The 57390-nt window shown below is 71.9% G+C and carries 53 protein-coding genes (2 of these 53 running past the window's edge); 13 read left to right on the forward strand and 40 right to left on the reverse strand.

Features of this window, described 5'->3' with window-relative positions; translation table 11 throughout:
- From ACIOC0_RS26320 to hisI, 5 genes are all read right to left on the reverse strand, one after another.
- Nucleotides 1-461: the 5' portion of a DUF2752 domain-containing protein gene (locus ACIOC0_RS26320; protein ID WP_402158024.1), read on the reverse strand. It extends 13 nt beyond the left edge of the window; the window shows 461 of its 474 coding nt (coding positions 1-461); it begins with the start codon at nt 459-461; its stop codon lies beyond the left edge, outside the window.
- Nucleotides 462-593: 132 nt separating this feature from the next.
- A complete protein-coding gene (locus tag ACIOC0_RS26325; protein WP_130437258.1) occupies nt 594-845 on the reverse strand; it encodes an HGxxPAAW family protein in 252 nt (83 codons plus the stop codon).
- 158 nt (nt 846-1003) lie between these two features.
- On the reverse strand, nt 1004-1657 hold the full coding sequence (locus ACIOC0_RS26330; protein ID WP_402158025.1) for a TIGR02234 family membrane protein: 654 nt from the start codon (nt 1655-1657) through the stop codon (nt 1004-1006).
- Nucleotides 1658-1751: 94 nt separating this feature from the next.
- Nucleotides 1752-3230: an anthranilate synthase component I gene (locus ACIOC0_RS26335; protein WP_402158026.1), complete on the reverse strand. Its 1479-nt coding sequence runs from the start codon at nt 3228-3230 to the stop codon at nt 1752-1754.
- Nucleotides 3231-3241: 11 nt separating this feature from the next.
- Complete coding sequence (gene hisI, locus ACIOC0_RS26340; protein WP_402158028.1) at nt 3242-3634, reverse strand: phosphoribosyl-AMP cyclohydrolase; 393 nt, start codon at nt 3632-3634, stop codon at nt 3242-3244.
- A 130-nt stretch (nt 3635-3764) separates the two neighbouring features.
- Here hisI and ACIOC0_RS26345 point away from each other — a divergent pair, with 130 nt between their 5' ends.
- Together ACIOC0_RS26345 and ACIOC0_RS26350 are read left to right on the forward strand one after the other, a co-directional pair.
- Complete coding sequence (locus tag ACIOC0_RS26345) at nt 3765-4400, forward strand: TIGR03085 family metal-binding protein (protein WP_402158029.1); 636 nt, start codon at nt 3765-3767, stop codon at nt 4398-4400.
- An 11-nt stretch (nt 4401-4411) separates the two neighbouring features.
- Nucleotides 4412-4810 (forward strand): VOC family protein, encoded by a 399-nt coding sequence (locus ACIOC0_RS26350; protein ID WP_402158031.1) that lies wholly within the window; start codon nt 4412-4414, stop codon nt 4808-4810.
- Between the two features lie 9 nt (nt 4811-4819).
- On the opposite strand, the gene ACIOC0_RS26355 is transcribed toward ACIOC0_RS26350, so the two are convergent.
- The 9 genes from ACIOC0_RS26355 to hisD form a co-directional block, all read right to left on the reverse strand.
- Nucleotides 4820-6079 carry an MFS transporter gene (locus ACIOC0_RS26355; RefSeq protein ID WP_402158032.1) on the reverse strand — a complete coding sequence of 420 codons (1260 nt, stop codon included), beginning with the start codon at nt 6077-6079 and terminating at the stop codon, nt 4820-4822.
- A 120-nt stretch (nt 6080-6199) separates the two neighbouring features.
- On the reverse strand, nt 6200-6955 hold the full coding sequence (hisF, locus tag ACIOC0_RS26360) for an imidazole glycerol phosphate synthase subunit HisF (protein ID WP_402158033.1): 756 nt from the start codon (nt 6953-6955) through the stop codon (nt 6200-6202).
- The gene (locus ACIOC0_RS26365; RefSeq protein ID WP_402158034.1) at nt 6952-7347 is read right to left on the reverse strand and encodes a RidA family protein; all 396 of its coding nucleotides are present in this window, start codon (nt 7345-7347) and stop codon (nt 6952-6954) included. Before ACIOC0_RS26365 ends, hisF begins: the two co-directional genes overlap by 4 nt.
- On the reverse strand, nt 7344-8069 hold the full coding sequence (gene priA, locus ACIOC0_RS26370) for a bifunctional 1-(5-phosphoribosyl)-5-((5-phosphoribosylamino)methylideneamino)imidazole-4-carboxamide isomerase/phosphoribosylanthranilate isomerase PriA (protein WP_402158035.1): 726 nt from the start codon (nt 8067-8069) through the stop codon (nt 7344-7346). The genes ACIOC0_RS26365 and priA overlap by 4 nt, the downstream gene beginning before the upstream one ends.
- Complete coding sequence (hisH, locus tag ACIOC0_RS26375; RefSeq protein ID WP_402158038.1) at nt 8066-8716, reverse strand: imidazole glycerol phosphate synthase subunit HisH; 651 nt, start codon at nt 8714-8716, stop codon at nt 8066-8068. The genes priA and hisH overlap by 4 nt, the downstream gene beginning before the upstream one ends.
- Complete coding sequence (locus tag ACIOC0_RS26380) at nt 8707-8871, reverse strand: hypothetical protein (protein ID WP_165430299.1); 165 nt, start codon at nt 8869-8871, stop codon at nt 8707-8709. Before ACIOC0_RS26380 ends, hisH begins: the two co-directional genes overlap by 10 nt.
- A gap of 2 nt (nt 8872-8873) precedes the next feature.
- Nucleotides 8874-9467 carry an imidazoleglycerol-phosphate dehydratase HisB gene (gene hisB, locus ACIOC0_RS26385; RefSeq protein ID WP_132886235.1) on the reverse strand — a complete coding sequence of 198 codons (594 nt, stop codon included), beginning with the start codon at nt 9465-9467 and terminating at the stop codon, nt 8874-8876.
- On the reverse strand, nt 9464-10573 hold the full coding sequence (locus ACIOC0_RS26390) for a histidinol-phosphate transaminase (protein ID WP_402158039.1): 1110 nt from the start codon (nt 10571-10573) through the stop codon (nt 9464-9466). The genes hisB and ACIOC0_RS26390 overlap by 4 nt, the downstream gene beginning before the upstream one ends.
- A complete protein-coding gene (hisD, locus tag ACIOC0_RS26395; protein WP_130437246.1) occupies nt 10570-11895 on the reverse strand; it encodes a histidinol dehydrogenase in 1326 nt (441 codons plus the stop codon). Before hisD ends, ACIOC0_RS26390 begins: the two co-directional genes overlap by 4 nt.
- Before the next feature lie 175 nt (nt 11896-12070).
- Here hisD and ACIOC0_RS26400 point away from each other — a divergent pair, with 175 nt between their 5' ends.
- From ACIOC0_RS26400 to ybaK, 4 genes are all read left to right on the forward strand, one after another.
- On the forward strand, nt 12071-13651 hold the full coding sequence (locus ACIOC0_RS26400) for an oxidoreductase (protein ID WP_402158041.1): 1581 nt from the start codon (nt 12071-12073) through the stop codon (nt 13649-13651).
- A 132-nt stretch (nt 13652-13783) separates the two neighbouring features.
- Entirely contained in the window at nt 13784-14821 is a 1038-nt protein-coding gene (locus tag ACIOC0_RS26405; protein WP_402158043.1) for a hypothetical protein, read from the forward strand.
- 11 nt (nt 14822-14832) lie between these two features.
- Nucleotides 14833-15573, forward strand: a complete 741-nt coding sequence (locus tag ACIOC0_RS26410; RefSeq protein WP_351093151.1) for an LON peptidase substrate-binding domain-containing protein — start codon at nt 14833-14835, stop codon at nt 15571-15573.
- Nucleotides 15574-15590: 17 nt separating this feature from the next.
- Complete coding sequence (ybaK, locus tag ACIOC0_RS26415; RefSeq protein ID WP_402158044.1) at nt 15591-16094, forward strand: Cys-tRNA(Pro) deacylase; 504 nt, start codon at nt 15591-15593, stop codon at nt 16092-16094.
- 32 nt (nt 16095-16126) lie between these two features.
- Here the strand turns inward: ybaK and ACIOC0_RS26420 are convergent, their stop codons facing one another.
- From ACIOC0_RS26420 to ACIOC0_RS26435, 4 genes are all read right to left on the reverse strand, one after another.
- Nucleotides 16127-16819 carry an AAA family ATPase gene (locus ACIOC0_RS26420; RefSeq protein WP_402158046.1) on the reverse strand — a complete coding sequence of 231 codons (693 nt, stop codon included), beginning with the start codon at nt 16817-16819 and terminating at the stop codon, nt 16127-16129.
- Between the two features lie 34 nt (nt 16820-16853).
- A complete protein-coding gene (locus tag ACIOC0_RS26425; protein ID WP_402158047.1) occupies nt 16854-17678 on the reverse strand; it encodes an ABC transporter permease in 825 nt (274 codons plus the stop codon).
- A 116-nt stretch (nt 17679-17794) separates the two neighbouring features.
- Entirely contained in the window at nt 17795-18769 is a 975-nt protein-coding gene (locus ACIOC0_RS26430) for an ABC transporter ATP-binding protein (protein WP_402158048.1), read from the reverse strand.
- 312 nt (nt 18770-19081) lie between these two features.
- Nucleotides 19082-20302, reverse strand: coding sequence for an NYN domain-containing protein (locus ACIOC0_RS26435; protein WP_402158049.1), 1221 nt, complete (start codon nt 20300-20302; stop codon nt 19082-19084).
- A gap of 221 nt (nt 20303-20523) precedes the next feature.
- Here ACIOC0_RS26435 and ACIOC0_RS26440 point away from each other — a divergent pair, with 221 nt between their 5' ends.
- Nucleotides 20524-20688 (forward strand): hypothetical protein, encoded by a 165-nt coding sequence (locus ACIOC0_RS26440; RefSeq protein WP_165430298.1) that lies wholly within the window; start codon nt 20524-20526, stop codon nt 20686-20688.
- 72 nt (nt 20689-20760) lie between these two features.
- Here the strand turns inward: ACIOC0_RS26440 and dnaE are convergent, their stop codons facing one another.
- Nucleotides 20761-24300 carry a DNA polymerase III subunit alpha gene (gene dnaE, locus ACIOC0_RS26445; protein ID WP_402158051.1) on the reverse strand — a complete coding sequence of 1180 codons (3540 nt, stop codon included), beginning with the start codon at nt 24298-24300 and terminating at the stop codon, nt 20761-20763.
- Nucleotides 24301-24485: 185 nt separating this feature from the next.
- Between dnaE and ACIOC0_RS26450 the strand changes: the two genes are divergently transcribed.
- The 4 genes from ACIOC0_RS26450 (at nt 24486) to ACIOC0_RS26465 (ending at nt 29260) form a co-directional block, all read left to right on the forward strand.
- On the forward strand, nt 24486-25835 hold the full coding sequence (locus ACIOC0_RS26450) for a DUF2252 domain-containing protein (RefSeq protein ID WP_402158052.1): 1350 nt from the start codon (nt 24486-24488) through the stop codon (nt 25833-25835).
- A gap of 91 nt (nt 25836-25926) precedes the next feature.
- The gene (locus tag ACIOC0_RS26455; RefSeq protein ID WP_402158053.1) at nt 25927-26619 is read left to right on the forward strand and encodes a hypothetical protein; all 693 of its coding nucleotides are present in this window, start codon (nt 25927-25929) and stop codon (nt 26617-26619) included.
- 70 nt (nt 26620-26689) lie between these two features.
- Complete coding sequence (locus ACIOC0_RS26460; protein ID WP_402158055.1) at nt 26690-27502, forward strand: thioredoxin domain-containing protein; 813 nt, start codon at nt 26690-26692, stop codon at nt 27500-27502.
- 75 nt (nt 27503-27577) lie between these two features.
- On the forward strand, nt 27578-29260 hold the full coding sequence (locus ACIOC0_RS26465; protein WP_402158057.1) for an alkaline phosphatase D family protein: 1683 nt from the start codon (nt 27578-27580) through the stop codon (nt 29258-29260).
- Between the two features lie 16 nt (nt 29261-29276).
- Here ACIOC0_RS26465 and ACIOC0_RS26470 read toward each other — a convergent pair whose 3' ends face one another.
- Nucleotides 29277-29846 (reverse strand): dienelactone hydrolase family protein, encoded by a 570-nt coding sequence (locus ACIOC0_RS26470; RefSeq protein WP_402158058.1) that lies wholly within the window; start codon nt 29844-29846, stop codon nt 29277-29279.
- A 122-nt stretch (nt 29847-29968) separates the two neighbouring features.
- Here ACIOC0_RS26470 and ACIOC0_RS26475 point away from each other — a divergent pair, with 122 nt between their 5' ends.
- Nucleotides 29969-31105 carry a mechanosensitive ion channel family protein gene (locus ACIOC0_RS26475; protein WP_402158059.1) on the forward strand — a complete coding sequence of 379 codons (1137 nt, stop codon included), beginning with the start codon at nt 29969-29971 and terminating at the stop codon, nt 31103-31105.
- Nucleotides 31106-31138: 33 nt separating this feature from the next.
- Here the strand turns inward: ACIOC0_RS26475 and ACIOC0_RS26480 are convergent, their stop codons facing one another.
- The 6 genes from ACIOC0_RS26480 to ACIOC0_RS26505 form a co-directional block, all read right to left on the reverse strand.
- The gene (locus tag ACIOC0_RS26480; protein WP_402158060.1) at nt 31139-31879 is read right to left on the reverse strand and encodes an SDR family NAD(P)-dependent oxidoreductase; all 741 of its coding nucleotides are present in this window, start codon (nt 31877-31879) and stop codon (nt 31139-31141) included.
- A 96-nt stretch (nt 31880-31975) separates the two neighbouring features.
- Entirely contained in the window at nt 31976-33562 is a 1587-nt protein-coding gene (locus tag ACIOC0_RS26485; RefSeq protein WP_402158061.1) for a Na+/H+ antiporter, read from the reverse strand.
- 113 nt (nt 33563-33675) lie between these two features.
- Entirely contained in the window at nt 33676-34152 is a 477-nt protein-coding gene (locus tag ACIOC0_RS26490; RefSeq protein ID WP_402158062.1) for a GNAT family N-acetyltransferase, read from the reverse strand.
- Nucleotides 34149-35093, reverse strand: a complete 945-nt coding sequence (locus ACIOC0_RS26495) for an RluA family pseudouridine synthase (RefSeq protein ID WP_130437226.1) — start codon at nt 35091-35093, stop codon at nt 34149-34151. Before ACIOC0_RS26495 ends, ACIOC0_RS26490 begins: the two co-directional genes overlap by 4 nt.
- Before the next feature lie 97 nt (nt 35094-35190).
- On the reverse strand, nt 35191-35838 hold the full coding sequence (gene lspA / locus ACIOC0_RS26500) for a signal peptidase II (RefSeq protein ID WP_402158064.1): 648 nt from the start codon (nt 35836-35838) through the stop codon (nt 35191-35193).
- 67 nt (nt 35839-35905) lie between these two features.
- Nucleotides 35906-37171 (reverse strand): TraR/DksA family transcriptional regulator, encoded by a 1266-nt coding sequence (locus ACIOC0_RS26505; RefSeq protein WP_402158066.1) that lies wholly within the window; start codon nt 37169-37171, stop codon nt 35906-35908.
- A 603-nt stretch (nt 37172-37774) separates the two neighbouring features.
- Between ACIOC0_RS26505 and ileS the strand changes: the two genes are divergently transcribed.
- A complete protein-coding gene (gene ileS / locus ACIOC0_RS26510; RefSeq protein ID WP_402158068.1) occupies nt 37775-40918 on the forward strand; it encodes an isoleucine--tRNA ligase in 3144 nt (1047 codons plus the stop codon).
- A 183-nt stretch (nt 40919-41101) separates the two neighbouring features.
- On the opposite strand, the gene ACIOC0_RS26515 is transcribed toward ileS, so the two are convergent.
- The 14 genes from ACIOC0_RS26515 to ACIOC0_RS26580 form a co-directional block, all read right to left on the reverse strand.
- A complete protein-coding gene (locus ACIOC0_RS26515; protein WP_402158070.1) occupies nt 41102-42304 on the reverse strand; it encodes a DivIVA domain-containing protein in 1203 nt (400 codons plus the stop codon).
- 54 nt (nt 42305-42358) lie between these two features.
- Nucleotides 42359-42643: a YggT family protein gene (locus ACIOC0_RS26520; protein ID WP_130437221.1), complete on the reverse strand. Its 285-nt coding sequence runs from the start codon at nt 42641-42643 to the stop codon at nt 42359-42361.
- A gap of 63 nt (nt 42644-42706) precedes the next feature.
- Nucleotides 42707-43348 carry a cell division protein SepF gene (locus ACIOC0_RS26525; RefSeq protein ID WP_130437220.1) on the reverse strand — a complete coding sequence of 214 codons (642 nt, stop codon included), beginning with the start codon at nt 43346-43348 and terminating at the stop codon, nt 42707-42709.
- Between the two features lie 128 nt (nt 43349-43476).
- On the reverse strand, nt 43477-44211 hold the full coding sequence (locus ACIOC0_RS26530) for a YggS family pyridoxal phosphate-dependent enzyme (RefSeq protein ID WP_402158071.1): 735 nt from the start codon (nt 44209-44211) through the stop codon (nt 43477-43479).
- Nucleotides 44212-44217: 6 nt separating this feature from the next.
- Entirely contained in the window at nt 44218-44946 is a 729-nt protein-coding gene (pgeF, locus tag ACIOC0_RS26535; protein WP_402158072.1) for a peptidoglycan editing factor PgeF, read from the reverse strand.
- A complete protein-coding gene (gene ftsZ, locus ACIOC0_RS26540; RefSeq protein ID WP_351093194.1) occupies nt 44943-46160 on the reverse strand; it encodes a cell division protein FtsZ in 1218 nt (405 codons plus the stop codon). The genes pgeF and ftsZ overlap by 4 nt, the downstream gene beginning before the upstream one ends.
- 288 nt (nt 46161-46448) lie before the next feature.
- Nucleotides 46449-47243 (reverse strand): cell division protein FtsQ/DivIB, encoded by a 795-nt coding sequence (locus ACIOC0_RS26545; protein WP_402158074.1) that lies wholly within the window; start codon nt 47241-47243, stop codon nt 46449-46451.
- An 82-nt stretch (nt 47244-47325) separates the two neighbouring features.
- The gene (murG, locus tag ACIOC0_RS26550; protein ID WP_402158075.1) at nt 47326-48411 is read right to left on the reverse strand and encodes an undecaprenyldiphospho-muramoylpentapeptide beta-N-acetylglucosaminyltransferase; all 1086 of its coding nucleotides are present in this window, start codon (nt 48409-48411) and stop codon (nt 47326-47328) included.
- Between the two features lie 6 nt (nt 48412-48417).
- Nucleotides 48418-49782: a putative lipid II flippase FtsW gene (ftsW, locus tag ACIOC0_RS26555; RefSeq protein WP_402158077.1), complete on the reverse strand. Its 1365-nt coding sequence runs from the start codon at nt 49780-49782 to the stop codon at nt 48418-48420.
- A 72-nt stretch (nt 49783-49854) separates the two neighbouring features.
- Nucleotides 49855-51282, reverse strand: a complete 1428-nt coding sequence (gene murD / locus ACIOC0_RS26560; protein ID WP_402158078.1) for a UDP-N-acetylmuramoyl-L-alanine--D-glutamate ligase — start codon at nt 51280-51282, stop codon at nt 49855-49857.
- Nucleotides 51264-52337 carry a phospho-N-acetylmuramoyl-pentapeptide-transferase gene (mraY, locus tag ACIOC0_RS26565; RefSeq protein ID WP_130437212.1) on the reverse strand — a complete coding sequence of 358 codons (1074 nt, stop codon included), beginning with the start codon at nt 52335-52337 and terminating at the stop codon, nt 51264-51266. Before mraY ends, murD begins: the two co-directional genes overlap by 19 nt.
- Nucleotides 52334-53749 carry a UDP-N-acetylmuramoyl-tripeptide--D-alanyl-D-alanine ligase gene (gene murF / locus ACIOC0_RS26570; protein ID WP_402158080.1) on the reverse strand — a complete coding sequence of 472 codons (1416 nt, stop codon included), beginning with the start codon at nt 53747-53749 and terminating at the stop codon, nt 52334-52336. Before murF ends, mraY begins: the two co-directional genes overlap by 4 nt.
- Nucleotides 53750-53753: 4 nt before the next feature.
- Nucleotides 53754-55274: a UDP-N-acetylmuramoyl-L-alanyl-D-glutamate--2,6-diaminopimelate ligase gene (locus ACIOC0_RS26575; protein ID WP_402158082.1), complete on the reverse strand. Its 1521-nt coding sequence runs from the start codon at nt 55272-55274 to the stop codon at nt 53754-53756.
- A 169-nt stretch (nt 55275-55443) separates the two neighbouring features.
- Nucleotides 55444-57390 carry the 3' portion of a peptidoglycan D,D-transpeptidase FtsI family protein gene (locus ACIOC0_RS26580; RefSeq protein ID WP_402158083.1) on the reverse strand. 12 nt of this gene lie beyond the right edge of the window, so the window shows 1947 of its 1959 coding nt (coding positions 13-1959); the start codon falls outside the window, past its right edge — the gene reads right to left on this strand; its stop codon occupies nt 55444-55446.

Raw genomic sequence — 57390 nt, forward strand, 5'->3', positions numbered from 1 at the left:
CAGCCGCCGAAGGGCAGGTTCCGGACAATCGTGAAGGCCACGAGCGCCGCGCCCAGCGCCCACTGGTGCGCCGGCCGGAGGTCGAGGCGGACGGGGCGTCCGCGGGCCGCGCGGACCACCCAGACGGCCCACAGCACGGCGAGGAGCGGGTAGGCGGCCACGGCGAGCGCGTTGGCGTGCAGGGCGGTCACGAGGTCGCCGTGCACGAGGGCGTGGGCGCCGCGCAGGCCGCCGCAGCCGGGGCAGTACAGGCCGGTGAACCGCAGGAGCGGGCAGACCGGGTAGTGGCCGGGCTCGTTGGGGTCGACGGTCCCGACGTAGGCGAAGGCGGCGGTGACGGCCGCGAGGAGGGCGGCGGGCACGGCCAGCCGGCCGAGGACGGACCCCCGGGCCGGGGGCGTCGCGGGGAGCGGCGGGGGCGGCGGTGTCACGCTGCGGCTGTCGGCGGTCACGCCTGGCATTGTGCCCCGCCCGGACGGCACGCGCGCGTGAGGGACGGCCCGGCCGCCCGGGTCGCGCACACGCGTGAGGGGCGGCCGGTCGTCCACCGGCCGCCCCTCATCGCGGCTCACAGGTCCTTGCGGCGGCCCGGATCAGCTCTCGGCGGTGGCCGGGGCGGGGCGGGCCGCGACCTTGTGCACCGGGTGGACCTCCTTGGGCTGGCCGAGGCCCATCGCGCGCATCACGGCGCCGACGACGCCGCCGAGGACGACGATCACCATGCCGGCCCAGAAGCCCAGCGGCTGGGCCATCACCATGAACGCGCCCGCGACGCAGAAACCGATGAAGGCGATGGTGACACCGGTCCAGGCGGCCGGGGTGTGTCCGTGGCTGCTGCCCGCCATGACTTTGCTCCTCGTTGCTGTCTGTGGTTCGCACGTGTGGCACGTGTCCGAGCCGGAGGCTCGCCGTCCATTGTCCCGTACGCGGGCGCGTGGCGGATGCGGGGGTCGGTTCCCGGGGCGTCTGATTCGCCACACCGGGGACCGCGGGGCGGCCGGCCTCAGGCGGGGCCCGTGCCGGTGGGGTCCTCGCCGCGGTCCAGTGCCTTCCAGATCTCCTCGGGCCGGTCCGGGTCGGCGGCGGCCGGGGTCCTGCGGCGGGGCCGGGGGGCGCTGCCGCGCTCGTAGCGGCCGGACATGGCGGGCCACAGGCTGCCGTAGCGCAGGGCGAGCAGTCCGGCCAGGAGGATCAGGGCGCCGCCCACGGCGGCGGCGTAGGGCCAGCCGGTGTGGGTGAGGGTGGCGACGGTGGCGGAGGTGTCGCCGGAGGCCTGGGCGGCCTTCTCGTCGAGCGCGGAGCTGTCGGAGGCGCCGATCAGGGCGGCGGCGACGATCCCGGCGCCGGAGAGCGCGAGCAGGACGGCGACCGCGAAGCGGCCGGCCCTGCGGACGGCGAAGACGGCGACGAGCGCGGCGAGGCCCACTATCGCGAGCGCGGCGGGGACGCCGGTGACGTCGCTGCCCTGGGCGGTCAGGGAGAAGTCGCCGCCGGGCACCGTCACCGTGCCCTGCGACCAGCGCTGCCGGGTGGCGAGCAGGGCCACGGCCGCGCCCAGCGCACCGCACAGCAGGGCGAGGGCGAGACTCCGGCGGCCGGACCGGGCGGGGGCGGCGGCATCGGATCGGGGGGGAGGAACAGCAGTCACGTACCCCACTATCGCCTGAACCCCGCCCGTTCCGTCACCCGGGGTTGCGTGAGAAGCACCCCACTCGTCGTGGAAAGCGCCTACCCCCGCGCCTGCCCCGCGCCTACTTGCCCAGCCGGTTCGCGGTGTGCACCGCGCGCAGGACGGCGGCGGCCTTGTTGCGGCACTCCTGGTCCTCGGCGACCGGGTCGGAGTCGGCGACGATCCCGGCGCCGGCCTGGACGTAGGCGGTGCCGTCGCGCAGCAGGGCGGTGCGGATGGCGATGGCGGTGTCGGAGTCGCCGGCGAAGTCGAGGTAGCCGACGCAGCCGCCGTACAGGCCGCGCCGGGAGGGCTCCAGTTCGTCGATGATCTGCATGGCGCGGGGCTTGGGCGCGCCGGAGAGGGTGCCGGCGGGGAAGCAGGCGGTGAGGACGTCGAAGGCGGTGCGGCCGGGCGCGACCTTGCCGGTGACGGTCGAGACGATGTGCATGACGTGGGAGTACCGCTCGACGGACATGAAGTCGACGACCTCCACCGAGCCGGGCTCGCAGACCCGCCCGAGGTCGTTGCGGCCGAGGTCGACGAGCATGAGGTGCTCGGCGCGCTCCTTGGGGTCGGCGAGGAGTTCGTCGGCGAGGGCCTGGTCCTCCTGCGGGGTGGCCCCGCGGTGCCGGGTGCCGGCGATGGGGTGGACCATGGCCCGCCCGTCCTCGACCTTGACCAGGGCTTCCGGGCTGGAGCCCACGATGTCGAAGCCGTCGAGGCGGATCAGGTACATGTACGGGGAGGGGTTGGTGGCCCGCAGCACGCGGTAGACGTCCAGGGCGCTCGCCGTGCACGGCGTCTCGAAGCGCTGGGAGGGGACCACCTGGAAGGCCTCACCGGCCCGGATCCGCTCCTTGATGTCCTCGACGGCCACCTGGAAGTCGGGGCCGCCCCACAGCGCGGTGTACTCGGGGAGCTCGGAGGGCGGCAGGACGGCGGGGGGCTGGGCCACCGCGCGCGAGAGGTCCGCCTCCATGGCGTCCAGACGGGCGACCGCGTCCGCGTACGCCTCGTCCACGCCGGTGTCGAGGTCGTTGTGGTTGATCGCGTTGGCGATCAGCAGGACCGAGCCCTCCCAGTGGTCCATGACGGCCAGGTCGCTGGTGAGGAGCATGGTCAGCTCGGGCAGCTTCAGGTCGTCGCGCTCGCCGGGGCCGATCTTCTCCAGGCGGCGGACGATGTCGTAGCCGAGGTAGCCGACCATGCCGCCGGTGAAGGGCGGCATGCCCTCCTGGTGGGGGGTGTGCAGGGCCTCGATGGTGGCGCGCAGGGCGGCGAGGGGGTCGCCGTCGACGGGGACGCCGACGGGCGGCGCGCCGAGCCAGTGCGCCTGGCCGTCGCGGGCGGTGAGGGTCGCGGCGGACCGCACGCCGACGAAGGAGTAACGGGACCAGGACCGGCCGTTCTCCGCGGACTCCAGCAGGAAGGTCCCGGGGCGCTCGGCGGCGAGCTTGCGGTAGAGCGCGACGGGGGTGTCGCCGTCGGCGAGGAGCTTGCGGGTGACCGGGATGACCCGCCGGTCGGTGGCGAGCTTGCGGAACGTCTCGAGGTCCATGGCGGCTGACCTTACTGATCCCGGGCGGTGACGCCGGAATCGGCGGTCCGCAGGAGCACGTCGGCGTCGAAGCAGGTGCGGTCGCCGGTGTGGCAGGCGGCGCCGACCTGGTCGACCTGGACCAGCACGGTGTCGGCGTCGCAGTCGAGGGCGACGGACTTCACCCACTGGACGTGGCCGGAGGTGTCGCCCTTGACCCAGTACTCCTGACGGCTGCGGGACCAGTAGGTGCAGCGGCCGGTGGTGAGAGTGCGGTGCAGCGCCTCGTCGTCCATCCAGCCGAGCATGAGCACCTCACCGGTGTCGTACTGCTGGGCGATGGCGGGAACGAGCCCGTCGGGGCTGCGCCTGAGGCGCGCGGCGATCTCCGGGTCGAGGCTGCTGCGGGAGGGCGTGCTGGTCATGCGGCCATTGTGCCGCGCGCCGGTGACAGTCCCCGGCCGGTGTCCACTGGATGGGCACGGCGGCGCCCGGACCGGCGCCCGGCCGGGGTGACGGGTGGGCGGACCCGCCGCACGGTCGTAGGCTGACGGCATGTCGACTTTCGCCAAGCGTGAACGGCTCCTTCTCGCCGACCTCTTGGAAACCGCGGGTCCCACCGCGCCGACCCTGTGCGAGGGCTGGCAGACCCGTGACCTGGCCGCGCACGTGGTGGTGCGCGAGCGGCGGCCGGACGCCGCCGGAGGTCTGCTCATCAAACAGCTGGCGTCCCGGCTGGACAGGACGATGGAGGAGTTCGTCGCCAAGCCGTACGCGGAGCTGATCCAGTTGATCCGTACCGGGCCGCCGCGGTTCTCGCCCTTTCAGCTGAAGCCGGTCGACGAGGCGGCCAACACGGTCGAGTTCTACGTCCACACCGAGGACGTGCGTCGTGCGCAGCCGGACTGGTCGGCGCGCGAACTCGACCCGGTGTTCCAGGACGCGCTGTGGTCGCGGCTGGAGCGCACGGCCCGGCTGACGGGCCGCTCGGCCCCGACGGGGCTGGTGCTGCGCCGCCCGGACGGCCGTACGGCGGTCGCCAACCGCGGCACGCCGGTGGTGACGGCGACCGGCGAGCCGTCGGAGCTGCTGCTGTTCCTGTACGGCCGACAGGGCGCCGCCCAGGTGGACCTGGTCGGCGACCACGAGGCGATCACCAGGCTGCGGGGCGGCAAGCAGCTCGGGATCTGAGGGGACGAGCCGTGATCAAGGTCGCCATGACGAGCGTGTACGTCGACGACGTCGCCGAGGCCCACGCGTTCTACACGCGCGTGCTGGGGTTCGAGACCCGTATGCACGTGGACCTCGGCGGCGGCGCCCTGTTCGTCACCGTGGGCGCGCCCGAGGGGGCCCAGCCGGATCTCCAGCTGCTGCTGGAGCCGGGCCAGGGGCCCATCGCGGAGCCGTACCGGGCGGCGCTGCGGGCGGCGGAGCTGCCCTGCATCGTCTTCTCCGTGGACGACATCCACGCGGAGTACGAGCGGTTGCGCGGCCTCGGCGTCCGGTTCGCGCAGACGCCGCGGGAGCAGGGACCGGTGATCTCGGCCGTCCTGGACGACACGGTCGGCAACTTCGTGCAGCTGGCCCAGCCGAAGGAGTAGCTGTCCGGGTCAGCCCGGGAGTTCGGCGCGGCGCAGGGCGGGGACGGCGAGAGCCACGACGCCGCCGAGCGCGCAGACGGCCGCGCTGACGGCGAACACCGGGCCGGTGCCCCAGACCTGGACCGCGGCGGCGGACACCGGCATGCTCAGCGGGGCGAGGCCCAGGCTGACCAGCCCGGACAGGGCGGTGACGCGGCCGAGGAAGGCGGGGTCGGACTGAGTCTGCAGCAGGGCCCCGCACAGGGCGCCGCTGAGCCCCGCCAGCAGTCCCACCGCCAGCGCGGCCCCGACGGCCCCGGCGACGGTCGGTACCCGGGCGAGGGCGGCGATGGCCACCGAGCCCGCGATGATGGCGGCGCCCGCGACCAGGCCGGCACGGGGCACACGTCCGCGCACGGTCAGCAGCAAGGAGACCCCGCCCGCGCCGGCGCCGAACGCGGCGAGGATCCAGCCCATGCCGGCGGCCCCCCAGCCGCGTTCGTCGGCGAGCAGCGTGAGACCCACGTTGAGGGGGCCGACGAACCCCAGGTCGCCGAGGGCGATGGCCGGCATCAGGGGCGCGAGGACGGGATGCCGGCGGACGTACCCGAGGCCGCCCGCGAGGTCGCGCCAGGCGGTGGAGCGTCGTTCGCCGGCGTCGGACGCTTCGTCCAGGGGCGTCTTCGCGACCCGGAGGGTCACCAGCAGCGGCAGCGACACGGCGATCAGCAGGCCCGCGACGGCGAACGCCGCCGCCGCCCCGCCCACCGCGACGGCGAGGCCGCCGAGCGGGGCGCCGACGACGTTGGCGGCGCGGACCGCGAGCCCGCGCATGCCCTGTACCCGGGCGAGCTGCCCCTTGCCGGTGAGCCGCGCCGGCAGGGCCCCCACGGCGGGCAGGAACAAGGCGTCGACGGCCCCGAACACCAGGGCGAGCAGCGCGAGGAGCCACAGCCCGGGGCTGGCGAGGAACAACAGCGCGGCGACGGCGAGCACGGCCGCGCACCTCAGGGCGTCGCTGCCGATGACGACCCTGCGCGGCCCCAGCCGGTCGACGATCACTCCCCCGCCCAGCAGGAGCAGCGCCCGGGGCACGGCACTGACCGTCATCACCAGCCCGGCCTCGGCGGGCGTCCCCCGCTGCACCGCCGCCCAGGAAAGAGTGAGGTAGTAGACCCCGTCCCCGACCATGGAGGCCGTATAGGCGCCGACCCAGCGCAACACGTTGCCGTCCCGATGAGCGGGCCGTTCGTCGACCGGCTCGGCCCGAGCGGTGACCGTGGACGCCACGAGGGGACCTCTCTTCTCGCGAGGGAAACGGCTTCGTCGACCCGGTCGGCCGGCTGGGAGGCGGTCGCCGTCCCATGAGTGAGCCCCGGCCACCTGGTGGCCGGGGCTCACTCATGAGTGTCAGCGGACCGGGTGGCCCGCTTCGCGGAGGGACTGCTTGACCTCGTTGATGCGGAGGTCTCCGAAGTGGAAGACCGACGCCGCCAGGACCGCGTTCGCGCCCGCTTCGACGGCCGGGGGGAAGTCGGTGAGGCGGCCGGCGCCGCCGGAGGCGATCACCGGGAGGGTGACGTGCTTGCGGACGGCGGCGATCATCTCCAGGTCGTAGCCGTCCTTCGTGCCGTCGGCGTCCATCGAGTTCAGCAGGATCTCGCCCGCGCCCAGTTCGGCCGCCCGGTGCGCCCACTCGACGGCGTCGATGCCGGTGCCCTTGCGGCCGCCGTGGGTGGTCACCTCGAAGGAGCCGGAGGCGGTGCGGCGGGCGTCGACCGAGAGGACCAGCACCTGGCGGCCGAAACGCTCGGCGATCTCGCGGATCAGGTCCGGGCGGGCGATCGCGGCGGTGTTGACGCCCACCTTGTCCGCGCCGGCCCGCAGCAGCTTGTCGACGTCCTCCGGGGTGCGCACCCCGCCGCCGACGGTGAGCGGGATGAACACCTGCTCGGCGGTGCGGCGCACCACGTCGTAGGTGGTCTCGCGGTTGCCCGAGGAGGCGGTGATGTCCAGGAACGTCAGCTCGTCGGCGCCCTCGGCGTCGTACACCTTGGCCATCTCGACGGGGTCGCCCGCGTCGCGCAGGTTCTGGAAGTTGACGCCCTTGACGACCCGGCCGTTGTCGACGTCCAGGCAGGGGATGACTCGCACGGCCAGGGTCATGCGGGGGCTCCTCGGAATGCCTCCACCTCGACCTCGACGACCAGGCTCGGGTCCACGAGGCCGGAGACGATGATCATCGATGCGGCGGGGCGGACGGCGTCGAACAGCTCCTTGTGCGCGCGTCCGACCTCCTCCACGTCCCGCGCGTGGGTGAGGTACATGCGCGTGCGCACCACGTCGTCCCGCCCGAGGCCCAGCTCCGCCAGGGCCGAGAGGGCGACGTTGAAGGCGTTGACGGTCTGCTCGTACGGACCGCCCCCGGCGATCTGTCCGTCCACTATCGAGGTGCACCCGGAGACGAGCACCAGGCCGCTCGGCAGTTCCACGGCTCGGGAGTACCCGAAGGTGTCCTCCCAGGGCGCGCCGGTGGTGACGCGTCGCAGATCGCTCACTTGGACACCGCCTCCAGGGCCTCTTCCAGGGTGAACGCCTTCGCGTAGAGCGCCTTGCCGACGATCGATCCCTCGACACCGAGCGGCACGAGTTCGGCGATGGCGCGCAGGTCGTCGAGGGACGACACGCCGCCGGAGGCCACCACGGGGCGGTCGGTAGCGGCGCACACGTTCTTCAGCAGTTCCAGGTTCGGTCCCTGGAGGGTGCCGTCCTTGGCGATGTCGGTGACGACGTACCGCGCGCAGCCCTCCGCGTTGAGGCGCTCCAGCGTCTCGTAGAGGTCGCCGCCGTCGCGGGTCCAGCCCCGGCCGCGCAGGGTCGTGCCGCGTACGTCGAGACCGACGGCGATCTTGTCGCCGTGCTCGGCGATGACCTTGGCGACCCACTCGGGGGTCTCCAGGGCGGCCGTGCCCAGGTTGACCCGGGTGCAGCCGGTGGCGAGGGCGGCGGCGAGGGTGTCGTCGTCGCGAATGCCGCCGGACAGCTCCACCTTGATGTCCATCGCCTCGGCGACCTCCGCGATCAGCTCGCGGTTGTCGCCCGTGCCGAACGCGGCGTCGAGGTCGACCAGGTGCAGCCACTCGGCGCCGGACCGCTGCCAGGCGAGGGCGGCCTCCAGCGGGGAGCCGTAGGAGGTCTCGGTGCCGGACTCGCCGTGGACCAGGCGGACGGCCTGGCCGTCGCGAACGTCGACGGCGGGGAGGAGTTCGAGCTTGCTCACAGGGTTCCGATCCAGTTGGTGAGGAGCTGGGCTCCGGCGTCGCCGGACTTCTCGGGGTGGAACTGCGTGGCCCACAGGGCGCCGTTCTCCACGGCGGCCACGAACGGCTTGCCGTGCGTCGACCAGGTCACCTTGGGCGCCCGCATCGCCGGGTTGTGCGCCTCCAGGGACCAGTCGTGGACGGCGTAGGAGTGCACGAAGTAGAAGCGGGCGTCGGCGTCCAGGCCGGCGAAGAGCTCGGAGTCGGTGGGCGCGTCGACGGTGTTCCAGCCCATGTGCGGGACGATCTCGGCCTGGAGCGGCTCGACCGAGCCGGGCCACTCGTCGAGGCCCTCGGTCTCCACGCCGTGTTCGATGCCGCGCGCGAACAGGATCTGCATGCCGACGCAGATGCCCATCACCGGGCGCCCGCCGGACAGTCGGCGGTCCACGATCCAGTCGCCACGCGCCTCGCGCAGGCCCTTCATGCAGGCGGCGAAGGCGCCGACGCCCGGCACCAGCAGCCCGTCGGCGTTCATCGCGGTGTCGAAGTCACGGGTGATCTCCACCTCGGCCCCGGTGCGCGCGAGGGCGCGCTCGGCGGAACGGACGTTGCCGAAGCCGTAGTCGAAGACCACGACCTTCTTGCTCGCGGTGCTCAACTCCACACCTCCAGCCGCATGACGCCGGCGACGAGGCACATCGCGGCGCCGATGGAGAGCAGCACGATGAGGCTCTTGGGCATCTGCTGCTTGACGAAGGAATAGACGCCGCCGGCGAGGAAGAGGCCGACGACGATCAGCAGGGTGGACAGTCCGGTCATGCCTACAGCGCGCCCTTCGTGGACGGGAGGATGCCCGCCGCGCGCGGGTCCCGCTCGGACGCGTAGCGCAGGGCCCGGGCCAGCGCCTTGAACTGGCACTCCACGATGTGGTGCGCGTTGCGCCCGTAGGGCACGTGCACGTGCAGCGCGATCTGCGCCTGGGCGACGAAGGACTCCAGGATGTGCCGGGTCATGGTGGTGTCGTACTCGCCGATCATCGGCGCCATCTTCTCGGGCTCGGTGTGCACGAGGTAGGGGCGGCCGGAGAGGTCGACGGTGACCTGGGCGAGGGACTCGTCCAGCGGGACCGTGCAGTTGCCGAAGCGGTAGATGCCCACCTTGTCGCCGAGGGCCTGCCGGAAGGCGGCGCCGAGCGCGAGCGCGGTGTCCTCGATGGTGTGGTGGGAGTCGATGTGCAGGTCGCCGTCCGTCTTGACGGTGAGGTCGAACAGACCGTGCCGGCCGAGCTGGTCGAGCATGTGGTCGTAGAAGCCGACGCCGGTGGCGATGTCTGTCTTCCCGGTGCCGTCGAGGTCGATCTCGACCAGGACGGACGTCTCCTTGGTCGTACGCTCCACGCGTCCAACGCGAGTCATGAACCCTGCTCCTTCTTGATCTCCCGGACCGCGTCGAGGAACGCGTCGTTCTCTTCGGGCGTGCCGGCGGTGACCCTCAGCCACCCGGGCACGCCGTTGTCCCGGACCAGGACGCCCCGGTCGAGGATCTTCCGCCAGACGGCGTGGGCGTCGTCGAACCGGCCGAACTGCACGAAGTTGGCGTCCGAGGCGGTCACCTCGTAGCCGAGGCCCAGCAGTTCGCTGACCAGGCGGTCCCGCTCCCCCTTCAGCTGCTCGACGTACTTCAGCAGTGTGCCGGTGTGCTCCAGCGCGGCCAGGGCGGTCGCCTGCGTGACGGCCGACAGGTGGTAGGGCAGCCGGACCAGCTGCACGGCGTCCACGACGGCCGGGTGCGCGGCGAGGTAGCCGAGGCGCAGTCCGGCCGCGCCGAAGGCCTTGGACATCGTGCGGGAGACGACGAGATTCGGCCGGTCTTGGAGCAGCGGCAGCAGCGAGTCGCCGTGGCTGAACTCGATGTACGCCTCGTCCACGATCACCATGGACGGTTTGGCGGCCTGCGCCGCCTCGTACAGGGCGAGGACGGTCTCGGCCGGGACGGCGGTGCCGGTGGGGTTGTTGGGGGTGGTGACGAAGACGACGTCGGGCCGGTGCTTTGCGATCGCCTGCCGCGCGGCGGCGACGTCGATGGTGAAGTCGTCGTGGCGCGGGCCGGAGATCCAGCCGGTGCCGGTGCCGCGCGCGATGAGGCCGTGCATGGAATACGACGGCTCGAAGCCGATCGCGCTCCGGCCGGGCCCGCCGAAGGTCTGCAGCAGTTGCTGGATGACCTCGTTGGAGCCGTTGGCCGCCCACACGTTGGCGAGCCCGACCTCGTACCCGGAGGTGTCGGTGAGGTACTCGGCGAGCCGGGTGCGCAGTTCGACGGCGTCGCGGTCCGGGTAGCGGTTGAGGTCCCGGGCGGCCTCGCGCACCCGCTCGGCGATCCGCTCGACCAGCGGCTCGGGCAGCGGGTAGGGGTTCTCGTTGGTGTTCAGCCGTACGGGGACGTCCAACTGGGGCGCTCCGTAGGGGGACTTGCCGCGCAGCTCGTCCCGTACGGGAAGATCGTCGATTCCGAGGTTCACTTGCTCGTCGGTACCTTCCAGCCGAACCTTGCCTTGATCGCCGCGCCGTGCGCCGGCAGGTCCTCCGCCTCCGCCAGCGTGACCACGTGGTGCGCGACGTCGGCCAGCGCCTCGCGCGTGTAGTCGACGATGTGGATGCCGCGCAGGAAGGACTGCACGGACAGACCGGAGGAGTGGCAGGCGCAGCCGCCGGTGGGCAGGACGTGGTTGGAGCCGGCGGCGTAGTCGCCGAGGGAGACCGGGGCCCAGGGGCCGACGAAGACCGCGCCGGCGTTGCGCACCCGGGCGGCGACGGCGGCCGCGTCGGCGGTCTGGATCTCCAGGTGCTCCGCGCCGTAGGCGTCGACGACCCGCAGGCCCTCCTCGACGCCGTCGACGAGGACGATCGCGGACTGCCGGCCCTCGAGGGCGGGGACGATCCGGTCGTCGATGTGCCGGGTGGCCGCGACCTGCGGCTGCAGTTCCTTCTCGACCGCGTCCGCCAGCTCGACGGAGTCGGTGACCAGCACGGCGGCGGCCAGCGGGTCGTGTTCCGCCTGGCTGATGAGGTCGGCGGCGACGTGCACCGGGTCGGCCGTGGAGTCGGCGAGGACCGCGATCTCGGTCGGGCCGGCCTCGGCGTCGATGCCGATCTTGCCGGTGAAGTAGCGCTTGGCGGCGGCGACCCAGATGTTGCCGGGGCCGGTGACCATGTTCGCGGGCGGGCAGGACTCGGTGCCGTGCGCGAACATCGCGACGGCGGTCGCGCCGCCCGCGGCGTACACCTCGTCGACGCCGAGCAGGGCGCACGCGGCGAGGATCGTCGGGTGGGGCAGGCCGCCGAAGTCGGCCTGCGCCGGGGAGGCGAGCGCGATGGACCCGACGCCGGCCTCCTGGGCCGGGACGACGTTCATCACCACGGAGGACGGGTAGACCGACCGCCCGCCGGGCGCGTACAGCCCGACGCGGTCCACGGGGACCCACTTCTCGGTCACGGTGCCGCCCGGCACGACCTGGGTGGTGTGCGTCTCGCGGCGCTGTGCGCGGTGGACGAGGCGGGCGCGGCGGACGGACTCCTCCAGGGCCGCGCGCACCGCCGGGTCGAGTTCCTCCAGCGCGCGCTTGAGGGCCTCGGCGGGCACCCGCACCTGGTCGAGGCGGACCCCGTCGAACTTCTCGGCGAAGTCGATCAGTGCCGCGTCGCCCCGATGATGCACGGCCTCGCAGATCGGGCGCACCTTCTCCAGGGCGGCCGAGACGTCGAAGTCGGCTCGGGGCAGCAGGTCGCGCAGGGCGGGGCCCTCGGGGAGGGCGTCGCCGCGCAGATCGATTCGGGAGAGCACGTCGTCAATTGTCTCAGACCGGAATCGGGGGGCGTCCGCGCGTATCAATGGCTGATACAGAACGTGGCCGGATCCGGAAGATCCCCCTCAGCCGTAGCGTCATGCGGTGGCGGGGCGGGCATCAACGGGTTGCGCGGGGACCGTGAGCCGTGAGCAGCAGGAGGGACACGACAGCGTGACCGAGGGGGCCGGCGTGCACGCCGGGCAGGACGTGCCGGAGGATCTGACCGCCGCCGAGGCGGGCATGTGGGAGGCCTTCCGCAACGGCAGTGTGTACGACCTGAGCAGCGGCGAGGCGGTCGTCGACGATCCGCACGGGGGCCATCCGTGGGGCGAGGAACGCACGGTGCGGGCGCGGATCGTGGCCTGGCTGCTGCTGGCGGGGCCGACCGCGCTCGCGGGCCGGGTGTCCTCGCTGAAACTGACCGGCGTGCGGATCAGCGGCACGCTCGACCTGGCGGGCGGCACGGTGGAGCCGTACGTCGAGCTGGAACGCTGCCGGTTCGAGCGGGACGTGCTGCTTCCGGAGGCGCGGGTGACGACGCTGCGGATGGTGGACTGCTCGGTGCCCCGGCTGGAGGCGGCCCGGCTCCAGACGGAGGGCGATCTGCATCTGCCGCGCTGCCGCTTCCACAACGGGGTGCGGCTCACCGACGCGCACATAGGCACCGATCTGCTGCTCAACCAGGCGATCGTCTACCGCGACCGCACCGGGCGCTCGATCGCCGCCGACGGTCTGACCGTCGGCCAGGACCTCCAGGCCGAGTTGCTGGAGTCGCACGGTGAGCTGCGGCTGCGCAGCGCCAAGATCGGCGTGTCGCTGAGTCTGCGCGGGGCCCGGCTGACGAACCCGTACACCCGGTTCGCGCTGAACGCGCCGCAGCTGACCGTGGAGCGCTCGGTCTATCTGACGCCGGCGGGCGTGGGCGGCACGGCGCTCAGCGGGACGACCCCCGCGCGCGGGACGCGCGTCCAGCGCTTCGAGTGCCGGGGCGGGGTGCGGCTGGACGACGGGCGGTTCGGGGACGCCGTCGACCTGGAGCGGGCCCGTTTCGACCTCACCGACGAGCAGGAGCTGTCGCTGCGCCGGGTGCAGACGCCCGAACTGCGTTTCCTGGGGGAGAAGCCGCAGCGGGGCAAAGTGGTGCTGTCGGGGGCGCGGGTGGTCAACCTGGTGGACCGCGCGGCCGCCTGGCCGGGCCCGGGGCGTCTGCACATGGGCGGCTTCGCTTACGAGAATCTGGTGCCGCAGGGTCCGTTTCCGCTGGCCGAGCGGCTGGAGTGGGTGGCGGCGGCGACCGCCGAGTACCAGCCGGAGCCGTACGAGCGGCTGGCGGCGGTGCTGCGGGCCGGCGGTGAGGACGAGGACGCGCGCGAGGTGCTGCTGGCCAAGCAGCGCAGGCGGCGCGAGACGCTTCCGCCGGCGGCGAAGCTGTGGGGGTACGTGCAGGACTGGGCCGTCGCCTACGGGTACCGGCCGGGCCGGGCCGCGGTGTGGATGGCGGTGCTGTGGGCCGCGGGTTCGCTCGCGTTCGCGCACGCCGACCATCCGCCGGTGAACCCGCAGGGGCACCCGCCGTACAACCCTGCTCTGTTCACCCTGGATCTGCTGCTGCCGGTGATCGACCTCGGCCAGACCGGTCAGTGGCGTCTGAACGGCGGCTGGCAGTGGCTCCAGGCGGCGATGATCCTGCTGGGCTGGATCCTGGCCACGACGGTGGCGGCGGGGGCGACACGGCTGCTCCGGCGCGGTTGACCCCGCCCTGGCCTGCGGCGTCACCACCGGGGCGCAGTTTTACCTTCCCTTGACCCGAGGTCGTACAACTTTCTAGAGGTTGCCGTCGCCCTCTGGCGCATCCAGCAGTCGCGGCTTTTCAATAGCGAAACCATGGCTCTGCTGCCCCCCTTCATCCGTGCCCCCCGGACGGTCGCGTCCCGGCGCGCGCGAACCCTCGCCCCCCACCTCCTCGCAGGGCTCCCCGCCGACGACGAGGTGCTCCTCGACGCGCCCGACGACCGTCTCGGACCCGCGCTGGTCGCGGCCGGGCTCGGCACGTACGAGGCCGCCGCCGCGCTCCTGGCCGACACCCGCGACCGGGCCGACTGGGAGTACCGCGACCGCTACGCGACCCGCCTCGCGTCCTTCGCGTGCTCGCGCCCCGAATGGTTCGAGGAGTGGCGTGCCGCCGCGCCGCGCGACCCCGACGTCCTGCTCGTGGCCGCCCAGCTCGCGGTGACCCGCGCCTGGCCGTCGCCGGCCCGCACCGAGCTGCTGCGCGAGGTGAGCCCGCTGATCACGGCGGCCGCGCAGGCCGACGTCCGCGACCCGGTGCCGTGGCGGATCGCGCTGGACCACGCGCGCGGCACCCGCGCCGGCCACAAGTACTTCGGCGAGCTGTGGGAGGCCGCCGTGCGGCGCGCCCCGCACCACTACGGCTGCCATGTGGCCGCCAAGCGCTATCTCGCCGAGTCCTGGCACGGCTCGCACCGCGAGTGCTTCGACTTCGCCGACCGGGCCGCGCAGGACGCCCCCGCGCACTCGCTCCTCCAGGCGATGCCGGTCCGCGCGGCCTTCGCGTACCTGACCGACGGCTGTGGTCCCGAGGTGCCGCGCGCCCGGCTCGACGACGCCGCGGACCGGGCCGCCGTCCTGTCGGCGCGCTTCCCCGCCGCCGACCCGTGGACGGCCGAGATCCGCAACCTCCTGACGTATGTCCTGGTCCGCCTCGGCCGACGCGACGACGCCCTCGCCCAGCTGCGCCTGATCGGCCCGTACGCCACGTCCTTCCCCTGGGGCCGGCTGTCGGACGACCCGCTGGGACACTTCCTCGCGGTGCGCGAGGGCGTGATCGCGGGACCCTCCGGGCAGCCGTCGGGGCATCCACTCGGTGGGCACGGGGAACACGCGCGCCCCCGGGACCACTAGGCTTCTGCGCCGTGACCACCGTCCGGCTGCCGCTCTTTCCCCTGAACTCGGTGCTGTTCCCGGGGCTAGTCCTTCCGCTCAACGTCTTCGAGGAGCGCTATCGCGCCCTGATGCGCGACTTGTTGAAGACGCCCGAGGAGGAACCGCGCCGCTTCGCCGTCGTCGCCATTCGCGACGGCCACGAAGTGGCGCCCAGCTCCCCCGGCATGCCCGACCCGACGGCCACCCCCCAGCGGGGGCCCGCGGCCGGCTTCGGCGAGGACCCGGCGCGGGCGTTCCACGGCGTGGGCTGCGTGGCCGACGCGGCGACGATCCGGGAGCGGGCCGACGGCACCTTCGAGGTGCTGGCGACCGGGACGACCCGGGCGCGGCTGGTGTCGGTGGAGGCGTCGGGGGCGTTCCTGACGGCGGAGCTGGAGGAGCTGCCGGAGGAGCAGGGCGACGAGGCGGGCACGCTCGCGGAGGGCGTGCTGCGGGCCTTCCGCCAGTACCAGAAGCGGCTGGCGGGAGCACGTGAGCGTTCGCTGGCCACGGGCACGGACCTCCCGGACGAGCCGTCGGTGGTGTCGTACCTGGTGGCCGCCGCGATGATGCTGGACACCCCGGCCAAGCAGCGGCTGCTCCAGGCCCCGGACACAGCCTCCCGGCTGCGCGACGAGCTGGAGCTGCTGCGCGCGGAGACGGCGATCCTGCGCAGCCTGCCCTCGCTGCCCGCCGCCGAGCTGACACGCGCGCCGACGAGCCTGAACTGACGGACGGAAAGGCAGGCATGGCGAAGAAGGCCAAGAAGACCCAGCAGGCCGGCGGCACACCCGCCACGGTGGCCCTGACGGCCGCGGGCGTGGACTTCACGGTCCACTCCTACGACCACGATCCGGCCCACCCCTCCTACGGCGAGGAGGCGGCCGAGGCGATGGGCGTCTCACCCGACCGGGTCTTCAAGACCCTCGTCGCGGACGTCGACGGCGCGCTGACCGTCGCGGTGGTCCCCGTAGCGGGCTCGCTGGATCTGAAGGCGCTCGCCTCGGCGGTCGGCGGCAAGCGCGCGGCCATGGCGGACCCGGCGCTCGCTGAGCGCACCACGGGCTATGTGCGCGGCGGGATCTCGCCCCTGGGCCAGCGCAAGCGGCTGCCCACGGTGCTCGACGACTCGGCGAAGGCCCACGCCACCGTGTGCGTCTCGGCGGGCCGGCGGGGCCTGGAGGTCGAGCTGTCCCCCACCGCGCTCGCCGAACTCACCGATGCGGTGCTGGCGCCGATCGGCCGCACGTGACCGAAGCGGGGCCCCGGCGGCGGGGCTGAGCGCTACTCGGCCGGCTGGGCGGGACCGCCGTCGGGGGTCTTCGGGGGCGGCGCCTGGGGGTACGGCTCGGGGTCACGGGGACCGAACAGGGCGGTGAGGGCCAGGTGGACCAGGAGTGCGGCCACCGGCCAGGCCAGCCAGGCACCCTTCGCGGTGAGCTTCAGCGGGCCGGAGAACGTCTTCCCCTGGCCCGCCGCCTTCGCGGACGCGATGACGTCCTGGGCCGGGCCCAGCCATATCCCGAGCCGCCACGCCACGAGCGAGGCGAGGAAGCCTCCGACGGCCAGCGCGACGACCAGCGGCACGCCGCCACGCCGCCGCCACAGGAAGACCGCGAGCGCGCTCAGCGCGCCGCAGGCCAGCGCCAGCAGCGTGAACGTCCCGTCCGCGCCCGCGGCCTGTTCGCCCTCGGCGTCGGCCGGGTAGACCACCCAGCGGCCGTCCAGCACGCCGCCGACCAGAGGCAGCCGCGGCGCGAGCCACACCCACAGCAGTCCGAGGACCAGGCCGGCGACCGTGACCGCGACGGTGACCACGGCGGCTTCCCGCAGCTCGGTCTTCATGCCCGGCCCGTCCTGCCCGTACGAGGCGGGGGCCGCCGCGCCCGGATACCCCGGGTGTGCGCCCGGCGGGGGCCAGGCCTCGTGCGCGGACGGGTCGTGCGGAGGCGGAGGGGGAGTCAGCGGTGCGGTCACCCTGACATCGTGCCAGGCGACCCGGTGGGGCGCGTCATCGGACGGCGGCCCGACGGTACGCCCAGGTCGCGACGGCCAGCGAGACGACGCCGACAGCGGCGCACACCGCGAGGTCGCCGATGACGAAGGCCCAGTCGGGGCTCGTCCGGAAGGTCCGCGCGAAGGCCTCGACGCCGTAGGTGGAGGGCAGCAGGTCACGGGCGAAACGGACCGCTTCCGGCATGCGGTCGGGCGGCAGCACGCCGAGCAGCAGCGCCGCGGACATGCCGAGCTGGCCGAGCACGGTGGCCAGCTCGGGCCGGGGCGCGAGCAGCCCGAAGGCCGCGCCGAGCCCGGACAGCGCGGCGCCCGCGAGCGGGATCACCAGCGCCAGCACCCACAGGTGGGCCACCGGCAGCCCGAACAGCGCGCAGCCGAAGAGGGCCGTCACCAGCGTCCCCGGGACGGTGAAGGACGCGTACGCGCCCGCCGCGCCCAGGACGACCGCCGCGGGCGGCACCGGGAGCGTCGCGTAGTGGTCCAGGCCCCCGCTCGCCCGCAGCTGGCCGAAGTACTGCGCGAGCAGGTTCAGCGCCACGAAGGCGACGACGAGGACCGCCGAGCCGGCGACCACGGCCTGCGCCTCGCGCCCGCCGTCGACGACCCCGCGCATCATGATCAGGATGCCGACGGACTGGAAGGTGGCCACGAACAGCAGCGGGATGCGCGCCACGCGCGCGCGGGACAGCTGCGCCCGGTAGACGGCCGCGAGCGACGGCCACAGCCGGGCCCGCGGGCCGAGCTCGGCCGCCTCCCAGGCCGGCTGCCCGTCCACGGCGAGGACGCCGTTCGGCAGAACCTCTGCGGGTACGACACTCACGTCGCGCTGCTCTCCCTCTCGAAAGTCCACTCCGTCAGTCGTCCTGTTCGGTACGGATGTCGTGACTGTCGTGCTCAACCCGGTCGCCGTGGCGCCGGTGCCGGCGGCCTGTGCGCTCACACCCTCACCAGCCCTTGGCGGGCGGCCCCGCCCAGCGCCAGGTAGACGTCCTCCAGGCTCGGCGTGGCGAGGGTGAAGTCGTCCAGGGCAGCGAAGGCGGCCCCGCCGGTGACGGTGGCGACGATCGCGCGGGCCTCCTCGGGGGCCAGCCGCAGCGTCCAGCGGCGCCCGGCCTCCAGCGCCCGCTCGCGCAGCGCGGCGACCTCGGGCACGTCCAGCGGGGGCCGCTCCCGCCACACCAGTTCCACCCGCACCTCGCCGGCGACGCGTTCCTTCAGCCCGGACGGCGTGTCGCAGGCGATGACGCGGCCCCGGTCGAGGACGGCGACCCGGTCCAGGACGGTCTCGGCCTCGATGACGTTGTGGGTGACGAGCAGGACGGTGGTCCCACGCTCGGCGCGCCGCCGGTCCACCGCGGACCACACGGCGCGCCGGGCTACGGGGTCCATGCCGGTGGTCGGCTCGTCCAGCACCAGCAGGGGCCGCTCCCCCACCAGGGCGGTCGCGAAACAGGCCAGCCGGCGCTGTCCGCCGGAGAGTTTGCGCAGCGGCCGTCCGGCGAGCGGGGTGAGCCCGAGTTCGTCGAGGACGTCGTCGCGCTCGCGGCGGGCCTGCCCCACGTCGAGACCGCGCAGGCGTCCGGTGGTCTCGGCGGCGAGGGAGACGGTGAGGTCGTCGAGCGCGGTGGACTCCTGGCCCAGGTAGGCGAGGAGGCGGGCGGCCCGCTCGGGGTGGCGCACGATGTCGTGGCCGAGGATCTCCACGCTGCCCGTATCGGGGCGCATCAGCCCGGTGACCTGGCGGACGAGGGTGGACTTGCCGGCTCCGTTCGGCCCGAGCAGCCCGAAGATCTCGCCGCGCCGGACCTCCAGCCGTACGTCGTCGGTGGCGCGGACCTCCGGCGTGGCGGGGGATCCGCGCCGCCCGCGCACCGCCGAGTAGGTCTTGGTCAGGTCGCGCACGGCACACACGACCTCATGCCGGTGCCGAGGTGCCGATGCCGCGCGCGTACTCACAAGGGACGAGACTACGGGGTCCGCACCCCCCACTCCCCCTCGGGGGCATCCAGCCACCCCCTCCGGGGCATTCCCCCACCCCCGCACGACACCCAACGGGTCAGGTCACCCCGTGCTCCCCGGAGTCGGCGCCGCGCCGGGACCGGCCCGCGCCGGCGCACCACGCCACTCAGCCGGCTCCCTGCCATCCGCTGCGGCCGCCGCCCGGCGTTCAACCCACCCCGCACAACTCCCGACGAGCCGGGTCGCCCGTGCGCGGTGCGTCGTTCAGTCGGTGGCCGGGGTTCGTTCTGCTGCGGTGCGGATGTCGACCTCTCTCCAGAAGCCCGCACGGATGGCGTAGCGGTCGTGTTCGTCGATCTGGTCGTCCTTGTGGGCGAGCAGGCCGAAGCGGGCCGCGTAGCGCAGGAGTTCGCCGTCGACGCGGTGGGGGATGCGCGGGTACATGCCGGACAGCTTCTGCAGATGGCTCTGGTCGCCGAGGCGGTCCGTCCAGCGCCGGGCGAAGACCTGCCCGACCTCGAAGGGGTCGCCGCCGACGGTGGTGATGTCCTCCTCGCGGTCGGCCCACCGCTGCTCGGCCGTGGTGAGCTGGGCGAGCGTCGGCATGGAGGAGGCCTCGGCGGGTTCGGCGGCGACGCCGGGCCGGTCGACCCAGCCCTTGTCGGAGGACCAGCGCAGGGTCGCCGTCGGGGGGTGCTGGACGGTCTGGGCGCCGGGGGCGCGCAGTGCGGCGAGGTCCTTGGGGGTGGGAACGCCCTTCGGCGTGGGGAGGCGTTCCTGCGTGCCGTTGCCGGAGGCCGGGGGCGCGGGCGCGCGCTCGCCCTCCTCGGGGGGCCGCTCGCCGGCGGGGGCGAGGCCGGAGTCGGGCAGCGGCGCGGAGAGGATCGCGGCGATCTCGGGCCGGGGCGCGGGCGGGGGCGCGCAGACGCCGCCGTGGTCCTTGGCGCGGACGGCCTTGGTGATCCACGTACGGTCCAGCACACGCCGCTCGTCGGCCTCGGCGACCAGGTCCTCGGACTGGTTGTAGTCGCCGTCGGCGGCCTGGACGGCCCACAGGTGGACGGCGACTCCGTGCTCCTTGGCGGCCATCATGCCGGGCAGCAGATCGCCGTCCCCGGTGACCAGCACGACGTCGGAGCAGGCGCGGTTGCGGGCCAGTTCGGTCAGCTCGGCGTGCATGGCGGCGTCGACGCCCTTCTGTGCCCAACGGCCGTCGCTGCGGGTCAGGGCGCCCAGGCGGACGGTGACCCGGGGCATCACGCGCAGCCGGCGGTGCTCGGGCTGCGGGACGCGGTCGGGAGCGCCGTCGAACCAGTAGATGCGCAGGAGGGGGCGTTCCGTGTCGGACTCGGCCTGTTCGCGCAGTCCCTGAATGAGCGCGGAGTGGTCGACGGTGATGCGGGACCGCGAAGGCTCCCCGGCGAGGAGACTCGCGGCGGCCCCCAGCAGATACCCGGCGTCCACCAGGACGATGCAGCGGTCCACACGACTCACCCTCTTTCCGGGAGGTTTGCTTCGGGCTTGCTTCGAGTCTGCCCGACGGCGCAGGGGTTAACGGCCCGAACTCGATCTTCGGCGTGGCGTTTCGGGGCGGGACGCTCCGACCGAGCCTGTCACAGACGGTAATTATCCGACATGCGGTGTAAGTCGAGCTATGTGAATCTGGTCGCGGCCCTGGCCCCAACCCTCGAAGGAGGCAGATCCCCATGGCCAAGAACAAGAACCGTGAGCGTAAGCAGCCCCAGTCCCAGCGCGGTCGGCAGGAGGCCCAGCAGCCCTCCCTGGAGACGCAGAGCGAACCGCACCTCGCGCAGCCGACACCCGGCGACTCGGCGCACAAGGGCCGGCAGAAGCGTTTCGGCCACAACTGACGCCTTCACACACCGAGGGGCGCATCCGTTGCCGGATGCGCCCCTCGGTGTGTCAGCGCGACCGCGCCGCGGTCAGCCGGCCAGGCAGGACGGGCCGAGCAGCACCTTCAGGTCGCCGAAGAGCGCCGGGTCGGGCTTGACCCGGTGCCGGTCCAGGCGCAGCACCGTCGTCTTGGTGGGTCCCTGGAGCTTGATGCGGACCTCGCTGTCGCCCTTGTGGTGGCTGAGGATCTCGCCGAGGCGGCTGACCATCGGCGGGGTGACCTTCACCGCCGGGATGGTGAGCACCACGGGCGCGTTGGTGCCCGCGTTGGACAGGTCGGGGACCTGGAGCTCCATCGCGACCAGCCGCGGCACGTCCTCCCGCTTGTCGAGGCGCCCCTTGACGAAGACGACGGCGTCCTCGACGAGTTGGGTCGACACGAGCTGGTAGGTGGCGGGGAAGAACATGCACTCGATGGAGCCCGCGAGGTCCTCGACGGTGGCGATCGCCCAGGCGTTGCCCTGCTTGGTCATCTTGCGCTGGAGACCGGAGATGATGCCGCCGATGGTGACGACCGCACCGTCGCCGAAGTCGCCGCCGGTGAGCTGGGAGATGCCCGCGTCGGCCTTGTCGGACAGCACGTGCTCCAGGCCGAACAGCGGGTGGTCGGAGACGTACAGGCCGAGCATCTCGCGCTCCTGCGCGAGCAGGTACGTCTTGTCCCACTCGTCGTCGGTGAACTGCACGTCGAGGCCGAAGCCGGGCTCGTCGCTCTGCTCCTCGCCCATGCCGCCGAAGAGGTCGAACTGCCCCTCGGCCTCCTTGCGCTTGACCGCGACCACGTTGTCGATCATCGGTTCGTACTGCGCGGTGAGGCCCTTGCGGGTGTGCCCCATCGTGTCGAAGGCGCCGGCCTTGATCAGCGACTCCGTGGTGCGCTTGTTGCAGACGACCGCCTCGACCTTGTCGAGGTAGTCGGGGAAGGAGCTGTACTTCCCCTTCGCCTTGCGGCACTTGATGATCGACTCGACGACGTTGGTGCCGACGTTGCGCACGGCGGAGAGGCCGAAGAGGATCACGTCGTCGCCCTGGGCGGCGAAGTTGGACATGGACTCGTTGACGTTCGGCGGGAGCACCTTGATGCGCATGCGGCGGCACTCGTTGAGGTAGATCGCGGACTTGTCCTTGTCGTCCTTGACCGAGGTGAGCAGCGCCGCCATGTACTCGGCGGGGTAGTTCGCCTTCAGGTAGGCGGTCCAGTACGAGACCAGGCCGTACGCGGCGGAGTGCGCCTTGTTGAACGCGTAGCCGGCGAACGGGACCAGCACGTCCCACAGCGCCTGGATGGCCTCGTCGCTGTAGCCCTTCTCGCGGGCGCCCTTCTGGAAGAGGACGAAGTTCTTCGCCAGTTCCTCGGGCTTCTTCTTGCCCATGACTCGGCGGAGGATGTCGGCCTCGCCGAGCGAGTAGCCGGCGATGATCTGGGCGGCCTTCTGCACCTGCTCCTGGTAGACGATCAGGCCGTAGGTGACGTCCAGGACCTCCCGGAGGGGCTCCTCCAGCTCGGGGTGGATCGGGGTGATCTCCTGGAGCTTGTTCTTGCGCAGCGCGTAGTTGGTGTGCGAGTCCATGCCCATCGGGCCCGGACGGTAGAGCGCGGAGACGGCGGAGATGTCCTCGAAGTTGTCGGGCTTCATCAGCCGCAGCAGCGAACGCATGGGGCCGCCGTCGAACTGGAAGACGCCTAGGGTGTCGCCACGCTGGAGCAGTTCGAAGGTCTTGGGGTCGTCGAGCGGGAGGCTCAGCAGCTCCAGGTCGACGCCCTTGTTGGACTTCACCATCTTGACGGCGTCGTCCATGATCGTGAGGTTGCGCAGGCCGAGGAAGTCCATCTTCAGCAGGCCGAGCGACTCACAGCTCGGGTAGTCCCACTGGGTGATGGTCACGCCGTCGGTGTGCCTCACCCACACGGGGACGTGCTCGGTGATGGTCTCGCTGGACATGATCACGCCGGCGGCGTGGACGCCCATCTGCCGGACCAGGCCCTCGACGCCCTTGGCGGTGTCGATGACCTTCTTCACGTCCGGCTCGTTCTCGTACATCGAGCGGATCTCGCCCGCCTCGCTGTAGCGGGGGTGCGAGGGGTCGGTGATGCCGTTGAGGTCGATGCCCTTGCCGAGGACGTCCGCGGGCATCGCCTTGGTGAGGCGGTCGCCCATCGCGTACGGGTAGCCCAGCACGCGCGCGGAGTCCTTGATGGCGTTCTTGGCCTTGATCTTGCCGTAGGTGCCGATCATGGCGACCTTGTCGGCGCCGTACTTCTCGGTCACGTACCGGATCACCTCGACGCGCCGGCGCTCGTCGAAGTCGATGTCGACATCGGGCATGGAGACGCGCTCGGGGTTGAGGAAGCGCTCGAAGATCAGACCGTGCGGGATCGGGTCGAGGTCGGTGATGCCCATGGCGTAGGCGACGATCGAGCCGGCGGCGGAGCCTCGGCCGGGGCCGACCGCGATGCCGTTGTTCTTGGCCCACATGATGAAGTCCGCGACGACGAGGAAGTACCCCGGGAACCCCATCTGGATGATGACGTCCATCTCGTACTCGACCTGCTTCTGGCGGTCCTCGGGGATGCCGCCGGGGAAGCGGCGCTCCATGCCGCGGCGGACCTCCTCCTTGAACCAGGTGACCTCGGTGTAGCCCTCCGGGATGTCGAACTTGGGCATGAGGTTCTTGGCCTCGAACATCCCGGAGGTGTCGATCTGCTCGGCCACCAGGAGCGTGTTGCGGCAGCCCTCCTGCCAGGCGTCCGAGGAGTCGATGGCGTACATCTCCTCCGTGGACTTCAGGTAGTAGCCGGTGCCGTCGAACCGGAAGCGGTCGGGGTCGGAGAGGTTCTTGCCGGTCTGGATGCACAGCAGCGCGTCGTGCGCCCCCGCCTCGTGCGCGTACGTGTAGTGCGAGTCGTTGGTGACCAGCGGCGGGATGCCGAGCTTCTTGCCGATCTCCAGCAGACCGTCGCGGACCCGGTGCTCGATCTCGATGCCGTGATCCATCAACTCCAGGAAGTAGCGGTCCTTGCCGAAGATGTCCTGGTACTCGGCGGCCGACTTCAGCGCCTCGTCGAACTGGCCGAGGCGCAGCCGGGTCTGGAGCTCCCCCGAGGGGCAGCCGGTGGAGGCGATGAGGCCCTCCGACCACTGGGAGATGGTCTCCTTGTCCATGCGGGGCCACTTCTGCAGCCAGCCCTCGGCGTAGGCGTCCGAGGAGAGCCGGAAGAGGTTGTGCAGGCCCGTCACGTCGGCCGCCCAGATCGTTTTGTGCGTGTAACCGCCCGAACCCGACACGTCGTCGCGCTTCTGGTGCGGCTGGCCCCACTGGATCTTGCGCTTGTTACGGCGCGACTCGGGCGCGACATAGGCCTCGATGCCGATGATCGGGGTGACCCCGGCCTTCTTCGCGGAATGGAAGAAGTCGTACGCCCCGTGCAGGTTGCCGTGGTCGGACATCGCGATGTGGGTCATGCCCATCTCGTTGCACGCTTCGAACATGTCCTTGAGCCGCGCGGCACCGTCCAGCAGCGAGTACTGGGTGTGGACGTGCAGGTGCGTGAACGGCGGCTTTGACACGGCTCGGCCTCCAGGCGGAAAACTCGGCAGGGGGGACAGCGTCGAAGTCTATGCCTCGGCGGTGACACTCCGGCGGCTCGCCCGCGTACCTTCTCAGCGGGTCGCGGGCACTTCCGCGCGCGGCCGCACGTTGCCGGACGACAGAGACGCTGTCGTCCATGTCATGCACCAGGAGGCACCCCGCGATGTCGGTTCCGCAGCTCAACGACGAGCCTCGCGGCGAGGAGATCCTCGCCGTCTTCGACACCGCCTTCGGCGCGCTCCTGGCCGCCGACCCGGCCGCGTTCCGCGTGAAGTTCCGGAAGATGGCCGCGTCGGCCTTCGCCTTCTACCGGGGCACGGCCTGCCTCTTCTACCACGACCTGGAGCGGGAGAACCCCGGGCGTGGCGCCGGCCGGGAGTTCACCGGTCCGTACCTGGACGAGCGCACCTCGCGCGTGTGGATCCACGGCGATCTGCACGCGGAGAACTTCGGCACCTACATGGACTCCCAGGGCCGTCTGATCTTCAACGTCAACGACTTCGACGAGGCGTACGTCGGCCCGTTCACCTGGGACCTGAAGCGGTTCTCCGCCTCCATCGCGCTCATCGGGTACGCGAAGGCGCTCTCGGACGAGCAGATCACCGAACTGGTGGAGGTGTACGCGGACGCGTACCGCGAGCGCGTGCACGCGCTGGCCGGCGGCGCCAAGCGCGACGAGGTGCCCCCGTTCACACTGGACACGGCCGACGGCCCGCTGCTCGGCGCGCTGCGGGTGGCGCGCTCCCTGACCCGCTTCGGGCTGCTCGAATCGATGACCGAGATCCGCGACTTCGAGCGCCGCTTCGCGCCCGGCGGCGGCGCCATCGAGCTGGACGCGGCCACGCGCTACAAGGTGCTGGCGGCCTTCGACGGCTATCTGGAGACGCTGCCGGAAACGTCCCTGGCCCGCCCGGACTCCTACCGGGTGAAGGACGTCGTGGGCCGCCGGGGCATCGGCATCGGCTCGGCGGGCCTGCCGTCGTACAACATCCTGCTGGAGGGTCACAGCGACGCCCTGGAGAACGACGTCGTGATCTACATCAAGCAGGCCCAGACCCCGGCGGTCTCCCGTCATGTCACCGATCCGGCCATCCGCGACTACTTCCAGCACGAGGGCCACCGCACGGTGATCTCCCAGCGCGCCCTGCAGGCGCACGCGGACCCGTGGCTGGGCTGGACCGAGCTGGACGGGGCGGGCCAGCTGGTCGCCGAGGTCTCGCCGTACGCGGTGGACCTCGACTGGGGCGACATCGACGACCCGGAGGAGATCGCGGCCGTCGTCGCCGACCTGGGCCGGGCCACGGCCACGATGCACGCGGCGGCGGACGACACCTCCGGCGAGTCGCTGGTGCCGTTCTCCACCGAGCGGGCGATCGACGCGGCCATCGCGGCCGACGAGGACGGCTTCGCGCCGCTCCTGGTCGACTTCGCGCACGCGTACGGCGCACGCGCGCGTGCGGACCACCAGATCTTCGTCGACCTGTTCCGCAACGGCCGGATCCCCGGGCTGTGACGGAAGTCCTGTCGCGTCCATAACGAATAGGGCTCCGCCGGGGACCCTTTAGCGGTCCCTTACCGCACCGCGTGACACACTTTCCAGCGCCATGGACATATCCGGGACCCGACTCAGAGCCGTACGCGCGGCGCTGTTCACGGCCTTCGTCGTGACGCTCAGCACCGCGTCGCACGTCCTGCTGTCCCGGGTCCCGCTGCCGCTCAACACGGTGGCCGCCGTCGCGGCCGCCGTGTTCGCCCTGGCCTACGCCCTCGCCGGCCGCGAGCGCGGCTTCGGGCGGATCGCCGCGCTGCTGATCCCGCTGGAGCTGGCGGCGGACACGGTGTTCACCACCGGCCAGCACGTCTGCTACGGCCGGGCGGGCGGCCCCGTCGCCGGCCCGCTGGCCTCCGTCGGCTGGGACGTGCTGTGCGGCGACGGCACCCGCGTCGGCGCACCGCTGGCCCAGGTCGCCGGCGCCGACCCCGACAGGCTGGGCGGGGTGCTCGCGCACGCCGACCCGGCCACCGCCTGGCTGCTTCTCGGCGCCCATGTCGTCGTCGGTTCCGTCGCCGCCGCCTATCTGCGCCGGGGCGAGCGGGCGCTGGCCCAGTTGCTGCGGGCGGCCGCCGCGACGACGTTCCGGCCGCTGCTGCTGGCCGTCTCCGCCGTGACCGCACGACGTGCCCCGGCGGCCCGCCGCCTGCCGCGGCCCGCGCACCGTGCGGCCACCGCCCGCGAGCGGATCCTCGTGCACTCCCTGGGACTCCGCGGCCCACCGCGCCGGGCCGCCCTCGTCTGAGCACGACCACGTCCCCCCTACACGTATTCCGCGCACCCCTGTCGTGCGCGTCCCACAGGAGAACACCCATATGAGCAAGCGGAACACCCAGGCGGCGAAGACTGCGGCGCGGGAGCGGCTGCGCGTCGAACGCGAGCGCGAGGCCAAGCGGGCCAAGGTCAAGCGACAGGTCATCGTGGCCCTGTCGGCCGTCGGCGTGCTGGCGGTGGCCGGCGGCATAGGTTACGCCGTCGTCCAGGCCAACAAGCCGGGCTACTGGGAAGAGGCCAAGGACGCCAAGCTGGTCAAGCCGGCCAACACCACCGGCGAGAACGGCACGACCGTCGTCTTGGGCAAGAGCAGCGCCAAGAACACCCTCACCATGTACGAGGACCCGCGCTGCCCGGTCTGCGCCCAGTTCGAGCAGACCGTCGGCGCGACGGTCAAGGCCGACTACGACGCCGGCAAGTACAAGATCCAGTTCGTCGGCGCCACCTTCCTCGACAACGGCCTCGGCGGCGAGGGCTCCAAGAACGGACTGAGCGCCCTGGGCGCCGCGCTGAACGTCGGCCCGGAAGCGTTCCTGGAGTACAAGACCGCGCTCTACTCGGCGAAGTACCACCCCGAGGAGAGCGACGACAAGTTCAAGGACGACAGCTACCTGATCAAGGTGGCGGACACCGTTCCCTCCCTGAAGGGCAACAAGAAGTTCCAGGACGCCGTGAAGAACGGCACCTTCGACAAGTGGGCCCTGGAGATGTCCAAGACGTTCGACGACAGCGGGGTGAGGGGCACGCCGACGCTGAAGATGGACGGCAAGACGATGACCGGCCCGGACGGCAAGAACGCGCCGATGACGGTCGCGGACTTCAACACGGCGCTCACCAAGGCCCTCAAGGGCTGACGCACAAACCAAGAGCGGGCGAACTTTCGGCAGTTCGCCCGCTCTTCGGCGTACTGGTCAGTAATCTGATCGCCTGTGACCAGTCGATACAGATCAACTGACAGCTCCTCCGCGCCCGTTGACGGCGCCGCCTCCCTCGCCCCGCGTCGCCGCACGGTCGTCAAGGCCGCGGCCGCCACCGCCGTGCTGGCCGGGCCGCTCGCCGCCGCGCTGCCCGCCCGGGCCGCCGCACAGACCCCGGCCTTCCTGCACGGCGTCGCCTCCGGGGACCCGCTGCCCGACGGGATCCTGCTGTGGACGAGGGTGACGCCCACCGCCGAGGCGACACCCGGCTCCGGGCTCGGCCCGGACACCGAGGTCGAGTGGGTCGTCGCCGAGGACAGGGCGCTCACGCGCGTCGTGGCCAAGGGCACGGTGACCGCGACCGTCGCCTCCGACCACACCGTCAAGGCAGACGTGCGCGGCCTCGCCCCGGCCACCGACTACTGGTTCCGCTTCTCGGCCGGCGGGACCGACTCGCCGGCGGCGCGCACCCGCACCGCGCCGGCGGCCCAGGCGCCGGTGGCGAACCTGCGCTTCGGCGTGGTCTCCTGCGCCAACTGGGAGGCCGGCTACTTCTCCTCCTACCGCCATCTCGCCGCTCGCGGCGACCTCGACGCCTGGCTGCACCTCGGCGACTACATCTACGAGTACGGCACCGGCCAGTACTGCGCGCGCGGCACCGTCGTACGGCCCCACGCGCCCACGCACGAGATCCTCACCCTCGCCGACTACCGCATCCGGCACGCCCGGTACAAGACGGACCCCGACCTGCAGGCGCTGCACGCCAAGGCGCCGGTCATCGCCATCTGGGACGACCACGAGTTCGCCAACGACACCTGGTCGGGCGGCGCGGAGAACCACACCGAGGGCGCGGAGGGCAGCTGGACGAGCCGTCAGGCGGCCGCCAAGCAGGCCTACTTCGAGTGGATGCCGGTCCGCCCCGCACTCGCCGGCACCACCTATCGCCGGCTGCGCTTCGGCAAGCTCGCCGACCTCTCCCTGCTGGACCTGCGCTCCTTCCGCTCCCAGCAGGTCAAGTTCGGTGACGGCGACGTCGACGACCCGGAGCGCACGCTCACCGGCCGGGCCCAGCTCGACTGGCTCAAGGCGGGGCTGACGGCGTCCGACACCACCTGGCGGCTCGTCGGCAACTCCGTGATGATCTCGCCGCTGGCCCTCGGCGCGCTCCCCGCGTCCCTGCTCAGGCCGCTCGCCAAGCTGCTCGGCCTGCCCCAGGAGGGGCTGGCCCTCAACACCGACCAGTGGGACGGCTACACCGACGACCGCCGCGAAATCCTCGCCCATCTGCGGTCCAACGCCATCCGCAACACCGTCTTCCTCACCGGCGACATCCACATGGCCTGGGCCAACGACGTGCCGGTGGACGCCGGGACCTACCCGCTGTCGGCCTCGGCCGCCACGGAGTTCGTGGTCACCTCGGTGACCTCCGACAACCTCGACGACATCGCCAAGGTCCCCGAGGGCACCGTCGCCGCGGTCGCCGCGCCGCTGGTCCAGGCCACCAACCGCCACGTCCACTGGGTGGACACCGACCGGCACGGCTACGGCGTGCTGGACATCACCGCCGAGCGCGCGCAGATGGACTACTACGTCCTGTCCGACCGCACCCGGGCCGACGCGGCCTCCGCGTGGTCCCGCTCGTACCGCACGCGCAGCGGCACGCAGAAGGTCGAGCGGACGTACGACCCCGTGTGACGGCGGGCCACGGCCGCTACAGCGTGTCGAGGAAGCCGAGCGCCACCCGCCAGGTGGCCTCGGCGGCCTCCGCGTCGTAGTCGGGGAGGTCGGGGTCGGTGTAGAGGTGGCCGGCCCCCGCGTACCGGTAGACCTCCACGTCGGCGCCCGCGCGGCCCATTTGCAGGTACCAGGCGCTCAGCCAGTCGTCCGGCTCGAACGGGTCAGGCTCCGCCACGTGCAGCTGCACCGGCAGCTCGTCCACCGAGGCGTTCGGCGCGAGGTCGGAGGTGCCGTGCAGGAGCAGCAGACCGCGCGCCTTGGCGTCACCGAGGGCGAGGGTCTGCGCGACGGACGCGCCGAGCGAGAACCCGGCGTAGACCAGGCCCCGGTCGGAGTAGGGCGCGGCGGCCAGGACCGCTCTCCTCAGCAGCTCGTCCTTGCCGATGGCCTCGTTGTGGGCCATGCCCTCCTCGACCGTGTCGAACGTCTGTCCGTCGAACAGGTCCGGGGTCCACACCTCGTGCCCGGCGGCACGCAGCCGGTCCGCCGCAGCACGCACCGCGGGGCGCAGTCCATAGGTCGAATGGAAGAGCATGATGTTCATGAGGCCATGGTGCCAGCCGCCACTGACAACGCCTCCTGAGCCGCCCCTCGCCGCACGGCACGTGGGACTCTTCACAAAAGGCACATGTTCAAGGTCCGGCCGAGCCGGTTACGCGCCAAGGCATGGAGAACCTGCTCCGCCCCGTGATCGTGGTCGGCGGTTCGGTCCTGCTGACGTTGTTCATCGGCTGGGCCACCGACCGACTTTTGTCCAAAGCCGACCACCGGCATCCGGAAACTCCCTTGTGGGGTCTGCTGCGCCGTGGCCGGATCCCGTACCAGCTCGTGCTGTGCGCGGCGTTGTTCAGAGGGTCGTACGACGAGGCACGTCTGCTCCAGGATCACCAGGACGCGGTCGGCCGGACGCTGACGCTGACGCTGATCGGCGCGGCCGCCTGGCTGGTGATCCGGATCGCCGGCGCCGTCGTCGAGACCTCGTACAGCCGCTACGCGCGCATGCACCGCGACGCGGCCCGGGTGCGTCGGGTGCGCACCCAGGTGTCGCTGATCATGCGGGTGGTCTCCGCCGTCGTCGGCGTGGTGGCCGCGGCGGCGATGCTGCTGACGTTCCCGGCGTTCCGCGCCGCGGGCGCCTCGCTGCTGGCCTCGGCCGGAATCCTCGGCATCGTCGCCGGTGTCGCCGCGCAGTCCACGCTCAGCAACATGTTCGCCGGGCTGCAGATCGCCTTCGGCGACATGGTGCGCATCGGCGACACGGTGGTCGTGGACGGCGAGTGGGGCACGGTCGAGGAGATCACCCTGACCTTCCTGACCGTGCGGACCTGGGACGAGCGCCGGATCACCATGCCGGTGTCGTACTTCACGTCCAACCCGTTCGAGAACTGGTCGCGCGGCACACCGCAGATGACGGGCATCGTCTACTGGCACGTCGACCACTCGGCCCCGCTCGACGCGATGCGCGAGAAGCTCCGGGACATCCTGCGGGAGTCGCCGGCCTGGGACGGCCGCGCCTACGGCCTGGACGTCACCGACACCACCCCGAACACCATGCAGGTCAGGGCTCTGGTGACGGCGAAGGACTCGGACGACATCTGGACGATCCGCGTCACCGTCCGCGAGCGGATGATCCGCTGGCTGACCGAGGAGCACCCCTACGCGCTGCCCCGGGTCAACACCGCGGACGCCCCGCTGCCGCCCGGCGCCTCGCACGGCGAGGCGTCGCACGACGGCGCGCCGGGCCTCGACAAGACGCCCCCACGTCAGCGGCGCGCCCACGAACCGTCGGGGGCGGACCGCTGAACCCGAGGGATGCTCAGGGGCGCTGAAGGGGCCTCAGTGTCCGCGCTCCGCGCCGCCGTTGACCTGCACGATCTGCGAAGTGACGTGTCCGGCGCCCGGGGAGGCCAGCCAGTGCAGTGTGGCGGCCACGTCCCCGGGCGTCGCGGCGCGTCCGTTCAGTGTCTGGGCCACGAGCCGCTCCCGCCGCTCCTCGTCCATGGCCCCGCCGAAGAACTCGGTGTCCTCGACGTACCCGGGCGCGACGACGTTCACGGTGACGCCCTCCGGTCCGAGCCGGCGGGCGAGATCGTGCGCGTACGGATGCAGCGCGGCCTTGGCGCCGCCGTACGCTCCGCTGCCTGAGCCCCGGTAGGCGGCGATCGAGCCGACGAACAGCACCCGCCCGCCCGGCCGGGCCAGCCGGTCCGTCAGCGCCTCCGTGAGCAGGGCCGCGGTGAGGGTGTTGAGCCGGAAGTTGACGCTCCATTCGTACGCGACCCGGTCGAGGGGGTCGTCGCTGTCGGGCTGCGGCTCCAGTTGCCCGGTCCCGCCGGCCCCGTGGACGAGCACGTCCACCGTGCCGAGGGTCTCCTCGACGAACAGCGCCACCTGCCGCACCTCGTCGGGCTCGGCGAGGTCCGCGGCGTAGGTGAGCGCTCCGTCCACCCCGGCCTTCTCCAGCACCTCCCGGCGCCGCCCGAGCAGCAGCACCCGGTCCCCGTCGGCGGCGAACCTCCGCGCCGCCGCGAGCCCGATCCCCGTACCTCCACCACTGATCACAATGTTGCGTGCCATGTCCCCGACCATAAGGTCGCCCCGGGCCCTTTCCGGGCCGGTTCACAACCCCGCCACGAAGAACGAACCCGCCGGTCACTTCCCGCGGGACGGAGGTCACTTCAGACTGCGCACGTCGAGATGCCGGAGCACGCGGTCCACGATCTCCGGGTCCGCCCCCGGTTCGCTGCGCGCGGCGACCACCTCGTGCCGGGCCGCGCTGAGCATCTCCCCCTGGATCCGGCGCACCCGCTTCAGCCGCCGCACCCGGTGCTCGTGCCCCTCGCGCCGCTCGTCCTCCCCCATGTCCGGACTGATCCGCAGTCCGATGTCGAAGGCCCGCCGGACCATCTGCTCCGACAGCTCCTCCGGCAGTTCCTCCTCCGCCTCGATCTCGCGCAGCCTGCGCTTCGCCGCCTTCGCCGCGCGCACCGCGAGCTGCTTCTCGAACTCCTTCTCCCGGTCGGTGTCGGCCTGCACCCCGAGCCGCCGTACCAGCCACGGCAGCGTCAGCCCCTGGAGCACCAGCGTCCCCATGATCACGCCGAACGCGATGAACACGATCTCGTCCCGTTGGGGGAAGGCCGCCCCCGCATCCGTCTTCAGCGGGATGGCGAGCGCCAGCGCCACCGAGGCCACCCCTCGCATCCCGGCCCACCACATGACGACGGTCTCCCGCCAGGTCATCGGGATGTCCTCGTCGTAATCCCGTTTGGCGTGCATCCGCTGGGTGACCCAGGTGGCCGGCAGCAGCCACAGCAACCGGACCAGCACGACGACGACCAGCACGGCCGCCGCCCACCCCAGCATCTCGCCCCACCGCCCGGACGCCGTGCGGATCGCGTTGTGCAGCTCCAGCCCGATCAGCCCGAAGGCGACACCGGTGACCAGGGTGTCGACGATGTCCCAGAAGGTGTGCCCGGCCAGCCGGGTCATCACGTCGTCGGGATCGGTGGCGTACTCGGCGAGGAACAGCGCGGTGGTGAGCACCGCGAGCACCCCGGAGCCGTGGAACTCCTCCGCCATCACGTAGGAGGCGTAGGGCACGAGGAGCGTCAGCCCGATCTGCAGGGTGGCGTCCCCGAGCAGGTCCAGCAGCTTGTTCGCGCCCCACCCGAGCGCGACGCCCACCGCCACCGCCACCACGGCGGACAGCACCAGGTCCAGCCCCGCCTTCCACGGCGAGAAGGTCCCGCTGACGACGGCCGTGATCGCCACGTGGTACAGCACGATGGCCGTGACGTCGTTGAAGAGCCCCTCGCCCTCCAGGATGGACACCAGCCGGCGCGGCAGCCCGAGCTGTCCGGCCACGGCGGTGGCGGCGACCGGGTCGGGCGGCGCGACCAGTGCCCCGAGGGCGAAGGCGGCGGCGAGCGGCAGCCCCGGCACGATCGCGTGGGCCACGGTGGCGACACACGCCATCGTGACGAAGACCAGCGCGACGGCGAGCAGGAAGATCGGCCGTTTGTTCGCCGTGAACTGCCGCCAGGAGGTCCGCCGCACCGCCGCGTAGAGCAGGGGCGGCAACAGCAGCGGCAGGATCAGACCGGGCGGGACGTTCACGTTGGGCACGAAGTCCAGGACCGCGAGGACGATCCCGAGCAACGTCATCAGGACCGGCGCGGGCAGCCCCCACCGGTCTCCGAGCGGGACGCTCACCACGGCCCCGAGCAGAAGGACGAACAGCAGGGCCAGCTGGTCCACGGTCAGGCTCCGGCGGTCTAGAAAATCACGAACAACCAGGGCTCCAGCCTGTCACGCTCGCCCCGCTTGTCACCGCCTTGCCCGTTTCGACGCCGCGACACCCCTGTCGGTGGTTACAACTCCCGTCGCATCGCCCGGTGCGGTATCCCCGCGTCCGGGAACTCCGGCCCGTACGCCCGGTATCCGAGCCGTTCGTAGAACCCCAGCGCGTGCGTCTGCGCGTGCAGGTCCACCGCGGTCAGCCCGCGTGCGCGAGCCGCCTCCTCGATGCCCCGCACCAGCGCGGCGCCGACGCCGAGCCCGCGCGCCTCCCGGGAGACGGCGAGCCGCCCCAGCGAGCCCACCGACGGGCCGCCGCCGGCGGTCTTCGCCGCGGCCGCCGCCCCGTGCAGCAGCCGGCCGGTCCCCAGCGGCACACCGTCCTCACGGACCGCCAGCACATGCACCGCGCCGGCGTCGTGGGCGTCGTACTCGATGTCCTCGGGGACGCCCTGCTCGCCGACGAAGACCTCCTTGCGCAGCGCGAAGCACGCCTCCCGGTCGGCGGGGTCCTCGGCGACGCGCACCGAGTACGCGGGCGTGCCCCTCATCCGTAGGTCTCCTCGCGGACCTGGTCGAGGGCCTGCTGAAGGTCGTCGGGGTAGCCGCAGGAGAACTCGGCCCAGCGGCCGTCACCGGGGTGCTCGAAGCCCAGCCGCACCGCGTGCAGCCACTGCCGGGTCAGCCGCAGCCGCTTGGCGAGCGTCGGGTCGGCGCCGTACGTCAGGTCGCCCACGCACGGGTGGCGGTGGGCGGACATGTGGACGCGGATCTGGTGCGTGCGGCCCGTCTCCAGCTTCACGTCCAGCAGGGAGGCCGCGCGGAAGGCCTCGATGAGGTCGTAGTGGGTGACGGACGGCTTGCCGTCGGCGGTGACCGCCCACTTGTAGTCGTGGTTGGGGTGCCGGCCGATGGGCGCGTCGATGGTTCCGCTGGTCGGGTCGGGGTGGCCCTGGACCAGCGTGTGGTACCGCTTGTCGACCGTGCGCTCCTTGAACTGGCGCTTCAGCGACGTGTACGCGTACTCCGACTTGGCGACCACCATCAGCCCCGACGTGCCCACGTCGAGGCGGTGCACGATGCCCTGGCGCTCGGCGGCGCCCGAGGTGGAGATGCGGTACCCGGCGGCGGCGAGCCCGCCGATGACGGTCGGCCCGGTCCAGCCGGGCGACGGGTGCGCGGCCACGCCCACGGGCTTGACGATCACGACCACGTCGTCGTCGTCATGGACGATCTCCATGCCCTCGACCGGCTCGGCGACGACCTGCACCGGCGCGGGCGCCTGGGGCATCTCGACCTCCAGCCAGGCGCCGCCGTGCACCCGCTCGGACTTCCCGACCACTGACCCGTCGACCGTGACCTTCCCCGCGGCGGCGAGCTCGGCCGCCTTGGTGCGGGAGAAGCCGAACATGCGGGAGATGGCGGCGTCGACGCGCTCGCCCTCCAGGCCGTCGGGCACGGGCAGGGTACGGATATCGGGAAGCGTGCTCACCCGTCGAGTATGCCGGACGGGCGCGACCGCCCCGCACGGGCCTGTGGACAACCCGGTGGCCGGGACGACTCACCGCGCGCTCATGCGCGGGAGCCCGTCAGTCCTTGTGGACGGTGCCGTCCGGGTCGAGGCCCTTGAACGACAGCAGCACGATCAGGATGCCGCCGCACACGATCGCCGAGTCGGCGAGGTTGAAGACCGCGAAGTGCTTCGGGGCGATGAAGTCCACCACCGCGCCCTCGAAGACGCCCGGCGCGCGGAAGATCCGGTCGGTGAGGTTGCCGAGCGCACCGCCGAGCAGCAGGCCGAGCGCGATCGCCCAGGGCAGGCTGTACAGCTTGCGAGCGAGCCGGGCGATCACCACGATGACCGCCGCCGCGATCACCGTGAAGATCACGGTGAAGGCCTCGCCGAAGCCGAAGGCGGCGCCCGCGTTGCGGATAGCCTCGAAGCGCAGCCAGTCCCCGATGATCTCGATCGGCTCGTGGTGCTCCAGCTTGGCGACGACGATCATCTTGCTGATCAGGTCGAGGGCGTACGCGAACGCGGCGACCCCGAACAGCACGGCGATCCGGCGCCTGCCGCGGGGCCGCCCGGCGGAGTCCTCGCCCGCCCCCTCCGGGCCGGACGCCTCGCCCGGAACCGGCGTGCCTGCGCCCCCGACGCTCGCGTCGGGCCGCTCCGGCTCGCCCCCCGCCGCTTCCGGGGTGCCCGGCGTACCGATGATGCGCTCCGCCTCTGCCACGTGAGTCCCTCAACCTAGGTACCTGACTGAGGACGAGGGTACGGCACGCCCCCGGGCAGCCAGGCGATCAGTACCGACGCTCCTGCTTCTGCTTGCACTCCACGCACAGCGTGGCCCGCGGGAAGGCCTGCATCCTGGCCTTGCCGATGGGCTTTCCGCAGTTCTCGCACAGGCCGTAGGTGCCGGCGTCCAGCCGCTCCAGGGCGTGCTCGGTCTGGATCATCATCTCGCGCGCGTTGGCGGCGAGCGCCAGTTCGTGCTCGCGCGTGATGTTCTTGGTGCCGGTGTCCGCCTGGTCGTCGCCGGCGCCGTCCCCGGAGTCCCGCATGAGACCCGCGAGGGCCGCCTCGGAGGAGACGAGCTCCGTGCGCAGCCGGTCGAACTCGGACTGCAGTTCGGCGCGGGCCTCCTCGACCTCTTCGGGGGTCCACGGCTCCTCACCGGGGCGTACCGCCAGGTCGCCGGCCTCGGCCGCGGCGGGCCGTGCCTTGGGGACGGCGTTCTTCGCCGCCGTGGCCGTGCCAGGAGTCTTCTTCGCAACCACTGTCGTGGCTCCCGTCTGCTCCGCGGCCGAGGCCGCGCCCGCCTTGTTGGCCCTGCTCTTCCTGACGGCGCCCTGCTTGCCGTCCCCCTCCGCGACGGCGCCGCCGTCACCACCCCGCCCCGTTCCCCCGCGGCTCCCGGCCCGACGGCCGGCGGCAGCGCGGGGCGCGCCCTCCGCCCGCGCGGCGCTCCCGGTCGCGGCCTCCGCCCCGGCCGGGGAGGCCTTCGCCCGCGTCGCCTTCTCCGCCTTCCGGGCACTCGCCTTCACCGCCGCCTTCTCGGCGACCGCCGTCTCCTCGGCGGCCACCGCCTTCTTCGCAGCCGCCGTCTTCTTCGCCACCGGCGTCCGCTTCGTGGCCGCCGCCTTCTTCTGCGCGTCCGGCGTCGCCCTTACGGCCGACTCCGCGGCCGTGTCCAGGGCCGTCTCCACGCCGGCGGCCGGCCCCGCTCGCGTCGCTTTCTTCACCGCTGTCTTCCGCACCGCCCCCGAGGCCGCCGCCTTCTCGGCAGCCGCTCCACCGTCCGTCGCCTTGACCTTCGCCGCTCCCCCGGCCGAGGTCCTGCCACCTGCCGTCGCCTTGCCCGACCTCGCTGCCTTCTTCCCCCCGGCGGAGCCCGCAACCCCCGCCCCGCTCCTCCCCGCCCCCTCGGCCGCCTTGCCGCCCCCGGTCGCCTTCCTCGCCCCCTTGGCAGCGCGCGCGGCACCGCCACCTCGCGCGTCGTTTCCGGCCACACCGCCAGAGGCGTCCCCGGACGCCGACTGCCGTACGGCGGTCTTCTTCGCCACCATGCCGCGGCCCCTTCACATATTGTGATCTTGCGCGCGAATCGTGCTGGGACGATAAATCGACTTGGGTCCCGCGGCAACGGGGCGCACCGCCCGATTCGCCCGCCTCGCGCATGCCGCGCGGCGAACCTGCATGCGTTGTGCCCAACTCCCCGCGAGGTAATCCGCCCAGTTCGCCGTCCCGGGACCCGAACCCGCGCACCGCTCCATTCGGGTCATACCGGACACGCTCCCGCGCCTCGTCCACCGTCCCGGAAAACCGGTCTGCCGCCGTCCGCGGCGCGCCGTACACTGGGCGGAGCGAAAAGCGTGGATGGGGACGAGTAGCGGCGTACGCAGCCCAGAGCGACCCGGGGACGGTGGAAGCCCGGGGGCGAGCGCGACGTGAACATCACCCCGGAGCCGCCGGAAGAAAGCCACGGGCGACAGCCGCAGGCGAGTAGAACCGGCATCGCGACCCCAATGAGGGGGCTCACCGGCGTGCAGGACGCACCGGAGAGCCAAGGAGGGTGGTACCGCGGGAGCGCGCCGCACACGGCGTAGACAGGCAAGAAGGCTCTCGTCCCTCCGACGGAAGGCAGTACGTCCGCCGGAGGAAGCTCGCCGATGACAACGCCGCAGTACCGCCAGGTGCCCGCCCAGGTCGACCTGCCCGCTCTCGAGCACGCCGTGCTCGACTTCTGGCGCGAGCAGAAGATCTTCGCCAAGAGCCTGGAGCAGTCCGAGGGCCGCCCCGAGTGGGTGTTCTACGAGGGCCCGCCCACCGCCAACGGCATGCCGGGCGCCCACCACATCGAGGCCCGCGTCTTCAAGGACGTCTTCCCCCGCTTCCGCACCATGCGCGGCTACCACGTGGCCCGCAAGGCCGGCTGGGACTGCCACGGCCTCCCGGTGGAGCTGGCGGTCGAGAAGGAACTCGGCTTCAGCGGCAAGAAGGACATCGAGGCGTACGGCATCGCCGACTTCAACGCCAAGTGCCGTGAGTCCGTGCTCCGCCACACCGACGCCTTCGCCGAGCTGACGACCCGCATGGGCTACTGGGTCGACCTCGACGACGCGTACGTCACGATGGACCCCGAGTACATCGAGTCGGTCTGGTGGTCGCTGAAGGAGATCTTCGGCAAGGGCCTGCTGGTCCAGGACCACCGCGTCGCCCCCTGGTGTCCGCGCTGCGGCACCGGCCTGTCCGACCACGAGCTGGCGCAGGGCTACGAGACGGTCGTCGACCCGTCCGTGTACGTCCGTTTCCCGCTCACCTCCGGTCCGCTCGCCGGCGAGGCCGCCCTCCTGGTGTGGACGACGACCCCCTGGACGCTGGTCTCCAACACGGCCGTGGCCGCGCACCCCGAGGTCACCTACGTCGTCGCGACCGACGGCGAGGAGAAGCTCGTCGTCGCCGAGCCGCTGCTCGCCAAGGCGCTCGGCGAGGGCTGGGAGACCACCGGGCAGACCTTCACCGGCGCCGAAATGGAGCGCTGGACCTATCAACGTCCCTTCGAGCTGGTGGAGTTCCCGGCCGAGGCGCACTTCGTCGTCAACGCCGAGTACGTGACCACCGAGGACGGCACCGGTCTGGTCCACCAGTCCCCCGCCTTCGGTGAGGACGACCTCAAGGTCTGCCGCTCCTACGGCCTGCCCGTGGTCAACCCCGTCCTCCCCGACGGCACCTTCGCGCCGGACGTCCCCATGGTCGGCGGCGTCTTCTTCAAGAAGGCCGACGAACGGCTCACCGAGGACCTCCAGCAGCGCGGCCTGCTGTTCAAGCACATCCCGTACGAGCACAGCTACCCGCACTGCTGGCGCTGCCACACCGCGCTGCTCTACTACGCGCAGCCGTCCTGGTACATCCGCACCACCGCCGTCAAGGACCGTCTCCTCCAGGAGAACGAGAAGACCAACTGGTTCCCCGAGTCGGTCAAGCACGGCCGGTTCGGCGACTGGCTGAACAACAACATCGACTGGGCGCTGTCCCGCAGCCGCTACTGGGGCACCCCGCTGCCGATCTGGCGCTGCGAGGACGACCACCTCACCTGCGTCGGCTCGCGCGCGGAGCTCAGCGAGCTCACCGGCTCCGACCAGTCCGCGCTGGACCCGCACCGCCCGTTCATCGACGCGGTCACCTTCGGCTGCCCGCAGGAGGGCTGCGGGAAGACCGCCACGCGCGTGCCGGAGGTCATCGACGCCTGGTACGACTCGGGCTCGATGCCGTTCGCGCAGTGGGGCTACCCGTACAAGAACAAGGAGCTGTTCGAGAGCCGCTACCCGGCGCAGTTCATCTCCGAGGCCATCGACCAGACCCGCGGCTGGTTCTACACGCTGATGGCGGTCGGCACGCTGGTCTTCGACAAGTCCAGTTACGAGAACGTCGTCTGCCTCGGCCACATCCTCGCCGAGGACGGCCGCAAGATGTCCAAGCACCTGGGCAACATCCTGCAGCCGATCCCGCTCATGGACCAGCACGGCGCGGACGCGGTGCGCTGGTTCATGGCGGCCGGCGGCTCGCCCTGGGCGGCCCGCCGCGTGGGACACGGCACGATCCAGGAGGTCGTCCGCAAGACGCTCCTGACGTACTGGAACACGGTCGCCTTCCAGGCCCTGTACGCGCGCACGTCCGGCTGGTCCCCCTCCGAGGCCGACCCGGCGCCCGCCGAGCGGCCCGTCCTCGACCGCTGGCTGCTGTCCGAACTCCACGCGCTCACCGACCAGGTGACGCAGTCCCTGGAGGCCTACGACACCCAGCGCGCCGGCAAGCTGCTCTCCGCGTTCGTCGACGACCTGTCCAACTGGTACGTGCGCCGCTCGCGCCGCCGCTTCTGGCAGGGCGACAAGTCCGCGCTGCGCACGCTGCACGAGGTCGTGGAGACGGTCACCAAGCTGATGGCCCCGCTGACCCCGTTCATCACCGAGCGGGTCTGGCAGGACCTGGTCGCGCCCGTCACGCCCGGCGCCCCGGAGTCGGTGCATCTGTCCTCCTGGCCGGAGGCGGACCTGTCCGCGATCGACCCGGAGCTGTCCCGGCAGATGGCGCTCATCCGCCGTCTGGTGGAGCTGGGCCGCGCCACGCGCGCGGAGTCGGGCGTCAAGACCCGCCAGCCGCTGCGCCGCGCCCTGATCGCCGCGGCCGGCTTCGACGCCCTCTCGCCCGAGCTGCGCTCGCAGATCACGGAGGAGCTGAACGTCGAGTCGCTCGCGTCGCTGTCCGAGGTGGGAGGCAGCCTGGTCGACACGACCGCCAAGGCCAACTTCCGCGCGCTGGGCAAGCGGTTCGGCAAGCGCGTCCAGGACGTCGCCAAGGCCGTCGCCGGCGCCGACGCGGCCGCGCTCTCCCTGGCGTTGCGCGAGGGCACCGCGTCGGTGGAGGTCGACGGCGAGACGATCACGCTCGGCCCGGACGAGGTGATCATCACGGAGACGCCGCGCGAGGGCTGGTCGGTGGCGTCCGACTCCGGTGCGACGGTCGCCCTCGACCTGGAGATCACCGAGGAGCTGCGGCGTGCCGGTCTGGCCCGTGACGCGATCCGCCTGATCCAGGAGAGCCGCAAGAACAGCGGTCTCGACGTCGCCGACCGCATCGCGCTCCGCTGGACCGCGACGGACCCGGCGACCGTCGAGGCGCTGAACGACCACGCCGGTCTGATCGCCGACGAGGTCCTCGCGACGGACTTCGCCCAGGGTGACGCCGACGACAGCTACGGCGCTCCGTTCAGCGACGAGGCCCTGACGCTGACGTTCCGCCTCCGCAAGGTGTAGCGCTCGCGCCGAGCAGGTCAACGGCGGCTGTCCGGTACCGGGCAGCCGCCGTTGTGCGTCCCCCTGTCGGTACCGATCACGTCGGTTCCCGTGCGCAATGCGCGTAAAAGGGCGGGGCCCCGGATCGGAATCCGGGGCCCCGCCCTTTGAACGCCGCCGACGCCTAAGGCGTACTACTGGCCGTCAGTTGTCGTCCTCGTCGATGAGGAAGCCGCGCATCGGCGAGGGAGCCTGCCCCATCGGGGAGGGACCCTGCGGTCGTACCGGCGCCATCGGCTGGGTCATGGCGGGAGACATCTGCTGCTGGCCGCCGTAGGACGGACCAGCGGGGCTCGGGCCGCCCATGCCCTGGTTGCCGCCGCCGTAGGACGGGGCGCCGGCGCCGGCCGGAGCCATGGAAGGCGCCGGGGACGGCGGCAGGGATGCCGTGGCCGGCGTGCGCGGCGGGGCGAGGGAGTCGTCGGCCTGCGTTTCCAACTGGCGCAGCTGGGACTCCAGGTACGACTTCAGGCGCGTACGGTACTCGCGCTCGAAGCCGCGCAGGTCCTCGACCTTGCGCTCCAGCGTGGCGCGAGCGGACTCCAGGGAGCCCATCGCGACGCGGTGCTTCTCCTGCGCGTCCCGCTCCAGGGCGTCGGCCTTGGCCCGGGCGTCACGCTCAAGACCCTCGGCGCGCGAACGCGCCTCGCCGACGATCTTGTTGGCCTCGGAACGGGCCTCCGCGATCGCCTGGTCGGCGGTCTGCTGGGCCAGCGAGAGGACTCGGGCGGCGCTGTCGCCACCGGGGCCTCCCTGACCGGGGCCGCCCATCGGACCGCCCATGGGGCCGCCCATCGGACCACCCATCTGCTGCTGCATGGGGGGCTGACCGCCCATCGGGCCCTGGCCCATGGGGCCTTGACCCATCGGACCCTGACCCATCGGACCCTGACCCATCGGGCCCTGGCCCATCGGTCCCTGACCCTGAGGACCGCCCTGACCGCCGCCGGGGCCGGCGGGCAGCTGCGGGGCACCGCTCGGCAGCTGGGGCGGGCCACCCATGGGGCCACCCATCTGCTGCTGCGGCGGGCCCGATATGCCGGCGGGCACCGGAGCGCCGGGACCTCGCATGCCCTGCGGGGGCATGCCCTGCTGCTGTTGCGGCGGCATGCCCTGCTGCTGGCCGTCCTGCGGCTCCGGGGGCTTGCGCATGTTCTGCTGGTTCTGGGCAGCAGCGCGCGTGGCCGCGGCCAGCTTGGCGCGCAGGTCCTCGTTCTCGCGGAGCAGACGGGTCAGTTCGGCTTCGACCTCGTCGAGGAAGGCATCGACCTCGTCCTCGTCATAGCCTTCTCGGAGGCGGACGGTCGTGAACTGCTTGTTCCGCACGTCCTCGGGGGTCAACGGCATCTCTTCACCTCAACGTAGTCGTCGGCATTCGGCAAGACGGTAGTTCACATCGACTCACAGCCCGCTCACGATCGAGATCAAGATGTAAACGATGATCATCAGTACGAAGAAGGACAGGTCGAGCGCCACGCCCCCGAGACGCAGCGGCGGGATGACCCGCCGCAGAAGCTTGAGCGGTGGATCGGTGACAGTGTAGGTGGCCTCCAGAACGACCACCATCGCCTTGCCGGGTTGCCATGAGCGGGCGAACTGGAAGACGTAGTCCATGACCAGTCGGAAGATGAGCACGATGAGGAAGACCATCAGCGCGATGTAGACGACATCCAGGACCACGCTCATGTTCGGTGCTTCCCTCTCCCCTGCTCACACGCTCACTCGTACTGCTGTTTCCGGCCAAGTCTCTCAGCTCTGGTTGAAGAACCCGCCCTCTGCGATGCGGGCCTTGTCCTCCGCCGTGACATCGACGTTAGCAGGCGACAACAGGAACACCTTCTGCGTCACCCGCTCGATGCTGCCGTGAAGACCAAACACCAAACCGGCCGCAAAGTCGACAAGTCGCTTTGCGTCTGTGTCATCCATCTCAGTCAGATTCATGATCACCGGAGTGCCCTCACGGAAGTGTTCCCCGATGGTACGGGCCTCGTTGTACGTCCGTGGATGCAGCGTGGTGATCCGGTACGGCTCTCGTTCCGACACGACCTTGGGCATGATCACCGGTGCGTTCTTCTCCAGGGACTGGCGTTCTTGTGTGATGGATGCCACGGGTGCGATGCGCGCGGGGCGACCGGATTCCGCGGGGAGCGAAGCGGCCCGCGCCACCGGCTCGCGTGGCGCGGGCGGTTGGACGATACGCACCTCTTCGTCCCTTTGGGACTGATGTGCGACATGTGCCTGGTGCGGCGGCTCGTGCCGCCGGTGATCGCGCTCGGGCTCCGGGTCGAGCTCGGGTTCGAAGTCGTCGTCGGGGTCGAAGCCCCGGCCGTCGTACCCATCGTCCTCCACGAGGCCGAGGTAGACCGCCATCTTGCGCATCGCGCCGGCCATTCTCTGAGTCCTCCGCTCTGTGGTGGATCGGCTGACGACTGCCAAGTCCCGCGATCCACGTGGTCCTTACGCCCGCTGTCAAGCGGTAATGACCATATTTTCTGCTGTGGTCCGACTTTCTGGCGACGTTACCCGAGCCTCGCGCGTACTCCGAGTACCGCAGTGCCGACGCGTACATGTGTCGCCCCGGCCGCCACGGCTTCCTCCAGATCCGCACTCATCCCTGCGGAAACCATGTTCGCAGCCGGATGGGTCCGGCGCAGGTCGGTCGACAAATCCATCAACCGCTGGAACGCCGCCCTTTGACGACCGGCGTACTCGCCGGTCAGGGGTGCGACGGTCATCAGTCCGTCGAGCCGCAGCCCTTCCGCGGCCGCGACGGCGGCGGCCAACTCCTTCACCGAGCCGGGCGACACGCCGCCCCGCTCGCCGACACCGCCCGAACCGGCCGGGCGCTCCGGCGCGTCGAGGGCGACCTGGATGAGGCAGCCCACCTCGCGCCCGGCCCGTACGGCTTCCTTCGACAGGGCCGTCACCAGCTTGACGCGGTCGACGGACTGCACGACATCGGCGTAACCGACCACCGAACGCACCTTGTTGGTCTGCAACTGGCCCACGAAGTGCCAGGAAAGGGGCAGATCCGAGCAAGCCGCGGCCTTCGGCGCCGCGTCCTGGTCGCGGTTCTCGGCGACGTGGCGCACGCCGAGCTCCGACAGGATCCGCACGTCGTCGGCCGGGTAGGTCTTGGTGACCACGATCAGGGTCACCTCCTCCCGCCGGCGCCCGGCAGCCGCGCACGCGGCGGCGATGCGCTCCTCCACCTTCGCCAGATTCCCGGCGAGTTCGTCCCTACGCTCCGTCATGCCCTATCAGTCCAGCCAGACATATCCCGCGAGTCGCCCCGTGGTGCGGTCGCGGCGGTACGAGAAGTGATCCTGCGACTCGCGCGTGCACACCGGCGACTGCTCCCGGTCGCGCACCCCGAGGCGCGCGAGCTGCGCGTGCACCCCGGCGGTCACGTCGACCGCCGGCGTGCCCCAGCTCGTTTCGGCGTACGCCGCCGGCTCGACGGCGGCCACCTCGGCGCGCATCGCCGCCGGCACCTCGTAGCACCGGCCGCACACGGCGGGTCCGGTGCGGGCGACGATCCGGGCGGGTTCGGCGCCGAGTTCCACCATGGCCCGCACAGTGGCCGGGACGATCCCGGCGACCATGCCGGGCCTGCCGGCGTGGGCCGCGGCGGCGATCCCCGCGACCGGGTCGGCGAGCAGGACGGGCGTGCAGTCGGCGGTGAGGACGGCGAGGGCGAGGCCGCGGCGGGCGGTGACGAGCGCGTCCACCTCGGGGAGGGGGCCGTCGCCCGCGGGTCCGTCGGCCCGGGCGACTCCGACGCCGTGCACCTGATTCATCCAGACGACGTACTCCGGGTCGAGCCCGAGCGACTTCGCGGCGAGTTCCCGGTTGGTGCGCACGGCGCCGGGGTCGTCGCCGACCCCGCCGCCGAGGTTGAGCTGCTCATAGGGAACGGCGCTCACCCCGCCCCACCGGTCGGTGAAGGCGAAATGCGCGCCGCTCGCGCTCTCGCGCCGTCCTATCACTTCAGGAAGTCCGGTACGTCCAGCTCCTCGGCCGCGCTGTCGGTGTAGGTCCGCGAGGACGGGACCGGCGGGGCGACCGGGATCTCGGCCACCGGCTCGGGAGCCGGCTCCGGGTCCTCCTTGGGGGTGACGCTGCCGAGCGAGCCGAAGCTCGGGCGGCTCTCCGGCTGCCGCGCCGGAGCCGGCTCCTCCCGGCGGCCGGGCGCGGCGGAGGCCGAACCCGACGACGACGTGGAGCCGATGACGGTGTCACGGCGGGCCGGGGGCTGCCCCCCGTCGAAGCCGGCCGCGATCACGGTGACCCGGACCTCGTCGCCGAGCGCGTCGTCGATGACCGCGCCGAAGATGATGTTGGCCTCGGGGTGCGCGGCCTCGCTGACCAGCTGGGCGGCCTCGTTGATCTCGAACAGGCCGAGGTCGGAGCCGCCGGAGATGGAGAGGAGCACGCCCCGGGCGCCGTCGATGGAGGCCTCCAGGAGCGGCGAGGAGATCGCCATCTCGGCGGCGGCCACCGCGCGGTCGTCGCCGCGGGCCGAGCCGATGCCCATGAGGGCCGATCCGGCCTCCGACATGACCGACTTGACGTCGGCGAAGTCGAGGTTGATCAGACCGGGCGTGGTGATGAGGTCGGTGATGCCCTGGACGCCGGAGAGCAGGACCTGGTCCGCCGACTTGAAGGCGTCGAGGACCGAGACCTGGCGGTCCGAGATCGACAGCAGCCGGTCGTTGGGGATGACGATGAGGGTGTCGACCTCTTCGCGGAGTTCGGCGATGCCGTCCTCGGCCTGGTTGGCGCGGCGCCGTCCCTCGAAGGTGAACGGGCGGGTGACCACGCCGATGGTGAGGGCGCCCAGGGAGCGCGCGATGTTGGCCACGACGGGCGCGCCGCCGGTGCCGGTGCCGCCGCCTTCACCGGCCGTCACGAAGACCATGTCGGCCCCCTTGAGGACCTCCTCGATCTCCTCGCGGTGGTCCTCGGCGGCCTTGCGGCCGACGGCCGGGTTGGCTCCGGCGCCGAGTCCGCGGGTGAGTTCGCGGCCGACGTCGAGCTTGACGTCGGCGTCGCTCATCAACAGCGCCTGCGCGTCGGTGTTGATGGCGATGAACTCGACGCCCTTGAGACCGACCTCGATCATCCGGTTGATGGCATTGACACCACCGCCGCCGACACCGATGACTTTGATGACTGCGAGGTAGTTCTGCGGTGCTGCCACGTCGAAGGCCTCTCGCCTCGAGTTACGTGTCGTCGGTCCGCGGGGGCGCTCAGCGCTCCGCGCTCCGGCGACTGATGCCGAATGGGACGGTCCGTTTCGCCGACCCGAACCCTAACCCTGAAGTTTAGGGTTACCAGTGTGTCTGTTCCTTGGAGTCTTCTGAACAGGACACTAAGTCGACAAGTGGCGCCCGTTCAACGAACACGCCGAACCTCCCGTTTTTCTTTTCACCCTATGTGATCAGCCATAGCGGTGCCCAACCAGGGTGCTGGCCTGCGCTGATGTGCGTCAACTCGCTGATGACGCCGGGGCCGTGGGGACGCTGACGTCGAAGTGCCGTGCCTCCGGGGAGGCTTTCATGAGCGCGGTGAGCGTACGGGCCTTCGCGGCGCCCTTCTCGGCGCTCCCCCAGGCGACCGTACGGCCACCGCTCAGGTCCAGCGAGATGTCGTCGTAGGAACGGACCTTGACCAGCCGGGCGTCCCGCGCGACGGCGGCCGGAAGCGCCCCCGCGGCCCGGACCGCCTCGCGGACCAGACGCGCCTCGCCGAAGCGGCGCAGGCTCGCGGCGGCCGAACCGGAGGAAAACGCTTCCAATTTCAGCAGCGGGACACCTGCGGGCGCCTCGGAAACCGTGGCGAACCGGACGCCGTCATCGTCCACTTCCACGAAATTCCGCCCTTTTCGAACCAGCAGGACGGGCTTGCGTTCGGTCACTTTCAAGCCGATTCCATGCGGCCAGGAACGGACCACGTCCACCGAGTCGATCCGGGGCAACTCGGCACGCAGGCGCGCCTCGATCGCGCCGGTGTCGACGGAGACCAGGGGCGAGCCGACCGGGACGGCGGCGGCCTCGCGCACCTGGTCCGGCGTCAGCACCTGTGTGCCGACGACCGAGACGTGCTCCACCCGCAGCCACCGCGAGCCGTACAACGCCCAGACGGCGCCCGCCCCGAGGAGTACCGACACCACCGCGATGATGATGATCGTACGAAGTCGGCGTGGGCCCAGCCTCCGGAGGAGGGGAGGGCCGGACGGCTCCTGCGGGCGTGCACCGCGTTCGGCGGTGGCGGCTCTGGCCACGCGCGCTCCTTTCCGTGCCGGGGCGCCGGCCGGGGCGCCCCGGCCGGCGCCCCTCGGCTCACCCGCCTGTCCGTTACGGGTCTCAGCGCGAGGCGATCGCCTCGTACACCATGCGGACGAGCAGCTCGTCCGCGTCCCGGCGGCCGAACTCGCCGGCGGCACGGGACATCTCGTACAGCCGGTGCGGGTCGGCGAGCACGGGCAGGACCCTCTCCCGGATCCATTCCGGGGTGAGTTCCGCGTCGTCGACGAGCAGTCCGCCGCCCGCCTTGACCACCGGCTGGGCGTTCAGCCGCTGCTCACCGTTGCCGATGGGCAGCGGGACGTAGGCGGCCGGGAGTCCGACGGCGGAGAGTTCGGCGACGGTCATCGCGCCCGCGCGGCAGAGCATCATGTCGGCCGCGGCGTAGGCGAGATCCATCCGGTCCAGATACGGTACCGGGATGTAGGGGGGCATTCCCGGCATCTGCTGGACGTGGGGCAGTTCGTTCTTCGGACCGACCGCGTGCAGGATCTGGATGCCGGCCTGCTGGAGCCACGGCGCGACCTGCTGGATCACCTCGTTGAGCCGGCGGGCGCCCTGCGAGCCGCCGGAGACGAGCAGCGTCGGCAGGTTGGGGTCGAGGCCGAACATGTGGCGGGCCTCCGGGCGCGCCGCGGCCCGGTCCAGGGTGGCGATGGAGCGCCGCAGCGGGATGCCGATGTAGCGGGCGTCGCGGAGCTTGCTGTCGGGCGTGGAGACGGCCACGCGGGCGGCGTACCGGGAGCCGATCTTGTTGGCCAGTCCGGGGCGGGCGTTGGCCTCGTGGATGACGATCGGCACGCCCAGGCGCTTGGCGGCGAGATAGCCGGGCAGGGCGACGTAGCCGCCGAAGCCGACGACGACGTCCGCCTTGGTGCGCTCCAGGATCTGCTCGGTCGCCTTGATCGTGCCGCGCAGCCGGCCCGGGACGGTGATCAGCTCGGGGGTGGGCTTGCGCGGCAGCGGGACGGCGGGGATCAGCGCCAGCTCGTAGCCCCGCTGGGGGACGAGCGTGGTCTCCAGGCCGCGCTCCGTGCCCAGGGCTGTGATCCCCACGGTCGGGTCCTGCCTGCGCAGGGCGTCCGCGAGGGCGAGCGCGGGCTCGATGTGGCCGGCGGTCCCCCCACCGGCGAGTACGACATGCACCGAAATTCACCGCTCTCCGGACGAACGCGCCGCCGAGGCACGCCGTCGCATCGTGTTCCATCTCCGGGGCCCCCACAGGGAAGCAGGACCCCCGGCTCCCCGTTTTCTACCAAAGCGGGGAGGCCGCATCGCAAGCGCTGCCCGCGCAGCGGGCTCGTCGCGTGCGAAGGCGATCAGCAGCCCGATGGCGAACATGGTCGGCAGCAGGGCGGACCCTCCGTAGGAGAACAGCGGGAGGGGGACTCCGGCGATCGGCAGCAGACCGAGCACCGCACCGATGTTGACCACCGCCTGCGCGGTGATCCAGGTGGTCACACCTCCCGCGGCGTACCTCACGAAGGGGTCCTCCGTGCGTCCGGCCACGCGGATACCCGCATAGCCTAGAGCCGCGAACAGGGCGAGCACCGACAGCGTCCCCGCCAGGCCCAGTTCCTCACCGGTGACGGCGAAGATGAAGTCCGTGTGGGCTTCGGGGAGTTGCCCCCATTTCTCCACACTCGCCCCGAGACCGGAGCCGAAGATCCCGCCGGAGGCGAGCGCATAGATCCCGTGCACGGCCTGCCAGCAGTCGACCTTGCCCGCCTGCGGCTCGGTGGCGCCCAGGCACTGGAGGCGGGCCATGCGGTTGTCGCTGGTCCGGATCAGGATCACGCCGATCACCGCCGCGACGGACAGCACCCCGACGAAGAGCCGGGTGGGCGCGCCCGCCAGCCACAGCAGGCCGAACAGGACCGCCGTGAGGATGATCGCCGTGCCCATGTCCCCGCCGAGCATGATCAGTCCGAGCAGCATGAACGCGACCGGCACCAGCGGCACCAGCATGTGCTTCCACTGGGTCAGCAGCTTCCGGTCGTGTTTGCGGGCGAGCAGGTCCGCGCCCCACAGCACCAGGGCGAGCTTGCCGAACTCGCTGGGCTGGATCTGGAAGGAGCCGCCGAGCGAGATCCAGTTCTGGTTGCCGTTGACCGCCATCCCTATGCCCGGGATCTGGACCAGGACCATCAGGAAGACGGCGCCGGCGAGGATCGGGTAGGCCAGCGCCCGGTGCAGCTTCACCGGCATCCGGGAGGCGATCAGCAGCAGCCCCCCGCCGATGGCGGCGGCGAGGAACTGCTTGCGGAAGAAGAACGAGCCCGGCAGCGACATCTGCAACGCCTTGATCTGCGAGGCCGAGTAGACCATCACCAGACCGAGCACGGTGATCAGCAGGCTGCCGCCGAGGATCAGGTAGTAGGCGGTCAGCGGCCGGTCCCAGGCCTTGCGCGCGCGGGTGCACAGCCGCAGCACGGGGTTCTCCGGCCGCGGCGGGGAGGCGGCGGGCCTGCGGACGGCGCGCTGGACGGGCGGACGCCCGGTACGGCTACCGGGCACCGCGGCCTCCGCTGAACGTGAACCTCGACGGTCCCACGCGTCCCTCCCAAGGTCCGCCCGGCGGCGGCCGGGTCACGCGCCGAGTTCGCGAACGGCCTCCGCGAACGCGTCGCCGCGCTGGTTGTAGTTGGCGAACATGTCCATGGAGGCGCAGGCCGGGGCGAGCAGCACCGTGTCGCCGGGCCGCGCCAGCCGCTTCGCCTCCTGGACGGCCTGGAGCATCGCCCCAGTGTCGGTCCGGTCGAGGTCGACGACGGGTACTTCCGGGGCGTGTCGCGCGAGGGCGTCCCGGATCAGCTCCCGATCGGCGCCGATGAGGACGGCGCCGCGCAACCGCTTCGCCGAATTGGCGACCAGTTCGTCGAAGGTGGCGCCCTTCGCCAGTCCGCCGGCGACCCAGACGATCGACTCGTAGGCCGCCAACGAGGCTTCAGTGGCGTGGGTGTTGGTGGCCTTGGAGTCGTCGACGTAGGAGACGCCGTCCACGTCGGCCACGTGGGCCATGCGGTGGGCGTCCGGGACGAAGGCCCGCAGGCCGTCCCGGACGGCCTGCGGGGGCACCCCGAAGGCGCGTGCGAGGGCCGCCGCGGCGAGGGCGTTGGCGACGTTGTGCGGGACCGGCGGGTTGACGTCGGAGACCTCGGCGAGCTCCTGGGCGTTCTTCTGCCGGTTCTCGACGAAGGCGCGGTCGACCAGGATGCCGTCCACGACGCCGAGTTGGGAGGGGGCCGGTGTGCCGAGGGTGAAGCCGACGGCCCGGCAGCCCTCCTCGACGTCGGCCTCGCGCACCAGGTCCTCGGTGGCCTTGTCGGCGACGTTGTAGACGCAGGCGACCCGATTGCCCTCGTAGATGCGCCCCTTGTCCCTGGCGTACGCCTCCATGGAGCCGTGCCAGTCGAGGTGGTCGGGGGCGAGGTTCAACACGGTGGCGGAGTGGGCCCGCAGGGACGGCGCCCAGTGCAACTGGTAGCTGGAGAGCTCCACGGCGAGGACGTCGTACGGCTCCTCGCCGAGGACCGCGTCCAGCAGGGAGACGCCGATGTTGCCGACGGCCGCCGCGCGCAGGCCCGCCGCCTTGAGGATGGAGGCGAGCATCTGCGTGGTGGTGGTCTTGCCGTTGGTGCCGGTGACGCAGAGCCAGGGGGCGGGCTTGCGGCCTTCCAGCTCCCGCAGCCGCCAGGCGAGTTCGACGTCGCCCCACACCGGTACCCCGGCCTCGCGAGCCGCGGTGAACAGCGGCTTGTCGGGCTGCCAGCCGGGCGCGGTGACGATCAGTTCGGTGCCCTCGGGCAGGGTCGTCCCGTCACCGAGGCGCACGGTGACGCCGAGTGCCTGGAGTTCGGCGGCCTGGGCCCGCGCGCGCGGGTCGTCGCCGTCGTTGACGACGGTGACCCTCGCGCCGAGCCCGTGCAGCACCTTGGCCGCCGGGACGCCGGACACGCCGAGCCCGGCCACGGTGACGTTCTTGCCCTGCCAGTCGGTCACTTGTCCGCTGCCCATCCCGCGTAGAAGAGGCCGAGTCCGACGATGACGCAGATGCCCTGGATGATCCAGAAGCGGACCACGACAAGGACTTCGGACCAGCCCTTGAGTTCGAAGTGGTGCTGGAGCGGCGCCATCCGGAAGACGCGCTTGCCGGTGAGGCGGAACGAGCCGACCTGGATGACCACCGACATGGTGATGAGGACGAACAGGCCGCCCATGATGGCCACCAGCAGCTCGGTGCGGGAGCAGATGGCGAGGCCGGTGAGGACGCCGCCGAGCGCGAGCGAACCGGTGTCGCCCATGAAGATCTTGGCGGGCGAGGTGTTCCACCACAGGAAGCCGAGGCAGGCGCCCATCAGCGCGGCGGAGATGACCGCGAGGTCCAGCGGATCGCGCACCTCGTAACAGGCGTTGGGGTTGGTCAGGGTCTCGCCGTTGGCGCAGGACTCCTGGTACTGCCAGACGCCGATGAAGGTGTAGGCGCCGAAGACGAGGACCGAGGCGCCGGTGGCGAGGCCGTCCAGACCGTCCGTCAGGTTCACGCCGTTGGACATCGCGAGGATCATGAACAGCGCCCAGACGACGAACAGCACCGGGCCGATCGACCAGCCGAAGTCGGTGATGAACGACAGCTTGGTGGAGGCCGGGGTGTTGCCGCGGGAGTCGGCGAACTGCAACGAGAGCACCGCGAAGCCGATGCCGACGATCAGCTGGCCGGCCATCTTCGCCTTGGCCCGCAGACCGAGCGAGCGCCTCTTGACGATCTTGATGTAGTCGTCGAGGAAGCCGACCAGGCCCATGCCGCACATCAGGCCCAGCACCAGCAGGCCGGTGTAGGTCGGCGGTTTGCCCGTGATCAGCTTGGACAGGAAGTACGCGGCGACCGTCGCCAGGATGAAGGCGATGCCGCCCATGGTCGGCGTACCGCGCTTGCTGGCGTGCTCACGCGGGCCGTCGTCGCGGATGTACTGGCCGTAACCCTTGCGCGCGAGCAGCTTGATCAGCAGCGGTGTGCCGACCAGGGTCAGGAAGAGGCCGATGACTCCCGCGAACAGGATCTGCTTCATCATCGGGCCGCGACCTCACCCTCGGCACCGGTGTCGAGCAGCGCCTGCGCGACGCTCTCCAGACCGACCGAACGGGACGCCTTCACGAGTACGACGTCTCCCGGGCGCAACTCGCTGCGCAACAGGTCGACCGCCGCCTGTGCGTCGGACACGTGCACCGACTCCTCACCCCACGAACCCTCGTTATATGCGCCCAGTTGCAGCCAGGCGGCTTCCCTGCCCCCGACCGCGACGAGCTTGCTGACGTTGAGCCGGACGGCGAGCCGTCCGACCGCGTCGTGCTCGGCGAGCGCCTCGTCCCCGAGCTCGGCCATCTTGCCGAGCACCGCCCAGGTCCGCCGACCCCTGCCGATGGCGGCCAGCGCGCGCAGTGCGGCACGCATGGACTCGGGGTTCGCGTTGTAGGCGTCGTTGACGATCGTCACGCCGTCCGGGCGCTCGGTGACCTCCATCCGCCAGCGGGAGAGGGAGCCCGCCTCGGAGAGCGCGGTGGCGATCTCTTCCGCGGACATGCCCAGCTCATGGGCGACGGCGGCCGCGGCGAGCGCGTTCGACACGTGATGCTCACCGTACAGGCGCATGGTCACATCGCTGCACCCGGAGGGTGTGTGAAGGCTGAAGGCGGGCTGTCCGCTGTCCGTGAGTCGCACGTTCTCGGCGCGTACGTCCGCTTCGCCGGACTCTCCGAAAAGGATCACCTTCGCCTTCGTTCGGGAGGCCATGGCCCGGACCAAGGGGTCGTCCGCGTTGAGGATGGCGGTGCCGCCCTCTTCGGCCGGCGGGAGGCTCTCGACGAGTTCGCCCTTCGCCTGCGCGATCTGCTCGCGGCCGCCGAACTCGCCGATGTGGGCGGAGCCGACGTTCAGGACGAGTCCGATTTTCGGCGGCGTCAGACCGGTGAGGTAGCGGATGTGGCCGATGCCGCGGGCGCCCATCTCCAGCACCAGGAAACGGGTCTCCTCGGTGGCGCTGAGCGCGGTGAGCGGCAGCCCGATCTCGTTGTTGAGCGAGCCGGGCGTCCACACGGTGGGCGCCTTGCGCTGGAGCACCTGGGCGATCAGGTCCTTGGTGCTGGTCTTGCCCGCCGAGCCGGTGAGGGCGACGAGGGTCGTGCCGAGCTCGCGCACGACGTGCCGGGCGAGGGCGCCGAGCGCCGCCTGGACGTCGTCCACGACGATCGCGGGCACGCCGACGGGGCGCGACGCCAGGACGGCTGCCGCGCCCGCCTCGACGACCGCGCGCGCGTAGTCGTGGCCGTCGGCGCGTTCACCGACGAAGGCGACGAAGAGGCTGCCGGGGCCGGCCTCACGGGAGTCCCGGACGACGGGTCCGGTGACCTGGACGGACGGATCCGGTATGTCGTGCGTCTGCCCGCCGACGACTTCGGCGATCTCGGCGAGGGAGAGGGCGATCACAAGTTCATCCCTGGGTCTTCTGGATAGCTTCGCGAAGCACCTGGCGGTCGTCGAAGGGACGGATCACGCCGGCGATGTCCTGGCCCTGTTCGTGGCCCTTGCCCGCGACCAGCACGGTGTCCCCGGCCTGGGCGCGGCCGACGGCCGCGGCGATCGCGGCGGCCCGGTCCTCGAAGAGCTGCACCTCGCCGCGCTCGTGGGAGGGCACGGACGCCGCTCCCTGGAGCATGGTCGCCAGGATCGCGAGGGGGTCCTCGGAGCGGGGGTTGTCGGAGGTCAGCAGGGCGGTGTCGGCGAGCCGGGCGACGGCGGCGCCCATCGGGCCGCGCTTGGTGACGTCGCGGTCGCCGCCGCAGCCGAGCACGACGTGCAGCCGGCCCTTGGTGACCTTGCGCAGCGCCCTGAGGACCGACTCGACGGCGTCCGTCTTGTGCGCGTAGTCGACGACCGCGAGGTAGGGCTGGCCGGCGTCCACGCGCTCCAGCCGGCCCGGCACGCCCGGTACGGCGGCGACGCCGTCGGCGGCGGTCTGCGGGTCGAATCCGGCGGCGGCGAGGGCGACGATCGCGGCGAGGGCGTTGGCCACGTTGAACGGGCCGGCGAGCGGCGACCTGGCGGCGACGCGGCGCCCGTCGGGGCCGACGACGGTGAACGTCGAGTCCAGCGGGCCGACCTGGACGTCCACGGCGCGCCAGTCGGCGTCGGGGTGGCCCTCGGCGGAGAAGGTGACGACCGGGACGGTGGCCTCGCGGGTCAGGCGGCGGCCGTACTCGTCGTCGAAGTTGACCACGCCGAGCTTGCTGCGCTCGGGGGTGAAGAGGCTCGCCTTGGCCTGGAAGTAGTCCTCCATGCCGGAGTGGAACTCCATGTGCTCCGGGCTGAGGTTGTTGAAGACGGCGATGTCGAAGACGCAGCCGTCGACCCGGCCGAGGACCAGCGCGTGGCTGGAGACCTCCATGGCGACCGCCTCGACGCCGCGCTCGCGCATGACGGCGAACAGGGCCTGCAGGTCGGTGGCCTCGGGGGTGGTGCGCTCGGACTTGATGCGCTCGTCGCCGATGCGCATCTCGACGGTGCCGATCAGCCCGGTGGCGCGGGCGGTCCGCAGGCCGCCCTCCACGAGGTAGGCGGTGGTGGTCTTGCCGGAGGTGCCGGTGATGCCGATCTGGAGCAGGTCGCGGCCCGGGTGGCCGTAGATGGTGGCCGCCAGCTCGCCCATCGCCCCGCGCGGGTCGTCGACGACCAGGACCGGCAGGCCGGTCGCGGCGGAGCGCTCGGCTCCGGTCGGGTCGGTCAGCACGGCGACGGCGCCGAGGCCGGCGGCCTGGGTGACGAAGTCGGCGCCGTGCAGGCGGGCCCCCGGGAGGGCGGCGTACAGGTCGCCCGGGCGGACGGCGCGCGAGTCGTGGGTGATGCCCGTGACCTCGGCGGGGTCGCCCGGCTGTTCGGCGCCCAGCTGATCGGCGAGCCGCGCGAGGGGTGTCGCGGAGCTGTGAACCGGTCGCGGCGGTCCCGGATAGGTCACGGAAGCGCCTTTCTGGGCGGTTTGGGACTGATCAGCGTGTGGCACGGCGGTGAGCGTACCGGGCGCACCCGCCCGGGAGCGAAGTGAGGGCTCGGACGGGGGCCGGCGCGAAGCGCTGTTCCCCGGGTCGGGAGTGATCATGGTCACGGGCGGTTCCTGGCTGTGTAGTTCACGGGGAGAAGGAGACGGGCAGCTTCGCGGGCTTCGCCCCGGTGGGCGGGATCTGGAGGGATTTCAGGGAGAACTCCATGACCTGCTTGAAGACGGGGCCGCAGATCTGACCGCCGAAGTAGCTTCCCTGGGTGGCGTTCTGGATGGCGCAGTACACCGTGACGCGGGGGGCGTCGGCGGGGGCGAATCCGGCGAACGACGAGGTGTAGCCGCGGTACTTGCCGGTGGCCGGATCCACGCGGTTGGCTGTGCCGGTCTTGCCCGCCACGCGGTAGCCGGGAATGCGCGCCTTGGCGCCGGTGCCCTCCTCGTCGTCCACGACCGACTCCAGCATCTGGGCGAGGGCCCTGGCCGTCTTCTGGCTCACCACGCGCTTCTTCTGCGGGGCGTCGGCCGGGGTGAAGCGCCCGTCGGGCCCCTTGGTGCCGCGTACGAGGCTCGGCTGGACGCGGACGCCGCCGTTGGCGATGGTCGAGTAGACGGAGGCCGCCTGAAGCGCGTTGACGGACATGCCCTGGCCGAAAGGGATCGTGTACTGCTGCGAGGTCGACCAGGCGCCGGGCGCCGCGAGGATGCCCCGCGTCTCGCCGGGGAAGCCGAGCCCGGTGGCGCGGCCGATGCCGAACTCGCGCAGGTAGGAGTGGAGGACCTTGTTGGCCTCGGCCTGCGTCCTGCCGAGCTGGCCGGTGGCCAGGATGGTGCCGATGTTGCTGGACTTGGCGAGCACGCCGTTGAGCGTGAGGTACCAGGTGGGGTGGTCGATGTCGTCCTGGAAGAGCCGGTCGCCGCGGTGCAGCCGGTTGGGCACGGTGACGTGGGTGAGCGGCGTGGCCGCGTTCTCCTCCAGGACGGCCGCCATCGACATCACCTTGGCGGTCGACCCGGGCTCGAAGGCGTCCTGGACGGCCGCGTTGCCGAGGGCCTCGGGCCGGGCGTCGGACAGGTCGTTGGGGTCGAAGCCGGGCGAGTTGGCCATGGCGAGGATCTCGCCGGTGCGGGTGTCCTGGACGATGACGTAGCCGCGGTCCGCCCGGGACTTCTCCACCTGCTCGGTGATGGCGTTCTGCGCGGCCCACTGGATGTCGCGGTCGATCGTCAGCTCGACGTCGGAGCCGGGCACGGCGGGCGTCTCGGTGGAGCCCGCGGTGGGCACCTGGCGGCCGCCGGACTGGGCGTAGCGGATCTTTCCGTCCTTGCCGGAGAGCAGGGCGTTCAGCTGCTGTTCGACGCCTCCGCCGCCCTTGCCCTCGGCATTGACCCAGCCCAGTATCCCGGCGGCGAGGCCGCCGTTGGGGTACACGCGCTTGTTGCTGGGCACGGAGAAGACGCCGGCTAGGACGTTGACGGTGGAGCGGTCGGTGTCCGACTTCGTGGCGAGCGCGGACTTCAGGTCCTTGATCTGCTTCCACACCTGCGGGGTCTGGCGCCCGGCCAGCTTGGTGTAGCGCACGTCGGGGTCCTCGGGCCGCAGCTTCTTCACCAGGTCCGGCTGCTCCTGGCCGAGGATCGGCGCGAGGAGGGCGGCCGCCCGCTCGGGACCGTCGTCGATCTTCAGCTGGTCGCGGGCGAACATCGTCGGGTCGGCGGTGATGTCGTAGGCGTCCTCGCTGGTGGCGAGGGCGACGCCGGAGCGGTCGGTGATCTCGCCCCGCTCGGCGGTCAGCACCTGGCCGACGTACCGGTTGCGCTCCGCCTTGGCGGCGTAGGTGCTCGCGTCGACGGCCTGCACCTGGAGCAGCCGGACGACGAAGGCGGCCATCACGAGGGTGAGGGCGAGGCCGACCATGCGCAGACGGGGGCGGGGGCTGCCGAGCCGGATGACGCGCGCCGCCGGACGGGACGCCGCCGGGCGGCGGGCGGGGCGGGCGCCGGGGCCGGGGCGCCGTGTCCCGGCCGCGGGGCGGGCGGGCCGGGCGGGGCCGGGCACGCGCCGGCGCGGCGGTTC

Source organism: Streptomyces sp. NPDC088254 (genome assembly GCF_044740925.1).
Classification (GTDB): domain Bacteria; phylum Actinomycetota; class Actinomycetes; order Streptomycetales; family Streptomycetaceae; genus Streptomyces.

What these genes read in the sequence shown, in the direction of transcription:
- ACIOC0_RS26325 (WP_130437258.1), bottom strand. Translation starts at nt 845, where the DNA reads ATGGCGGGCAGCAGCCACGGACACACCCCGGCCGCCTGGACCGGTGTC.
- ACIOC0_RS26520 (WP_130437221.1), bottom strand. Translation starts at nt 42,643, where the DNA reads ATGAGCGTGGTCCTGGATGTCGTCTACATCGCGCTGATGGTCTTCCTC.
- ACIOC0_RS26475 (WP_402158059.1), top strand. Translation starts at nt 29,969, where the DNA reads ATGGAGAACCTGCTCCGCCCCGTGATCGTGGTCGGCGGTTCGGTCCTG.
- ACIOC0_RS26530 (WP_402158071.1), bottom strand. Translation starts at nt 44,211, where the DNA reads ATGACGGAGCGTAGGGACGAACTCGCCGGGAATCTGGCGAAGGTGGAG.
- mraY (WP_130437212.1), bottom strand. Translation starts at nt 52,337, where the DNA reads ATGATGAAGCAGATCCTGTTCGCGGGAGTCATCGGCCTCTTCCTGACC.
- ACIOC0_RS26380 (WP_165430299.1), bottom strand. Translation starts at nt 8,871, where the DNA reads ATGACCGGACTGTCCACCCTGCTGATCGTCGTCGGCCTCTTCCTCGCC.
- ACIOC0_RS26405 (WP_402158043.1), top strand. Translation starts at nt 13,784, where the DNA reads ATGGCTCTGCTGCCCCCCTTCATCCGTGCCCCCCGGACGGTCGCGTCC.
- ACIOC0_RS26490 (WP_402158062.1), bottom strand. Translation starts at nt 34,152, where the DNA reads ATGAGGGGCACGCCCGCGTACTCGGTGCGCGTCGCCGAGGACCCCGCC.
- ileS (WP_402158068.1), top strand. Translation starts at nt 37,775, where the DNA reads ATGACAACGCCGCAGTACCGCCAGGTGCCCGCCCAGGTCGACCTGCCC.
- ACIOC0_RS26345 (WP_402158029.1), top strand. Translation starts at nt 3,765, where the DNA reads ATGTCGACTTTCGCCAAGCGTGAACGGCTCCTTCTCGCCGACCTCTTG.
- ACIOC0_RS26470 (WP_402158058.1), bottom strand. Translation starts at nt 29,846, where the DNA reads ATGAACATCATGCTCTTCCATTCGACCTATGGACTGCGCCCCGCGGTG.
- ACIOC0_RS26455 (WP_402158053.1), top strand. Translation starts at nt 25,927, where the DNA reads ATGGACATATCCGGGACCCGACTCAGAGCCGTACGCGCGGCGCTGTTC.
- hisF (WP_402158033.1), bottom strand. Translation starts at nt 6,955, where the DNA reads ATGACCCTGGCCGTGCGAGTCATCCCCTGCCTGGACGTCGACAACGGC.
- hisI (WP_402158028.1), bottom strand. Translation starts at nt 3,634, where the DNA reads ATGACCAGCACGCCCTCCCGCAGCAGCCTCGACCCGGAGATCGCCGCG.
- ybaK (WP_402158044.1), top strand. Translation starts at nt 15,591, where the DNA reads ATGGCGAAGAAGGCCAAGAAGACCCAGCAGGCCGGCGGCACACCCGCC.
- hisB (WP_132886235.1), bottom strand. Translation starts at nt 9,467, where the DNA reads ATGACTCGCGTTGGACGCGTGGAGCGTACGACCAAGGAGACGTCCGTC.
- ACIOC0_RS26335 (WP_402158026.1), bottom strand. Translation starts at nt 3,230, where the DNA reads ATGGACCTCGAGACGTTCCGCAAGCTCGCCACCGACCGGCGGGTCATC.
- ACIOC0_RS26440 (WP_165430298.1), top strand. Translation starts at nt 20,524, where the DNA reads ATGGCCAAGAACAAGAACCGTGAGCGTAAGCAGCCCCAGTCCCAGCGC.
- ACIOC0_RS26525 (WP_130437220.1), bottom strand. Translation starts at nt 43,348, where the DNA reads ATGGCCGGCGCGATGCGCAAGATGGCGGTCTACCTCGGCCTCGTGGAG.
- ACIOC0_RS26515 (WP_402158070.1), bottom strand. Translation starts at nt 42,304, where the DNA reads ATGCCGTTGACCCCCGAGGACGTGCGGAACAAGCAGTTCACGACCGTC.
- murD (WP_402158078.1), bottom strand. Translation starts at nt 51,282, where the DNA reads ATGGGCAGCGGACAAGTGACCGACTGGCAGGGCAAGAACGTCACCGTG.
- ACIOC0_RS26460 (WP_402158055.1), top strand. Translation starts at nt 26,690, where the DNA reads ATGAGCAAGCGGAACACCCAGGCGGCGAAGACTGCGGCGCGGGAGCGG.
- ACIOC0_RS26480 (WP_402158060.1), bottom strand. Translation starts at nt 31,879, where the DNA reads ATGGCACGCAACATTGTGATCAGTGGTGGAGGTACGGGGATCGGGCTC.
- ACIOC0_RS26505 (WP_402158066.1), bottom strand. Translation starts at nt 37,171, where the DNA reads ATGGTGGCGAAGAAGACCGCCGTACGGCAGTCGGCGTCCGGGGACGCC.
- ACIOC0_RS26450 (WP_402158052.1), top strand. Translation starts at nt 24,486, where the DNA reads ATGTCGGTTCCGCAGCTCAACGACGAGCCTCGCGGCGAGGAGATCCTC.